Source organism: Paenibacillus sp. P4_A7 (genome assembly GCF_056402455.1).
This window is the reverse complement of record NZ_JBFUHJ010000007.1, coordinates 1-57,671: the sequence shown is the minus strand read 5'-3', so window position 1 is coordinate 57,671 and position 57,671 is coordinate 1. Positions and strand designations below refer to the sequence as shown.

The following is a 57,671-nucleotide window of genomic DNA, read 5'->3' as shown; positions in this document are numbered from 1 at the left end:
TACCTACCCATATACCGGCACCTAGAACAGCAATTGCTGATGCTAGTTTTACTGATTTGTTTTTCATTTCTGTTCTCCTCTGTTATGGCAATTGTGCAATTTGGAAAGATCCATATTTCTTAGTTCCCAGTAATCTTTTGTAACCATCAACTTCCTCATAAACATTTAGAGCATATCCATTATAAACTAAATTACCAAGCTGATTACCTGTTATAGGTATAATTATTTTCTTCTCTTCACCTACAGCAAGCCCTTCTCCTTCAGAAGGTTCAATTTTAACCGATGAACCGTAAGCATTCTTACCGTCTGTTATTTCAAAATATAGTTTTGTCTCTTTCTCAACAAGATCATATACTGCTGTTTTCGACAATGAATAATCAATTTCTAATTTAATATTTGTTACATCATTAAGCATAGTATTTAATTTATTTAAAGAGAATGTATAGGGCTCTATCTTGAGATTAGTAACACCGTCTTGTGTATTATTTTGCATCTTAGGTAATTTAAATGATTTTGCAGAAATAAAACTATCAGCTGTCCCATCGGGTGCTGTATATTCTCCAGCACTTAAGGCTTCACCGATTACAAGCTGCACACTTCCATCGTGGATGAATGTTTTTGGAACTTGTGCCATCGCTGTTATTATTGTACTTCCATTTGGCTTCATATTTGCCTTAATATTAGGCATATTAGCATCAATATATTGTCCATCACTAGTTTTGAAATATGCTTTAAGTACAGGAAGTTTATTATATCTACTTTCATTATTTGTGTATTTAAATTCAGCATAGATAATATCCTTGTCTACACCTTTGAACATATACGTATTCATAAATTCAACCGACGCACGTCTGCCAACAGATTCAAAATTAAGTTTATTACTTGTGTTTACTTCAGGTATAGAATTAATTTGAGCTAGCTTAAAGAGTCCGATGGTTTGTTTGTTTTTATCATTAATTTTATCAGTCAAATTAATGCTGATCTCATTAATCTTGTTGGTATAAGGCACTTTAGTTGTAAGAACATACCTCGTAGATGACGTTGGCTCAAGTATACCTGCACTATCTAGTTTTAATAATTTTATTTTATCATCATTTATCAATAGACCATTTAAACGAAGTATAGCGCTAATCTGAGGAATAGATTGAGCTTTTAATCCTTTGTTTTGTATATCTATAAATACATTAATAATATCTTGATTACCCCACGGAAGTCTCTCTGCTTGTTTTATTTTAACTTCAAATATACCTTTATCACTTTTATAAGTTTTAGTTGAAACACCCGCGATTGCCTGAATTTTGGGTATTTTAAAAGCAGCAGATACATACTCAAGCGGATTTTTTTCATCTTTAGGTTGTTTGATAAGTAGCGTTAAATCCTGATTAAGAGTAGAAGGTAGAGTAGCTTGAACAATAATTTCTTTCTCTACTCCCGGAATTAGTTGTATGTCTCCATCCGCTTCACTCAATGTAACCGGATATCTAACACCATTTGATGCCAATATTTCTTGTTTATATTTAGGTAATATGATTGCTTCTGAACCTTTATTAAGCCATCTTGTAGTAAGTGTAACTTCATTCTGAGAACTGCTTTGGTCTGCATAAACGTTTACAATTGAAGCGTTAATATTACTGTCATTGACCATCAGTTTCGCTTCTTTATTTTCAGCAGTTATAAAGTTATTTTTTTGTGCCCAACTAATACTATAAATAGATTTCGGAACTTCTAGTTTTGATTCTGCGTCCAATGCCATCATTAAAATTTGAGCACCAGCTAAGTCAACACTCTTCTTGATAGAACTTCTTAAGGAATATTTTATACTCTCCCCAGCAGCAAGAGTCTGGTTCTCTACTGCTTGTGTGGATAGTTTCAGGACTAGACCTGCCTTTGTCTTAATGTAAAATTGATAACTAGGCAGATTATATTCATATAACCCTATATTCTCCATGTTTAAATCAATATGAATTTGTTTTTGTGTTCCTATTTCAAATATAGTACCTGCATTAAGATAAGTTTTAATTTTGTTATTGTCGTTATTGTTGATATAGTATGCGTTTTCTGGAACTGAATTCTTGTAATTCGATGTTACCTTTGCTTGACCAATTGTCTTTGTGTAATTAGGAAGAGAGAAATCCCACTTTACAATCCTAAATGTCAGATCAGTATAATTCAGCTTCGAGTCAATCTGCGAATAAAAAGTAAAGTCCTTGGATGTATTAGGTGTTACCTTACCAGATTTACTATTTCCTGCATATGATTTCACAGGATATTTGGCGCCTGAGGAAGTAAGTAACTCAGTCCAATAATCCATAAAATCTATTGTAGTGTTATCACCATTGTGAACGGTTAACGTAAAGTACACTTGTTTCTCTTTACTACCATATTGAAAGTAAATATCTTTTATCTGTATGTAACTCTTTTTTGTAATCATAAATGTTTTAAAAGCTGCTCCACTAAAAGGTTTCATGCTGGTTGTCTTAGAAACAGCTGCTTGTTTCGTATCTGCAGCCGATACCAATGGTATATTGAGTGGAGATATAACTAAACTTGACGCAATTATAACAGATGCAGTAATTATTGAAGCTCTCTTCATGGATTGTTTCTCCTTTAAATAAAGTTATTACCTATCTAGACGCATAATAATTAAATAAGTTTCAATATCTACAGTATTTATTATGAAAAAAAGCCTTCCGAATTAATCGGAAGGCTCTTTTTTTAGATATTAGTAATATTATAGAGCTGCAACTGCAACTACTTTAACAGTAATGCCTTTGCCACTTATTTTAGAAGAGAAGGAAATGCTGAAGCTATCTCCAGTATCAACTCCACTAATAGAAACTGTTCCAACAAGACCACCTTGGTTAGTTACTGCCAACGCATTACCCGCTACATTATCAGTATGGGCGATTGAAGCGTAGAAGTCACCAGGAACCAAAGTCAGTTCTACTCCAAATTGATCCAAAACTTTTACTGTAGCAAGTACATTATCAACAGATATGTTACTAGCTAGACCTTTAACAACTAAGTCAGCTGCTTTTAGGATAGTAGTATCTCTTTGTCCAAAAGAAGTAGGTACCAAATCTTCATTTGTAACCGTAACTTCTTTTACAATTGGATTGCTATTAGCAGCAAGAATATTAACTGAGTAAATTGCTTTAACTGTGCTATTAGCATTTGAAATAGTTACACCTGCAGCGGAAAGCTTATTAGTAGCCTGGTCATAAGACAAGCCATTTGCTGCTGCCACTGTGTATGCAGATGTAGGAAGAGTTACAGAAGTACCATCTTCACGTTTACCTGTAACTTTCACTTCTACTTCGTGACCAGCTGCTTTGTGCATTTTTTCAATTGTTGCAACTTCATATTCTTTGATTGAATCGTTATCAATAACAGAGAAAGTGAAGTTTTCAAAAGTTGAAACTACAGTATCAGCTGCACCAGCTGTACCAAGTTTGATCAATTCAACCTTAAGACGCTCATTTCCTTTAACTGCTGCATTAAGTGTCAATGAAGTAGTACCAGTTTTTAGAGTACCCAACAATTCTGGTTTGAGTGGATCTACTACGTTTGGCTTCAATACATTTGCTGTGCCATCAGCAGCACTTAGTTTTACATTGTATGTTGCAAGAATATCAGCAAGAGTCACGTTGCGACCATGTTGGTCTTTAACAATAATGTGTTTAGGCTCAATAGTTACAGAACTACCTACAGCCAAATTCTTGTTAACATCTTTTAAACCGGCAACTGATTCAGCATAACCAGCTTTTTCAACATTAATTGAAATTTGTGTTGTATTAGGTGTTCCAATTACAGTAGCTTGCAAATAATTAGGACCCTCTTGACCAGCAACCCATTGAATGTAAGCATTTTTTGTTACAAAATCTTGTTGCAGAGTCAAAGCACCTGTACCATACAAGTTAATTTTACCGTTAAGATCACTGTATTTTGTCAAAGCGTTTCCGTTTTGATCAACAGCAGTGAAAGGAATTTTAACCGTTTGGCCAACAGATACTACTTCAGTAGGAGCATTCAATGTAAATGTTGTAAGAGTAGAAGCCTTCTTAACTGCTACATCGATTGAATCTGATTTTTGGCCAAACAAAGTTGTAACTCGAACTGTGTTTGTTCCTTCAAATGCTGTCAGTCCTGAAATAGGACCTGTAAGCGGAATACCGATTTTATCGTTATTCGGACCTACTTTTTCAACTGCATTAGCTTTGTCAATTGTGAAAAGTGTAGGATTAGTAGCTACAACGAAAACGCCATCTTTAAATTGTTGAAGTGTAACGTTGTTGCCGTATTGGTCTTTAGCATCAACAAGAATGTAGAAGTCTGAGAAAGTCGAGTTAGTCATCAGATCCTTCTTGCCACCTTCGTGGTATACCGACAAAACATCAACGCTATCAACCATTGCTTGTTGACCAACAGTAAATGTTTGTGTTGCAGTAACGCCATAAGTGTTTAGGTTAAGAATCGCACTTACGAATACTGTTTCATTAAAGTTAAAAGGTTGTGCTGGTGAATTGATTGTAAGAATACCATTGCTTGCTGTGCCAGTTGCACCTGGTTTGCTTACTTGGAAAGTCAATGTGCCACCAGAAGTTTTAGTCACATCTTCACCGAATTGGTTAACAATTTTGTAACCAACGCTAACTTTGTTGTAATCAGCAGCGTTATTCGTTGCAGTACCTAGAGCAACTTTATCGCCTGTGAATTTAATTTCAGTAATTTTCTCATCAGCAGCTGTGAAGTTAGCTACAACATCTGCATCCGCGACTCCAGAAGCAGTAACTGTGGAAGCACCATTAAGAAGTTTCGTAGAAAGCTCAAGTACAGCAGTAGTTTTATCTGCAGAGAATGTAACATTTGTTACATCACGAGTAACTGCGCCGTTTTTAACAACGAATTTCACTTTAGTGTCGTCAATAGCTTTGTTGAATTTAACTTCAACTGTTTTAACTCCAGCTTGTTTAGCTTCTGCAGCTAGTTTACCAGCATTAGCAAGAGCAGCTTGAGCTGCGTAAGTAACGTCTACAAGCAATGCACGAAGTGCGCCGATTGTGTAGTCATCTTGCTTAGCGATTAGGCCAGCTTTTACTACAGCAGCTACATCAGCAGCAGCCCATTCAGCAACTTCACCTTCAACCGCTTCACCAGCAGGAAGTACTACGTCAGCTGTTTTAAGAAGTTTTACTGCGATTGTAGCCAGTTGTTGAATTGTTACATCAGCACCTGGATCGAATTTGTTGTTGCCTTTACCTTCAAGAACACCAATTTCAGATGCGAAGTTGATGAAATCTTTAGCCCAGCCGTAGCCAGTAAGGTCTTTGTAACCAGCGTCTTTAACTGCAACGCCTTCTTTATAACCAGCAAGTAGTGCAACGATTTTAGCCGCTTGTGCGCGGTTCATTGTTTTGTCAAGGTGTGCTTGACCATCATCGGATCCTTCAAAAATACCTGCTTTTTTAAGTGCTTCATACTTTTGTTCTGTTGTAAGTGGTGCGTCAGCTGCGAATGCCATCGATGAGAACATCGAGAACACTAGAGCGATCGCTACGAGCAAAGATAAACTTTTTTTCATAACCTTTTTGTCTCCTCCTCTAAATACCTTCGGTTGTTGCAATTTTTGTGTAGCTTGTGTGAAAAGTGAATTGCTCGTATTCCTCATTGTCGATTCACCCCCTCTCCAGAGTTGAGCATTAAATTAGTATAAATAATGTCTGCTGAGCATGTTTAACCCTATGTATGAACATGTCGCAGAAACTTGTAAACGGAAATAGAAAAAATGATAGAGATGCTATACCACTATAACATTATACAATGGGCTACCCGTACCGTAAAGAGGAACTTGAGAATTCATTCCATTTTCTTTMCAATTGGGTATTTCATCCATGTTAAAGCGCTTTTTATAGATCATCATGTATTTAAACGCACGGAAAACAGAAAAGTTGCGATTCTGCGATAAAAAGTTTTTATGTTTTTTCAATCTTATGTACAAAGCTTGTCTACCATATATACATTATAGCTTGTTTACATAGAGATAGTCGATGCTTAAGATTTTCCATGGATAATGTTTCTCCTATTAAATGAGGATAGCTCACCCTCCCTTAAACGGAAGATAAGCTATCCTCACTAAGCAGACAATTGAATTGGACTAATTATAGATCTTAGGCAGCTTCTTCAAATCATTCATGACTCTAGCCATGATGATTGCCGCATCACTGCGCAGCAGTCTTGCTTTTGGCTCGAATACCGAGCCTGCCTTAGGATCAAGCGGATCAATGAGCTTTCCTTGAATGAAGCCCTTCTTCTGAATGGCCATCACTGATGGTATAGAATAGAAATCGAAAATCCCCGAGTCCTTGTATACCTTATCCAGTGCGCTCTTTGCCTTAGCTGAATTCGTCTCTAACTTCAAATTCAAAGCTCTAGCTAGTATCGTCGCAGCTTGCTGACGAGATATTTCCACATCCTCATCGAAGAAGCCCGGTCTTGTTCCGTTTACAATGCCTGCTCTCGCAGCTGTCTCGATATAGCGGTAGTCATAAATAGCGTTCGAATTTCCTGCATTTGTAATAGTCTCTGGATAATAAGAGAAATGGTTGGCTCCTTCATAGCTGAGCGGAAGCTCCAATGCCCTTACAATCATCCGCGTGAATTCACCGCGAGTGACATATCGATCTCCTCCAAAAATACCAATTGGATCAATAGCATTCATGATACCTTTAGCAAAAATAGCTTCCATCGCCTCACGTGCATATGGATGATCTGTAATATCGTTATAGCCGCGTGTCAGCTTAACAGCTACATAATAGCCGAACTTTGTGAAGGATGCCGTTATCGTATGTTTTTTCTCATCTACAACACCGCCGATATTCTCCCATGTGCTGCTGTAAGGATCAAATCGGAATACTGTAATTGTTGTTCCGGCAACCTGTGCAACGCTAGAGTCATAAGCAAGGGTCAGCTTACCAGGCGCTGAAGGGACAAGCTCAAGTCCGTTTTGACCGTACCGTTTTGCAAAGCTGTCTTTTTTCTTACCCGCAATATTCGGGAAAGGGAACGGGTCCGAGCCTGTTGTAATAGGGTCGAACACCTTATCTGTATTAGGATTATCGGCATATCCTGCATCGATCCAGAATAATGGGCTCGCTTTTATGAATTGGCGCGCTTGATCTTGAAACCGGTACCCTATATACAAATTACCTTCAGCACGATTCTCAGCTGAGTAATTCGGAGGCTGATTAGAGAATTCATGAAGATTCACAATCCCATTATCCGGATTAGCTATAGCAAATAAGATATCATTACCTCGATAGACTTGCCCTGAAAACTTATCATTGTCTATTTTATAATTTGACGGCCTGATAAGCTGTGTGTTGCCAGCAAAAGTAAGCGTCAGAGCGTTATTAAACACTTTGTGTGATGATGTCATTGACTGCATCATTTGTGCGCCTGGAATGTTTACCGGCACATATTTCACTTTAAGCTCTTGCTTGATAGTATCCTTGCCTCTTGTAATAGTGAAAGGAATTTTTGTATCCTTATTAGCTCCTAAATTTTTCACAACAGCTCTAAAAGCGTCGACAGGAGCCTCCAAGCCTTGCACATAATCAATATAAGTAACTTTTTCTGCCGCTTCCTTACCAATCGTCATTGAATCAGCACCTGGAGAAGTAATAATCACTTCAACAAAGTTTTGGTTGGTAACCATTTCTTCTTTTAACGGTGATTTAATCGAATATGGAATGGAAACAGAGTTGATTTCCAAGCGGTAAGTAGCTCGCGGTCCAGTCGGTCCGCTATTGTAGACCGTGATGACATAAACCTGTGAGCTTCCATCTATTGGCATCATTTGTTTATCGATTTTAAAGTAGAAATGTTGTTTATCTACATCATAATAAAATTTAATCGCTGCATCTTGTGTAGATGGGTTTGAAAGTTTAGCATCGTTTGGATTAACGTTAAATGGATTATCCCTATAACCATCCACAGGCTCTCCATTTTTAGTTGGCCAAAACTCTTTCGATAAATCCCAATCCACTTGACCCTTCCAGTTCGGAGAAGAAATGGTCACCTTATAATTCTCTTTACCAGCCAGCGAAGCATGACCCGATGTAAATTGATTTCCTATACCTAGATCTACGAAATCAAATGTACCATAAACATTGTAAAATGCATCTTTAGTTGTGAATACCGTTCCTTGCTTTGCAAAGGCAGGGTCATTTGGTATTGGCGTCTGAGAGCTCTCGCTGTATGGATACACACCATCCGTGTTAGGCGCTGGAATAATTGGCAGATTCTCCGGTACGATGTTGAACTTCATTACATTTTCGTACAAATTTTTATCCGTATAGTAGACGAACTTAATTGTATTCTCTCCAGCTTTGTTGAGTACATTGAATATCTTAGACCGAGTAGCGTTAGTTGAAGCAGAAAGATCTAAGTCCTGTGGTTTAAATTTTGTTCGTGAACCATTCATTTCAAGTGGTATTTCTACATTATTAACATATAGAAAAACAGTTTGCTTCTTCTTTGGATTAATTGTAATGTCTAAGCTTTCTTTCGTAAAAACGATATCTGCATCATTGACCACGTTGAACAGCTGACCATTTAAGCTTCCGAGCTTTGTCAACAGGCTAACATCTGATTCTCTCACCGCGTCAAATTTAATACCCATTCCATCGACAACCGAGTCCAACTTCACAAAAGGACCGTAAAGAAGCTTCGCTATAATGGTCTTCTCTTCTTGTGATGCTGCAGTAGCGACTCTGTCTATTTGAAACTTTATTGAATTTGTACCTGATTTCGGAAGTTTATTAATTTCAATAAACATCCTCATGAAAGGTACTCTTTGATTGTTAATCGTTTGATAGACAACTTCAGTGAGTGCAAGCTGCTTAAAATCTCCGGCATCAGTCTCTGTTAAACCGTTGACCTTGAACAGTTTCTTCAGATCACCAACACCTGTATAATTTCCAACTAGTATCTCTACTGCCATCGGCATGGAATAGACATTCACACCATCGCTTGGAATATCCGTTCCTTGTAGTCCCAACAAACGAGAATCATTCATTGACTTATCATAGCCAGATAAGTAATTAATGTCTTGAATATAAGCAATATCGCTATTTCTTACAGTAAAGTAATTCCAACCTGAATAAGAAAAGTCGCTGTTATTTGGCGCCTTAAAACGAAGTCGGTTTGATTTATCGAACACTACTTCAGGCAAAGCATAAGCGAAATTGACAGTAATAAACTTCGTACTTTCAAGAATGGTTGAAGGCGAGAAAGCTATATCAGCCTCTTTCGGGTGCTGGGTCGATATTGTCGGCGTCGTAGTTGATGTACCCAGTTCTAGTTCCATACTAAGCAGTGCGGCCAAATTGGCTTTATTAACTGGTAAAACATCTTTACGTTTTGCTGGATCTGCATTATTCAGGTCGCGTAATGGGAGCGGTATTATGGCAGTACCTTCCACCCCAATGTAGCCAGCTGCATTGCTATTAGTTAAAAAGTTTAGGTTTTGTTCAAAATTTACAGTTTGAGGATTAGTAGTATGTTTGTCTTTCATTTTTAAATTATAATAAGTCACTTCTCCGTTGTAGAAAGCCAGCTCACGCGTTGTCTCTACTACTTGACCACCATTATAAACCTTAAAAGTTATTATGTTGATCCCTTTATCGACAGTAAGCTGGGAGGTACTAAATCGGCTTTCCGCAGTTGCTGAAGAAACGTTGAAGTCATAACTGCGTCCGTTAATAACAATCGTAACCTTCTGTGCATTAGGAGCTTTACCCGTAATGACGATTTGCCCCTTGTCCAAGATGGCAGGCGCAGTGGAATAGAGCATCACCGGCTCGGTCTCCGGCATATCAAATTCCTTATTTTCAAAGTTTACTTTTAGATCATATAGCATTGGACTGTTACGGTACTCAATAAAAATGTGCTCTTTCGTTTCTGATGCTCCTGCGACCCCTTTAAAAGTAATTTTATTTAGGCCTGGAAAGAGGGTTAGACCAGAAACGGTAATCTTATTGTCATTCGTCGTTAGTATGCCTGTTGTAATATCTTCTGTCTTATTTAGGGCATTTTCCGTATCATATTGGGTTACTTGCTCCACCTTGTAGCTAATGGAATTACCAACTACACCATTGATAGTCCCTTGCAGTTGAATGGTCTGTGTAGATACTGTTCGTGCATTGATCGGATTTACGTACTCTTCATTCGGGAATATAAATACTTGCCCCGCTGCGGATGCACTTGGAGTTCCGCCATAGTTTGGCAGCATGGTGACGATCAGCGCGAAAGTAAGGAATAGTGCTAATACTTTTTTCAAAATGGTCTTCCTCCTCTATGTATATCTGGTTCATAAGCTTTTTAAAATAATGGTATTGAGCAATATCTACAATGTAGATGCTTTTCCGCCTGATATGATCTTACGGATAATCGCTCCTCCTTTTCCCTCTTTAGTCAGATTTAATATCTATAATTAACAGGCATACTGACCGCCGAAAAGTTCTGTATCTTAGTTATCGGTTATGAAGCGTCAAATTTTTAGATAGATGAGTAAGTTACTCAAAAAAAAGACGGTATTTCTTAAAATAGAAGAGAACAAAAAAAAGCCCCCGATCCAATGAGGAATCAGGGGGCTCAATATAAGGCACATACTTATGCAATTAAGAAGTCTGAGTCATAGACATGTTTCATTTTAAAGATTACTTCGACCGCGATTCCGCGTCTACTTTAAGACGAAGCCGCATGCGATTCAAGAAGTTGATAAGCGGCCTGCGCGTCTTGTCGACGATGCCAGTGACCTCGGCGCCGATTTGCAGGAGGAACATGAGCAGGCAGATGACCGCAAAGGTTATCCAGTTCGCCGCGCTCGATTGTACGACCGCTGATTGAATGATTGCGAGAGCCCCAAATACGGCGCTAACGCCCCAAATAATAAGCACTGTGCGACGGTGGCTGAAGCCTAGGTCGCGCAATCTGTGATGCAGGTGACCTTTATCCGGCGCGAATATTGGTTTCTTGTTCACATAGCGACGAACGATGGCGAAGAACGTGTCCGATAGCGGAACGCCAATGATAAGCAGAGGCGTTACGAATGAGACGAGCGTTACTTGCTTGAAGCCGAGCATCGAAAGCGTTGCTAGACTGAAGCCGAGAAACAGTGAGCCGGAGTCGCCCATAAATATTTTGGCAGGATGGAAATTAAATACGAGAAACCCTACTATACCGCCGAGCAGCAATGTGCTAAGCAAGATGACCGGCTGGAAGCCCATCAGCGATGCCATAACAACGATTGTTGCTATCGCGATACCTGATACCCCAGCTGCTAGCCCATCAAGGCCGTCGATCAAGTTAATAGCGTTTGTTACACCGACGATCCATAGGATCGTGATTGGAATACTAATCCACGCAGCAATCGGCTGCATCGTTTCACCAAACGGAATATTCAGCAGGTCGATCTTCACGTCAAAGCCGAATACAACGACACATGCGGCAGCTACTTGACCGATCAGCTTTACTTTAGCAGACAGCTCGAAACGATCATCAAATGCGCCGAGAATAATAATAATGGTGCCGCCCACCAAAAGGGCGTAGATCATGTTTAAATCTTTCGGGCGAAGCAGACCTTCCGGAATGAATGGCGACATGATAAAAAATGCCCCCACAAACGCAACATAAATAGCTAGCCCGCCAAGACGCGGCATAATGCGCGTATGTACCTTGCGGTGGTTCGGTTTATCGATTGCACCAACTTTAAATGCGAATTTCTTCACGAGCGGTGTCATTATGATTGCCAATATAAGAGCTATAATAAATCCAATTGTATACAGCAAGCCAACAGGCATGTGTGCAACTCTCCTTTTTCTTTCTACCGAAGTGAATTATACTCCGATTGAAAAAGAAACTCCACTCCCGTTTTCAACCATTTTCAACGGTTTTGGCGGATATTTCATGGTGTAGAACGATGTTTTGTTATGTTTTCTTTGTCGCGAAGCACTTTCACGACGAATTTCGGCAAAACAAGCATTCTTTTATAGCGCTTTGGCTCCTGCAATAAGCGATATGCCCATTCCAGCTTAAGTTTCTGGAAAATAATTGGAGCACGCTTCAACTTACCAGAAACTACATCAAAGCTTCCACCGACACCCATAATTAGAGGCACATTTAGCTTCTGCTTAAACTTGACGATCCACGGCTCCTGCGTATCCGCACCGCGTGCCACGAAGAGAATATCGGGCGCCGCTTGCTTGATCACTTCGACCACTTCCTCGTCCTGATCTGCTCCGAAAAAACCGTTACGATAGCCGACAATTCGAATCTGCGGATATTGAAGCTGCAGCTTCTCTGCCGCCGCCTCAATAATTTCTTGAGAAGTGCCTAATAGGTAGACCTTCCATCTGCGCGCTTCACCTTGTTGCATGAGACGTTGCAGAAGATCAAAGCCTGTCACTCTCTCCGTTACCGGATTTCCAGCCTGTTTGGCAGCCCACACGACTCCTGCTCCGTCCGGAACGATTAAATCTGCACGATTAATCATCCTGTGATAATTCGGATCATCGACCGCGGACATAATCATTATGGGATTAGCCGTAATGACATGTGTCAGACGTCTCTCTTCAATTGCTTTAGTTAAATAGCTGACCGTCTCGTCCATGCTCATTTTCGAGAAGGGTATGCCATAAATCGGCACGGTTAGTAGTTGTTTCGACATGAGCAAGTCACCTCAATATATGCAAGCGTAAACGGCTGTCGCCGTCCTAGCGGCAAAAGCTCGTTTCGCGGAGAATTATAAGCCTATTACAAGGTGAAACGGCTGTGCCCGTCCTTATGGCGGTGGCGCGTTTCATTCCGCAGAAATATAGAGAAAGTATGGCAAAATGATATACTTTCCTATATTTTAAATGTGAAACCTATAAAGTCTTATAATTTAAACGCAATAGTTGTACGATATGTTGCGCTGGTTTTTGGGATTGTTGTTTTAAAAGGTCGATTGCTTGGCGGTGCTGTGCCTGCCAGCCCGCACGATCATTCAGCAACGCGCACGCGGCATCAGCAAATGCTTCAGCATGCAGCTCCTCAGTCGTGCCGATAGGCGTTAATCCTAATCGATGCAGGAACTGATCGATTTTTGGGTCGTAGGATAAGCCAAGCATAGGCACGCTTTGATTGGCGGCATAGATGAGCGCATGGAGGCGCATGCCGAACAAAGCGTCACAGCGACTGACCTCCAGCAGCATTTGCTGGGGGTCGTCGCTAGGCGCGGCTAGCTCGGCGGTGGAACCGTTGCCGAGCCTGCCGCGCAGCCGTTCCAGCACCAGCTCCGACGATTCTGTGTCGGAGGGGGTGTGGAACGGCAGGAAGCGCAGCCGCACAGGCATGCGCTTCGACAGCGCGACTAGCGCTTCGGCGGCGCGTGCGAGGTCCGCGCCATCGGCGCGCCAGCGCCGTAGGGAGACGCCGACTAGGGGCGGCTCGTTAGCGCGGAGCGCTTGCTCCTGCCCTTGCTCCCCCGCACCAATCGCAGAAGCTACGCCAGCCGGCAGCGGCAGCCCCATCACCGGATCGGGTACAACATCGATCCGATCCAGCGGCACGCCAATCCGCCCAAGCAAAGCAGCGGATTCTGTGTCACGCACAGACACGTATGCGCTGCGCCTCATTACGTGACGGATCAATGGATCCATCCAGCGGCGATTAACCGGCCCGATGCCCTGCGAATAAGCGAACGTCGGCTTGCCAAGCAGTTGAGCAAGCTTCATGACTCCTGTGTAATACGGTATCGTCTTCGTCCCTGTGGCATCCTGCAGCAGGCTTCCGCCGCCGCTGATAAGGCCATCACTGCTGCGCAGCGCCCTCAACAAATCAGAAGGATGCATGCGGCGTACCGATTCTACGCCGTACATTTGGCTAGTCCATGCAGGATCAGCCGATAACACAATTGGTTGGATTTTAACGCCATGCGACTTTCCCTGCTCTTCCAGTGCGAGCAAAATAGAAAGAAGCACAGCCTCATCCCCGCTATTACGAAAACCGTAGTAGCCAGAGATGACTATTCGACGAATTTGCGTTTGATTGCTGGTGCCCATTTACGTAATGCCCCTTCCACAAGCTGCCACGCAATAATTAGAATGCACCCGATGATAATACCCGCACCTAAACCAAGTAATACTCGAATTGTTGAAATATAAAGCGGCGTATGAAGATGCGCGAAAGTGTCTACCATCGATAGTTGTCCAATCGAACCCACAATAACGAGCAGCCATGCCGCACGGTAACGTAGTGAAAGGAACAATCCAAGAATGAGCAGCGGATGCGACAGTAAAAATTCCTTGAAGCGCGGTCGTACACCAAAAGTCGATTCCAGTATGTTACGTATGATAAGCTCGATAGAAGTCGCATGTCCAGCATTACCCGTACGAGATAGATAATAAAAACCAACCGCACCAATAACAACGGCGAGTATAACCCACATTACGGTTATAGGCTGCATTAGCAGCTTACGAATGGTTCCGATTGTCGATTGCCCATTGTAGAAAAAAACATAAATAGCTACAAGAGCAATCGGAGCGAGATGCAGTAGGCTAACCCCGCGGAATTGCTCCAATACATAGCTGTACGTAATGTTATTCAATAGACCGAATATGATCGGCACAGCACTGAGTGAGATTAAGGAAGCAACAATAAACCAATTTAACGCTATACCGATACGGCGGCCCACAGAAAGACTTGGGAAAACCCACTTCACTTGGCTGCTGCTATCGGACAAGCTCTCCGCTTGATAAGCAGCTTGTGAAGCTTGGCTGCGACCAACTGACCAATCTTCGCCCCCAACGATACGTCGGTCACCAAGTGTTCGGGAATGAATACGATTCATGACCCAAATAAGACCGAGTGTCGGCATACTGATTGCCGCTCCAAGCGCAAGCGCCTGTTCCATTGTCGAGCTGTTCAGCACATACAAACCGGCACTGCCGATTACCCCTAAAATAAATACAGGAATGTATACGCCTGGTATAAACGCCCCCACAAGAAGAGCGATCATTGCAATTGCTCCAACTGCCACGACTCCCCGAAGAGCCTTCGACCAAGCTGGCTGCTCATAATCGTACGCTTGAGGAACACCTGGTTCGAAGCCGGCATCTGCAAGCTTAGCAACAACCCCTTCACTTCCGCCAAATGCATCAGTAAGCTTATCCAAGGAATTTACTAGCATCCCTTTACTTGAGTCGCCTTGAACAATTCCGTTGATAAAGAACATACGAATATTACGATCCTTCGAAGCTAACAGAAAACGATCCGTAATTCCCTCTGGCGTCATTTTCATGCCATCCTCAGGGGATAAGGAATATAACCTTACTACGTTATAATCTGTATAAAATGCTAATTTATTTATGCCTTGCTGAGGTTTTTTTAAATTTTCAATAGTTGTGATACCCATATCATATTTATTTAACATATCAGCGAATTGCTGCAGGGTATTATTTTCGGATGAATAGTCAGACGCACCTTTAACTTTTTCACCATCAAATAATACACGATTTACACCGTAACCCTTCAGTTCGCCAAGCAGTTTATCCGTTGCAATGCTATCAAATGGCAATACACGATCAGAAAAACGTGGCAATATGCCTAAGCCCGCATCGTGGATAGCCTTTAGAGCCATTGGATCAGGGTCCATCGTCTTGAGAACCGCATCAGAAACAGACAGCTCTACAACCATACCCTTGCGACCTTCAAACGTCCAATCGCTATATTTGGCACCTACACGATCAAAAGCCGAGCGGATGATCGGTCCGACCATCTCTTCCTCTTTTTTACCTGTAAATAAAATATAAGTAAAGTTCTGACCGACTGGTTCTAATTTACCTTGAAGCAACGCCGCGTCCTTAGAATTATAATAAGTTATTCTGCCTGATTGCTGGAGCTCTCTAAGTGAACTTTCGTATACCGCCATCGTCGTAAGTCCAGCTTCCTTCATCTTCACCAATTGCTCAGCTACAAAAGCCTGTGGTCTTGGTTGAAGTTCAGCAACCTCAACGATATCCCGGTAATCAAAAATATATTCAACTTTCTTAGACGAATCCTCCATCTCCATACGCACAGCACCAATTGGCAAAGCTGCTGCTACACCAACTAATGCAATGACCCAAAGAAAAAGTCTAGCTCGTCTATTCCACTTCTTCCATCCTGAAAGCACGAGACTCCTCCGTTCTTACCTCTAAATTGGTTCTCTATTTGTTACGGTCTACTCTTTCCATAACTGCTATCTTTAATGATTGCAGCAAGCTATCTGCCGATTCCTTAGAATCGCTCTTAACCGCAAAATACACCTTGATTTTCGGCTCCGTGCCGGAAGGTCGAAGACAGAACCACGATCCGTCCTCTAGCATATATTTCAAGACGTTCTCAGGACGTAAGCCTTCCAGGCCTTTACTATAATCAAGAATACTATCTATTTTAATGCCATTAACTTCAGTCGGCGGGCTTTGGCGCCAATCACCCATAATCGCTGCAATTTGCTGTACGCCATCGATACCCTTAAGCGTCCTAGATTCAAGACTTTCCAAATAAAAGCCATGCTGTGTATACAGCTCAAGAAGCACATCATATAACGTTTTCCCTTGACTGCTATAGAACGCAGCTGCTTCGCAAATCAATAAGGAAGCAACAATCGCATCTTTATCCCGCGCGTAAGTACCGGCAAGATAGCCGTAGCTCTCCTCATATCCGAAAAGGAATGTGCGCTCTCCCGTTTTTTCATATTGTGTCATTTTCTCGCCAATATATTTGAAGCCTGTTAACGTACTTTCAACCGACACGCCAAATGAGCGTGCAATCTCAGCTCCTAATTCACTAGTCACGATCGTTTTAATAACAATGCCATTGCTAGGAAGTTCGCCTCGCTCTTTCAACTGACTCAGCACGTAATGCACCATCAACGCACCAGATTGATTACCCGAGAGCACCACATATTCACCATCGTTATTTTTCACTACCGCACCCATGCGATCGGCATCTGGATCCGTACCGATAATAATATCGGCATTTACCTTTTGCGCCAGCTGAACAGCAAGCGTAAATGCTTCACGTTCCTCGGGATTAGGTGATTTAACTGTGCTAAAATATCCATCCGGTTGTTCTTGCTCAGCAACGATGTGAACATTTCTGAATCCAGCCTGCTTTAATACCTCACGCACCGGCATATTGCCAGAGCCATGCAGCGGTGTAAATACGACATTGAACTGTTCGCCTATATCACCTTTTAAAAGCTCAGCATTTAAGCTCTGCGCTACAACTGTGTCTATATACTGTTGGTCCGCATCTTCACCTAACCAACGTAAAAGCCCCTTACCTTCGGCTTCTTCACGGCAAATTCGTTTAACTTCATCGAAGCCGTTAATGCTTCCAATTGCCGCGATAACCTGTTCAGCTTCCTCCGGTATCAATTGACAGCCATCAGCGCCATATGCCTTGTACCCATTGTATTCCGGCGGATTGTGGCTGGCTGTAATAACAATGCCGCTAGACGCGCCCAGCGCTCTTACAGCAAAGGACAATTGAGGAGTCGCCCGAAGTGATTCGAACAAATACGTTGTAATTCCGTTGCCTGCTAGAACAAGCGCAGCATCAACTGCAAATTCCGGAGAGAAATTGCGAGAATCATGTGCTATAACAACTGACGGACTTCCGCCGTCTTTAGTTGCTCCTGCGAGCAGCCAGTTAGCAAGTCCTTGTGTTGCTTTACCAACCGTATATGTGTTCAAACGATTAGTTCCAGCACCCATTACTCCTCGCAAGCCGCCTGTACCAAATTCAAGATCACGATAAAAACGATCCGTTATTTCTTTCTCTTGCCCTTCAATACCGCGAAGCTCCTCTTTAGTAGAAGCATCAATTAAAGGATCATTCAACCAAACATTATATTTATCAATAGCAGTCCCATTAGATGAATTCGTCATATTCGATTACCTCTTTCTTTTCAATAGTTAAAAAGCTTAGGAAGGATCCGACAGGGCGAACATAAGCTCACCTTCCGCAACCACTTGATCGCCGACCATAGCAGTCGCTTTCCCTTTACCGATTGGTCCTTTTAGGCGAGTAATTTGAACTTCAAGCGTAAGTGTATCACCTGGTTTTACTTGACCGCGAAAGCGAAAGCCGTCAATCCCAGCAAAAAAACCAAGTTTTCCTCGGTTTGCCTCCAGCATGAGCATCGCCACAGAACCAACCTGCGCTAACGCTTCAACTATAAGAACGCCAGGCATAACAGGATAGCCAGGAAAATGACCAACGAAATATGGTTCGTTCATCGTTACATTTTTGAGACCCACAGCTCTTACACCTGGTTCTACCTCCAAAATCCGATCTATTAACAAAAATGGCGGGCGGTGCGGAATTATTTCTTGAATTTGATTGATATCTAACATGATAAAACCCCTCTCGATTGTTAGGTAGTATAAAATTTGCTTCTATTGATCAAACTAAACATATCCCTCATGAAACTGCAGTTTGTGAAGGTTAAGATAAGGGGCTTGGCTTGTGGACCAGAAGTGTCCATCGTCAGGCCCCTTTGTTCTTTTTAAACCCTCGTATTGTAGCAATCTGTTATGAATGTCAGGGAGGTGATCCCTCTGCTTGCTTATTAAGCGCACTAAACATCACAATATACATAGTTGAAGTAACGAATGAAAACATAATAACTGCCCATAAATAAGTATGCGCATGTGGTGCTTCAAAGAAAATCAGTGCAATCGCCGCGTAAAACAATACAGTCGTCAGCTTGCCCATCCAATTGGCAGGTACAGTCTTCTTTCCCCGAAAATGATAAAATAACCCTCCAGCTATCATGCCCAAATCGCGCAAAAACATCGCCGCGGCTGCCGCCCATGAAATATGGCCGGATATAAGCAACGACACAATGACAGTTATAAGCATGAGCTTATCAGCCAGTGGGTCCAGCATCATTCCTAAAGCTGTAACCTGACCCCTTTTACGTGCAATATATCCGTCGAGAACGTCAGTAACACCTGCTGCCACCATAATAAAAAACGCAGGAATCATGTGTCCCTCTACGAATACCCCGATATAAACCGGTATTAAAACAAACCGCAATGAAGTTAACAAATTCGGCAAATTCAAACGGTCACGCTCCTCAGCCTATCGCTGACTTTCCCATCACGTTCCCAACTATTATACAACTACCACTTCATAAGAGTAAACGTTTCACGTTTTCACAAAAATTAAAATTGTGAAATATTCGCATCTTTATTCATTTCTAATCCCTACAAACCGTTAAATAGTAAAGATACTAAAAGAGAAAGGCTGGGATATAGTGAACGTAAGCTCTAGTTTGAACATGTCGTTAAAAGCAACTCGAAGGTGGCTGGCAGCCGCGCTAGCCGTTATGCTCGTCTTGACTTCAGTACCAGGAATTGCTCGTGCAGCGGAGGATACAGTAACCGACATTGAGTTTGAATACAAATCGGAGGACTATAACAGCAGCACATCATCACTTATAGCTTTCGTTGAGGACGATAAAGTTAACCTATCCGTTTTTGCTTCCATATCAGGTTCTTCGAGCAAGAAGAATGTAACAGCAGATGCAACCTGGAAATCTTCCAATACCTCATTCGTTAAAGTTGAAAAAGGGGTAATTACAGGAGTCGGAAAAGGAACATCGACGATAAGTGCTACCTATAAAAACTACACCAAATCGATTAAGGTTACTTCTGATTATATTTATGATTCTGTAACTTTAATGCAAAACGGACAAACTGCACCTGACAAAATAGAAGATATCGAGCTAGGCAACTCTTTACAATTTACGTTGAATGGAACAAAATCAACGAAAACTGAACTCATTGCTTCAGACGCTGTCTGGACAACATCCAGCGCTGCTATCGCTACAGTTGATGATGGAACTATTACGCTAGTCGGAACTGGTACTGTTACGATCACAGCTAAGTACAAGGGTAAATCAGATTCCATTATCATTACCATCTCATCTCCCTACAAATCAATCTCTATTGACTCTTTGAAGGTGAAAGACAAGTTACTGGAGATGAATGTTGGTGATCTTGACGAGAGACTATCCGCTTCCGTTATCGAAAAAACAGGCGGAACGCCTATAGTCACAGATGTAGCTAAATGGGTTAGCGGAAATACAAAAGTAGCTACGGTTGATAAAGGGGTCGTAACGGTTGTAGGTGCCGGACAAACGACCATCACTGTTTCACACAAAGGTGTATCTACTTCAATAAACATTGTCGTAAGAACGCCGTATCAATCGATCAGGTTATCCATAGAGAAAGAATATCACTTCTTATTGCAAGACCCAGCATTACAAATTACTGCTGAAGCGCTCAACAATTCCAGCTTCCCGAGTCCTATTACTAAAGAAGCAGTATGGACATCTTCTAATGTCGTAGTAGCAACCGTATCCGAAGGACTCGTAACGCCTAAAGGAGTCGGCACAACTAGAATAACAGCGACACATAAAGGAGTTAGCCGCAGCATTGATGTAACGGTTTACCCAAGCATTTTCAAGCTTAGCATAGAAGAGGAAACTATCGATGCCTTTGCTGAAGAGAGCGGTCAATTTCCGGTTGTTACTGGAACAACCTTCGATGGCTCGAAGGTCGATGTATCGAAGCTAGTACAATGGTCTTCTGAAGACGAGAAAGTTGTCAGCATAAAAGATGAAAAATGGACGGCAAATAAAATCGGTGAATCTGTTCTTACAGCAAAGATTCACAACATAGAAGTAGACACTAAACTTATCGTTCACATCAAGCCTTTAAAGTTAATTGCTGAAGTAAAAGATATGAGTATTATTCTTGGAAAAGAAGTTGATCTACCACAAGTTAACGTCATCAATGAAGACGGCGAAGAAGAAGATGTATCAAGCAGAGTAAAATGGAAAGCTTCATCTGATAACATCGTAATTAAGACGAAGACGATGAAAGGCATAGAGCCATCCAGCTTAACGCTAACGGCTACTTATTTAAACAAAACCGTCTCTGTTAAAATCAAAATCGAAGAAGAAATCGTAAGATTTGAGATCGAGCCGACTACAATTTCTCTTAACCCGTCCAAATCCAAATCAATCAAAGTGACGGGTTACTACAAGAGCGGAGCACAGGTATCACTTGGTTCCAAAATGAACTGGGTCGTAAATAATACAGCAATTGCGACTGTAAAAAGTTCAACCGTTAAGGCGATCGCAGTAGGTACAACGAAACTTACTGGCTCCTACCAAGGTAAAACCGTTGAAGTTTTGATTGTTGTATCACCACAATTGAAGTCACTTGTTTTGTCCAGCAAATCGATGAAGCTAAGTCCTGGCGCGACCTATAATGTGACGCTGCAAGCCAATTACACAACAGGAAGCCCAGTTAACGTAACGGATGCCGCGACTTGGACTTCGTCAAGGGCTAATGTAGCAACTGTTAAGGATGGCAAGATTACAGCTCTAAGTAAAGGTTCCGCCTCCATTAAAGCAACGTTTAATGGCAAGAGCATTACTTTCCGAGTAACGGTAAGTTAATAACATCAAACGAAATAATAAAAAAGCAGATCAGGATAATAATCCTGTTCTGCTTTTTTGCATTCACTTTATGACTCTGCAAAAACGAGGTCATACATATGCTTCCAAGTCGACCAATTGAATACTTCACCACTCGGCTGTTTTCCGATGACTACATATCCAATATATAATCCACCAACAAGCATAATAATCATTATGAGCGGTACGATGCTTTTGCGTAAAATCCATAGCAGCACCTTAACACCTGTGGGCCGTTGCTTCTTGTCCGAAGCTCCGTCAGACTTCTCGCTTTTACCGCGATTACCTCTGCCGGGGCTTCCTCCTTCAGCTAGACTCTCGAACCCCTTTGCTTCGCGTTCGATGATTCGTTCATCGGCCATACTCATTCACATCATCCTATCTTTAAGAGCGCAAACCATTTGCCAAACTCATCATCGTATCACTTGACGATAATGCTCTGGCTGCCAATTGATAGGCGCGCTGCACAGTAATAAGTTCGGTCATCTCGTCCGTTAGGTTTACATTGGATTGCTCCAATGCTCCTTGACGCAACGATAAACCATTCTCCGAGTCCGGCACTATCACTTGCACGACATCACCTTGGTTAATGCCGTCCGCTATAACATACAAATTATCTGCTACCGCCGTTAAAGCGGCAGGACGTGTTGCTTGCAACAGCTTGATATTTCCAAGCTCAATGGTCCGATCAGAAGATACACCAAGTACTGTACCATCAGGATTAACGCGCATGCTGTAGCCCTGTGGCACAACAATGTTGCCCTCCACAAACTGGTTAGTTAGTGGATCTCTTACATTAGCAACAACCGGATAACCGTCTTCCGTTGCCAGAATCGTATCACCGTTTGCGCCCAGCGTCAACTGAAACGCCCCATTGCGCGTGTAGGCTCGGTTGCCATCAGCACCGACTACAACCTCGAACAAACCGTTTCCTTCAATCGCAATGTCTGTATCCTTGTCCGTACCTTGCAAAGGACCTTGCGTTAGATTGGGTTGGATCATCGTCATTCTAGAGCCCCAGCCTTGATTGAAGTTCATTGGAGATAATCGTCCTGGCTGATTAAATACATCAGGCTGGTTTTTAATATTATTCAGAAGATCCTCGAAGGTTGCTTCCTTCTTTTTATAGCCAACTGTATTTACGTTTGCTATATTGTCAGCGAGCAAGTCAAGCTTTTGTTGCAACCCGTTCATGGATACCATTGCATTGATCATCGAGCTGTTCATCCTTGGTGTACCTCCTCCACATTAACCTGACAGCGTTATACTCGTCCTACTTCATTAACAGCTTTGCTCAAGCTTTGATCATAAAATTGAACAACCTTCTGGTTAGCCTCATACGCACGCAGCGCTGACATGAGGTCTACCGCCGCTTGTGCAGCGTCCACGTTGGATCGTTCAATGTAGCCCTGTCTCACTTCTATACGTTCGCCTGGATCTATAGCACGTGCTTCTCCGCCTTCTACCGCAAATCGAAAGTTGCCATTACCCTCGCGAACGAGCTGATTCGGATTTTCTACTCGGGTAATGAGCAACTGTGTTCCTACTTCATTCCCTTTCGAATCTACAAAACGCTGATCATCGGTTAATAACAAAGTCTCAAGCCCAACGCCAACCGGCATTTGTACGGGCTGTCCATTAGTGCCTAGCACATTAGAACCATCGCTAGACATGAGAAAGCCATCCTCTGTTAGAGTAAATGCGCCGCCTCTTGTATAGCGAATCTCACCGCTTGGGTCTTGTACGGTAAAAAAAGCTTGGGGCTGGAAAGTAATCTCGCCTTCTTGACCTATACTTTTGCCGGAGGCATCAAATGAAAGACCCGGCACTTCAATATTTGATATTAGAGCAAAATCGGATGCATTATTCGTCTGCTGCAAGTTACCCTGCAAATGAATGGCAAGGCTTTCCTCTGCGAAAACACCCATTGTAAGCTTTCCAATTGTAGTTGCTTGCTCAGGCTCTACCCCCGTCAACGACAAGAGCGTTTCTGGAAAAGACCTCGTCACTGCATTCGTTTGTTTATAGCCTGGTGTATTTATGTTAGAAATATTATTCGTTACCGTATCATGTCTGCGCTGCTGCGAAATCATTCCCGACGCCGCGGTGTACAGTCCTCTTAACATAGTTGTTTCCTCCTCGGCCGCTACCGTTCTTGCTACCTCTATATATTATCGGTTATAAGCAAGGGTGACTGAATAGCTTGTTTCTGCGACCTTCGACTCATTTACACCTCGGCTCGCCCCCCTAAGGCTCCCTACCCGTGCAAATTAAAGCGATCAGCCGCTGCCGTCTTACTTCTTCCCGAGCTTGTCCAAGTTATCAAGCAAGATGCCTGTACCTTTTACGACACAGTGCATTGGATTTTCAGCTATTAACACAGGCACTTTAAGTTCCTTAGCTAATAGAGCATCAAGTCCCCCTAATAGTGCGCCTCCACCTGTCAAAATAACACCGCGATCAATAATGTCCGCAGATAACTCTGGAGGTGTTTGCTCAAGCACAGCTTTAGCTGCAGTTACGATTGCCATAATTGGATCCCAAAGCGCCTCGCGAATCTCTCCGGAACGCACTGTAATCGTAAGCGGAAGCCCCGATACCATATCCCGTCCGCGAATATCCATTTCTTCCTTATGCCCCATATCATAGACGGAGCCTATCTTAATTTTAATATCCTCGCTTGTTCTCTCACCAATCAGAAGCTTGTATTTATTTTTGATAAACTTCATAATGGCATCGTCAAACTTATCACCTGCAACCTTAATAGAAGACGCGGTTACAACGTCGCCCATCGAAAGAACGGCCACATCCGTTGTACCCCCGCCAATATCAACGACCATATTGCCGCTGGGCTGGAAAATATCCATTCCAGCCCCTATAGCGGCAGCTTTCGGCTCATCCTCTAGAAAAACTTCCTTTGCGCCACTTCGCTCAGCTGCTTCACGAATTGCCTTCTGTTCAACTGAAGTAATGTTTGTTGGAGCACATATCAAAATACGAGGACGGCTAAACCATTTCCGTCCGTCAACGCGATCAATGAATGCCTTAAGCATAATTTCCGTTATATCGAAATCAGCAATAACGCCATCCCGCAAAGGTCGAATCGCAATTATGTTTCCAGGCGTACGCCCTACCATTCTATGTGCTTCCTCGCCAACGGCCAGCACTCGCTTCGTATCGCTTTCAATAGCTACGACAGAAGGCTCATCGAGTACTACCCCTCTTCCCTTCACATGAATGGACACATTGGCTGTACCAAGATCTATCCCAATATCCTTGCTTAGCATAAGGCTTAAGTCCCCCAACGAATAATGTTTGCACAACGTACCACTGGTTCCCTTGACATAGAAACCGATAACGTTCATTATTCGCCAAAAAAGACAAAATTCCTCTATAATCCGTTAAAAAACTTCAAATTTTACCTGCCGCCTGTACTTCCCGCTTCTTCGTACTCGTTTTCTTATATTTTATCTTGGTTGCTTCCCCCCCTCTCAGATGCCTAATCGATTTGTGATACTCTAGAATGTGCTTAACTTGATCAGCTAGATCGGGATTAATTTCAGGCAGACGCTCTGTTAAGTCCTTATGCACCGTGCTTTTGGAAACACCGAACTCTTTGGCGATCGTTCGCACCGTATGCTTCGTTTCAACGATGCAGCGGCCTATTTTAATGGTTCGCTCTTTGATGTAATCGTGCACGTTCCCGCCTCCCTACTCGAGATAGTTTGGTACATTATATGAGTGGAGTGGGTATATATTCTTTATGTCCAAGCATGACAAGCCTTATTGTTAATTATTTTTCATAAAAACATAAAACAGGCAGGGGAATGTCCCCTGCCTGAGAGTCTAAAGAACTATTTTTCTAAATGGATATGTGTGTACGATCCTACTCCGTAATCAAAGAGCTTGGATTTACTGCCTTGCCTTTTTCGCGTGTTTCGTAATGAAGGTGGATGCCAAGATCGCGCTCGAGATCATTTCGACCAGCTTGTGCGATAATGGTACCTTGTTGCACTTCATCGCCTTTAGCAACTTTAATGTCCGTTACGCTTTGGTACACAGTCACTAGACCGTCATCAGCCGTAATTTCAATAACGTTGCCATTCGTTGCGTGCTTTTCCAAATGAGTTACCGTTCCAGACAACGCCGCCAATACATCAAATGTCTTACCGCTCGGCTCAACAAAGTCCAGACCCATATGCCCTGAGAATGTGTTGCCCACTTGTACCAAAGCTGCTTCGCGTTCAGCTTCACTTGCTGTTGCGTCATAGAAAGGTAGTTGTATCTTCAGAGCAGTTTCATCAAGTACTGGCCATTTCATTTGCTCTGCTCCTGCGACTGTCTCTTTGGACTCGCCTTTCTTCCCTGGTGTCTTCACATTTTCCTTTTGTGAAACTTCAGTTGGATCGGTCTTGGCTGTTGTTGGACTCGATTGATCCGCTCCCTGATAGATCCACATTAAGGTTACGATAATTGCTGCCGCTGCCATGAAGATCGCTGGTGAAACCCATCTCTTTGAAATGAGGTTCTTCCATCCACTGCTAGATTTGGCGGCAGACGTTTCTCCCAGAATGTTTTTGGGAGTTTCATCTGGCTTTTGTTTCGGTTTGTTTTGGTTTTGTTCATTCATCTTCTATCACCTCACTAGCCATTGTTACCAGATCTGCTAGGTTTATACGTGAGGTGAATAGTATTTTTTAAGAGTTTTTTTCATTTAGTATCTTCGAAGCTTTCTCTACCTTTGTACCGGAATAGTAGTAACGCACAATATCTTCTGCCTTATTCCCTTCCTGCGCCATTCCGTTTGCTCCCCATTGACTCATACCTACGCCATGTCCAAAGCCATATGTAGTAATGATAATATCATTCTTCTTTATCTTCCATGTGAACTGTGAGGATGCGAGATTAAGTCGCTCGCGCACTTCACGTCCACTGAAGCTTTTCCCATTAATTTTAATACTCTTAATCCGTTTTCCTTCTGTTCTATCGATCACTTTAATAGCAGGCTTCGCAGTTGCATGGTTCCCTGAAAAACCCATCTTACTATAAAATTCTTGCTTCGTCAGCTCTATCGTTTCTTTGTACCGAGGCGAAATTTCCGCATCCCATGGACTTGTCACACTTCGTAAATATGGAAGCTTGTGTTCCCAGTAATCTTCCGAATTTTCCGTATAGCCATTACTTGTGGAAAAAAAAGAAGCTTGTATCGGCTCATTCTCATACGTAATAATTAAACCCTTCGTTTCCGCTACAGCCCGCTTCAGCTTAGCCAAATTCACTTTCTTCGCCTCTCCCGACCACTTCCGATCTAGCTTAACAATGGGTATATATACCTGATGCTCGATCGTATCCGTAACGTCTCCCTGTTCAGCAGCAATACCGGTTGCATCCTTCAATGCAATTCTACGAACAATATACGTACGTGCTGCTATGGCTTGCGCCTTTAAAGCTTCTAGCTCAAACTCTATCGGCATTTCACCTGCTAGTACTCCCTGCACATAAACTTCAAGGGGGACCGTTTCGATTCGCTTATCCTTTGTCAGATAAACACGGACAAGTTGTTCATCTAGTGCATCACTTTCTTCTATAGTTCCATTTTTTATCGATGAACCCGTCTGTTTATTCGGCTTTTGAGGCAGGGCTGGTGTTCGCACTTTGTCGATACCTGTTTGTTCTACTCTTTCATTACTTCGCACAGCAGTATTGCCTTCTTTGCCGGTGACCAACGCATCTGCACCTATAACCAACCCTGCAGCAGCCTGTTGTACTCCCTCTTGGTTAGAAGCGATCTCCATTAAAGTTAATTTGGTAAACACAATTGTCGCACCTAACAATATGCCTATACCGAATAAGGACCACCAACGACTTGTCCCATATAAATAATGTCGAAGCCGTCCTGCCAATCTATCTATCCTTCGCCTCATGCTTACCCCTTCCCATCCTGGCCGGACGGCTGTAAGCACCTATCAGAAGAGCTAGTCTCGCCTCTCTTAATCCGGCCTTAATGGTTTATTCTATGAGGGATAATACTAGGCTAGAACTTGATAGGCTATATCAATATCATCATTAATCATGTCGTAGAGCATCTACCGGCTTAAGCCTTGCCGCTTTATTAGCTGGGAATATACCAAATACAACACCAACAGCAACTGAAAAAAGGAATGCTGCCAGAATCATATCCGTAGATACAGATGCTTGTGTATCCATTACTCTCCCAATTACAATGGAGGAGGCATAGCCGAGCAATATACCTAATATTCCGCCAAAACCACTAATAGTAATAGCCTCAACAAGAAATTGTAATAGTATGTCTCGACGCTTCGCACCAAGCGACTTTCGAATGCCAATCTCCCTAGTACGTTCTGTTACAGATACCAGCATAATATTCATAATGCCAATACCCCCAACAACCAATGAAATCGCAGCAACGCCAACTAACATCGTATTCATCGTCTCATTAACCGAATTAAGAGTCTCCATCGCATCCGCTTGATTAAATACGCGATAACTATTCGTATCGCCGCGGAACTTCTCTGTCAGTTGAACTTCAAGCAACGCCATCACTCTATCCATCAAGTCCATATCCGTCACCTGAATATAAACCGATCTTACACCTATACTCTTGAAGACACGCTGTGCAGTAGAGTGAGGTATAAGCACCTTCTCATCGTTAGAGCCTGTTAGTGAGTTCCCTTTCGCTTCCAACAACCCCACAACGGTAAACCGTAGGCCATTAATTAAAATAATTTTACCCAGTGGATCTTCTGTACCAAATAATTCGTCTGCTGTAGTAACACCTATAAGCGCCACCTTCTGCGAGTTAAGCTCATCCACTGGTGCGATGTAACGTCCAGTTTGAACACTAAAATCATTAACAAACTCATAATCAGACGTAATCCCCTCCACGGTAACGGTAGTACTCTCCTTCTCAAACTTCACTGAAGCTGAACTGCTAACGACCGGTGACACGCCTGCCACATTCGGAATGTCGGCAAATTCCATCGCCTCTTCTTTAGACAAGGTAGTATCCGTACCGCGTCCTGTAATTGTAACAGATAGCAAATTCGTTCCTAGCGACGCCACTTGATCCTCTACCTGCTTCGAAGACCCTTCACCCATGGCAACGAGCGCTATAACGGTGGCAACGCCAATCAATACGCCGAGCATAGAGAGCACCGTTCTAAGTTTGTTTGATGAGACGCTTTTGAAAGCCATCTTGAAGCCTTGCGTCAGCTTCATAGCCGTCACCCCCTTGCTCGCTAAGAACACCATCCCTCATTATTACTGTGCGTGAAGCGCGTTTCGCAACGTCCATATCATGTGTAATAAGAACAACCGTATGACCCTCTTGGTTCAACTTTTCTATTAGCCCCAGCACCTCTTGACCTGTTTTCGTATCGAGTGCACCAGTAGGTTCATCCGCCAGCAAAATAGGCGGATGCGTCGCCAGCGCACGAGCAATTGCCACCCTCTGCTGCTGACCTCCGGAAAGCTCGTTCGGCCTATGATGCATTCTCTCCTCCAGCCCGACCTGTCCCAGTGCTTTGACCGTCCGCTCTTTCCTCTCCTTAGTAGTTAGACCGCTATAAATCAGAGGCAGCTTAACATTTTCAAATGCAGTAAGTCTAGGTAGTAAGTGAAATCCTTGAAAAATAAATCCAATTTTTCGATTGCGTATTTCAGCAAGCTTATTGTCACTTCGTCCTTTAACCTCGATGCCATCGAGCATATAGCTGCCTTCAGTAGCACATGAACAAGCTTGTTCGCTCTCTCCTCCTTGGTTCATTACCCTACGAGTGTATCTCAGCTCAATTTCCAGGTACTAAACTAACTAAATTTCAAAGTACACCAAATACATCTGATACTTCTAATATTTTGATTTTGATACGTTTGAATACATCCCCGCTAATGACCACCAACCTACCATATCCCCTCGTTCTATCTAGGGTTCTGCCTCTTTTGCTCCACTATCCCATCTGCTCAGGAACAATAAATCAACAATGAAATTTATGATTTATACCTTAGAATTTACTTCAAAGCTTCAAAACTTCAAATAAAACTTCAAAAGCCTCTGAACATAGCATATTTTTTCCTGAAAAAGGTTGATTTCCGCTCCATTACTTGCTAAGATATAAATAAGAACACATGTTCTATTCCGTGTATTTAGGAGGCCTACAGTATGTTGAGCAGCATTTTACGTTTCAATCAACTTTACTCAAATAACATAGAATGCATTTCGCTCATGTACAAACTTAAATGGCCCGCCGGGTTCGTCTGTTTAGAGTGCTCTCACACTCTTTCTTATACCATTACTACTAGGAGACTCCCACTATACGAATGTCGCAATTGCAGGCATCAAACCTCATTGACAGCAGGAACTATTATGCATAAAAGTCGGACTCCTCTGCGAAAATGGCTCCTAACCATGTATATCATCTCTACTTGCGAGACCAGCATCAATGCCGTTAAACTAGCCGAACTAATCTGTGTCTCCTATAAAACCGCATGGACTATGCTCACCCAAATCCGTCGAGTCATATCCGATAGCGATCGCAGTGTTCTTCTTGCTGGGAATGTGGAAGCTAAGCTAGAAATATATATGAAACAACCACTACCAACCCTTGATCGCCTACTACGCGAGCGTGCTGTTATTATTGCGCGTACCATCGTACCTGCTGACTCTTCCTATTTCAAAATAAAACTCATTAAAAGTGAACAAGAACCCCGCTATAGACTATCCAAAATAGCAGAACGGGAATTTTCAACCTTGCATATTAACCCTACTAAACTTACTCACCTTGAAATAAACAGGAGACATATCAATCCCTACAACAGCGAAGCTTTATTACCTAAAATTGCAAAATCAGCATTCCAGTGGATGAATAATACGTTCCACGGGATCGGTCCTACTTACTCGCAATATTACTTGGATGAATTTTGTTTCCGTCTTAATAATTACAATGACCAAAATAGCAATTCATTTGAATATTTACTTCAGCTAGCACTTCTTACTTCACCATTAAAACAACCAGCAGATAACCCATTCTCTTTACGATTAGCGGTATAGTAGTCTTTTTCATAATGAGATATATTCATATGCGATACCCTTACTTTATTAAAAATACTAACTAGCGATATATCGATCGATACTTCGAAAAATCTCATACAAACTCACTCTCAGTTCCAATACGAGATAGGTTCCTTTACATTTTCCTTTCACTAGAAAAGAGAACCTAACAATATTTCACTAAGAACTATTTCATTAAGAACTATTTCACTAAGAACTCTATGAATGCTTGATTGTTATGAGCTGCATGAACGATATGAAAACAATTTACTGCGCTATTTGAACATCTAATGTGTTTCTCACGTTTTTTCCGTTTCCTGAGCTGATGGGATAGTGAAGCAAAGACGAAGATAAGCATTATGTTCAACAATTCAATGAAAAAGGCAAATCGGTGAGAAATATATTTCAGTGAAAATAAGTAAAATTCAAAAATGTCTAAGAAAGAAGAGTTTGAGTTACTAACCGGTGGGGGGGGGGAAGTAAGGGTTGGGTTGGGTTGGGTTGGGTTGGGTTGGGTTGGGTTGGGTTGGGTTGGGTTGGGTTGGGTTGGGTTGGGTTGGGTTGGGTTGGGTTGGGTTGGGTTGGGTTGGGTTGGGTTGGGTTGATTATTTCGGCAAAAAAAATAGTGAGATCAATCTCATTCCCCGTGAGACTGGAGCCTCATGGCGAGTGAGATTTTCCTCACTAACTTGATTCATAGATTAGCGATCATGTAGTTCATACGTTCATGTACATCGTTCAAGCATATCGTTCATGCAGTTCATAACAATCATGCATTCATGTCATTCATACATTCCATGACGTTCATAGCATGACGTTCATAGCGAACGTACATTTGTTATGAAGCAATGCGGGCGCTTGATTTGGTGATTAAGCCCAGGTGGGCTGAACTTTGAGCACGACTTCTTTTTCACGTTTGTATGATGCTGCTACTTCCCCGTCATTTCCATTTGATGAAGAGATGGGTACTACAACTGCCGATTTACTTACTGGCGTTGTATAGACAGCAGCTGCTGCTTCTGTGTTTTCTGCACCAACTCGGTAGATGTTGGCACCAAGCATGGCAAGCTTACCTGTAATATCAATGTAACCACGGTCAACGTGATGAAGTCCGGTTAATTCGGTTTCGCCCTCAGCTCGCAGTGCTGCACAAAGGAGCGCGGCGCCTGCACGTAGGTCAGTTGCACATACTTTCGCACCTGCTAACGGATATCCGCCGCTTACAATTGCTGTACGTCCATCAACCTTGATATGAGCATTCATTTTTTGAAACTCTTCAACATGCATGAAGCGATTTTCAAAAACTGTTTCTGTAATGACACTTGTTCCCTCAGATACGAGCAAGAGTGCCATCATTTGCGATTGCATATCTGTTGGAAAACCAGGATGCGGCAATGTTTTGACATCTACTGATTTCAAAACACCATTGGAACGAACACGAATACCGTTATCACTCTCTGTAATTTCTACGCCCATCTCCTGCAGCTTTGAGATAACTGGAGTCAAGTGGTCCGCAATTGCACCCTCGACGAACACATCTCCGCCTGTAATTGCAGCTGCAATCATGTAGGTGCCCGCTTCAACGCGGTCAGGAATGACATTATGAGCTGCGCCGAACATGCGTTCAACACCTTCAATACGGATCAAGCCAGTACCTGCGCCTCGAACCTTACCACCCATAGCATTGATATAATTAGCCAAATCAACAATTTCCGGTTCTTTGGCTGCATTTTCAATCGTAGTCGTCCCATCTGCTAAAGCAGCTGCCATCATAATATTTTCCGTGGCGCCAACACTTGCTACATCGAGGTAAATTTTAGCCCCTTTGAGTCCTTCTTTTGTGCTGGCTTCAATAAACCCATGACCAAGTGTGATTTCTGCACCCATGGCTTCAAAGCCTTTCAAATGCTGGTCAATCGGACGTGTACCAATGGCACATCCACCAGGCAAAGAAATTCTAACCTTACCTATACGTGCCAGAAGCGGTCCCATGACTAGAAAGGATGCTCTCATCTTACGAATTAGCTCATAAGGAGCTTCGAACGATGTAATATTTGATGCGGAAATTCGCATCGTCTCGTTGTTATAAGTTAATTGTGCGCCTAAAGAGGCTAACACCTTCTGAATCGTCATAACGTCATCGAGGAGGGGTACGTCACAGATGACGCTGTCTCCTTCTGTCGCTAACAATGAGGCCGCTAAAATGGGTAGTACTGCATTTTTCGCTCCGCTAACACGGACCGTTCCCTTCAAACGCTGGCCTCCGCGGACGATAATTTTGGTCATCTTATGGTTCCCTCCGCGCATTGCATTTTCTTTTACTTAATCGTGAATAATCTAGGTTCAGACAATTCACCTAAACTTCATCTTATCATTCATTTACATGAATCGACAAGTGTTAAATTGAATCCATATCCTGCCATCATAATAATATTCATTTATTTCCTTTTTTCGCCAATAAACTCCAGCTTTAGGGGTTTGAAGAGCTTCCCACGACGAAATTTGGTCTAGATATATACCTATTCGTAAGGAAAGTTCATTTTAGTACCGTCACGTATTACCCATTGTTGACATGTTTCGCTTTTGTTATTCGACAAAGCTTTTTAACATGACTGTATAACCCCAATATTCCAGTATAAACTTTGCAATCATATTTCCTAAAACGATCGCTATAACGACCCGCAACATACGAGCCTTGGGACTGCGAGGAAAGTGAAAAAAAGTTTCCCATTTCACTACTTGCAATAATGTCCAGACAAGAATTATGCTCAGCAATACAACAACTATTGAAAATAGCCCTGTGATAGCTGTAGTTGTTTGAACATTGTTATACAGCTCAGTATCTACGTCCATGAATCCACCTCTATTTTACACGATTAAATGTGACTAATAGCCTTGCTATTGTAACAAATTATTGAAGAAAGACTCTATGCAGCAATACCGTAAAATCGGCGCGGCTTGCTTTTGAGTTTGGTCTGTAGCTGTTGTTTTCTACGCCTTTAATTTTTTTGTTCAATTTCAAAGCGTTCAACATGGGTGCAGACCATTCTGTTTTGGATACATCAGTAAATGGATCAACCAAAGGTAACCGTGGTTTCACGCCGTCGGCAAGGCCGATAATGAATGCCATCTCTTCCCGTGTAATGAATTGATCAGGTTTAAATGTACCATCGTGGAATCCTTTAATCCACCCTTGCTGAGTAGCCTTAATGACTGCATCATATGCCCAGTGCTTTGCAGGTACATCTTTGAATGGTTTGGACAGGGGTATATTTTGCTGAATCGGCTTATACGCTTTTACAACCATCGCTACCGCTTCAGCACGTGTAATGGCTCGCGCTGGCTCAAATCGACTGCTGCCAATGCCATTTACAATTCCGCGATTTGTTAAGTCAATAATTTCGCTCACAGCCCAGTGATTATTAATATCTCGAAAACCAGCTACAATCTCCTCAGCATGTATTTTAAATCGGTAATATTGTTTGTCAAAAGGTTTATCTGCTATCAGTTTTATATAATACAAGCCCGGCTCCAAAAGTTTTTCAACTGTCTGAAGCTTACCTGTCGTTCCTGAGTTAGTTTTGGTATATAGCTGCAGACGTTTGTCATACATCTCAAGTTTGAAATCATTATTTGTTGGTACACCGCTTACTGACATGCTTACGATACTCGCGCTTGAAATCCGGTACTGAAACCAATCTATGTCTGTATCGTCTGCTATGACACCAATATATTCAGTTCCTGCTTTTGCCATAAATGCCGATGAAGCTTTGTTGTTTGGTTCATTCGGATCATCATATTTGGGCGTATACTCCATCAAAAGCTTATAGGTGCCGATAGTTGGGCTGGCTTCGGATGAAATTGCATTGTGAACACGAATATAATATTTGCCAGGTGTCACAGTTATGACTGGAGATTGCTCATTCTCTCCTTCACCCTCTTCGTCATAGAGCTGAAGTTGTTGCCCCGTCTTTTGAATAGCAAGACAAGGATCTATACGAGCGCTATCGGTACTTAGTGCCAAGTTTAGCTTCCCATTTTGTGTAAAAGTTACACTAAACCAATCACGATCAGCAGTTTGATGAAAATTTCCAGCAATCGTCTGGGAACGCGGCTGCACCGTAAAGGCTTCGGAAATTTTATCGTTTCTCTCATATTCATCTTGTTTGATTGTAAATGAAGATGTAAGCATGTAAGGTAAATTCACTTCAACACTTTTGTTAATAAGTTCTAGTTGTATAAGGTGCTGTCCTTTGGTGACATTAAAATCAATGGATCGACTGCTGAGCTTCGTATCTATTTTACTAATCAGCTTGCCATTCGTATATTGGGACATTCTCATGGGAGGGACTGCATTTCCATCACCCACTACCCCTTCATAGTAGATCGTTAGTGTTCCGTCATTAGACGTATCTATTTTGTACCAATCTTGATCCGATGTCCTTTGAAGAACAGCAGAAATATGTGTGCCTAACTGAAATCTTTTGGCTTCTGTACTTTTATTATTAGGCTCGAATCCATCTGACTTTAACGATGCACGAACCGCCTGATCAAGCTGAATAACGCCATACCCTGATGTGCTATCGATGCCAGTTGGGCCAATATCCTTAGCGGTTTGACGAAGAAGCTCACGGATTTGATTCGGCTTCATATTTTTATTGCGTGCCCAGACTAACGCTGCCGCCGCGGCAACTTGGGGTGCTGCCAAGGAGGTTCCTTCTTCCTTTTGATACAAACCGCCAATAGCTGTCGTGTATACATTCCAAGGTGCTACAAGGTCTAGCTCTGTACCCGGATTGGAACGAGGGTCCACCGTGTTATTGGATTTAACCCCACCAACTGCAAGTACGGTCGGGTATGCCGCTGGATATTTGACTGCCGCCTTCGCTCCTTGCAGCATGCCCTCGTTACCTGCTGCTGCAACGAGCAGTACGCCTTTACTTTCCGCATACTGAACAATATCGAGCATATACGGGGAGTAACGATGCAGACCTACAGATAAGACTACTATGCTGGCACCTTTGCGAACCGCATACAAAATCGCTTCGCCAAGCTCCTGCTCAGTTCCATCACCTCGACTGTCGAGTGCTTTGATTGGCATGATTTTAGCTTTCCAAAGGATGCCGGAAATACCCGCTCCATTGTTCCCAACTGCAGCTATTACACCAGCAACGCTAGTACCGTGGCCGTTATCATCGTCTGGCGATTTATTTGGGTCAACCAAATTAGCACCCGGCACAAGGTTCGCTTTGAGATCAGGATGATCAAGATCAACTCCTGTATCAATGATTGCTATGGTTAAAGCCGTTTGTTCTCGGACGGTTTCCCAGGCTTTTGGCGCTCCAATTTGCTTCAGGTAGGACTGCTTAGACAGCTGAGGATCATTGGGTGTCGACGTGGTTGCCAGTTGCTCGAGTTGCGCACCCTTCGCAGGAGATGCTTCGGGATCGGTTGCTTCCGCATCAGATGCGGATGTAGGTGTCTCGGTAGGCAATGCTAATATGTGCACCCCGTAATTCGGGTGCACATATTCAACCCCCGGCAAGCTTCGCAGCCGGAGCAGCCAAGCCTGTACGTCCGCATCCTCATCTGCGGGACGTATAACCTCTACCGCCGCCTCATTCTGGCGGCGGAGCACTTCAGTCCCGCGCAGCTCATGCGCATCCGCGGGATCACGCCATTTGAGCAGCCAGCTTTGCGGCTGCTCCTCAGCGGCGCCTATGGCGTTAGCGGCCCCCGCTAACGCGGCCGCAGGCGCCATAGGCGCCGCTGCTGTGCGAGCGAGCCCTGCGGGGGCTGTGCCCCCGAGGGCGACGCTCGCGATCAATAGCGCCAGCAGCGCGCGACGTAGGAGCTTGCGCGCCGCAGGCGCTATTGCTGACGCGCTTGTTGGCGCAGCCAAGCGCGGTAATCTTTTGATCCAAGCCGATGGCGGAGCCGGCTTGGAATGAAGCCGCTGCTCGGACATGCAGCGACGCTCATATGGTGCCCATTCTGCATCCAATGTAGGTGATGCATCATTTTCAGGCTTATGCTCCAAATCGTTTGCATAGAGTAATTGCTTTTGGTTTGTCATCATACTCTGCCTTTTTTAATCGTATTGGTCGTTTCAATTATTTTTTAGCTATCTTTTAGCTATATAATGTCTTCTATGTACTTCTTCAATTATTTCTTCAATGGTACCACTAACGGACATGAGAGACTCTATTTGTGATAAATATCTCTTATCTCTAATTAAAGTATTCTCTAGCTGTCAACATACGAGTTTCTCAACTGTCCACTTGCTTCTTTTAAAACTACTATCTAACTGTGATCACACATGCACTCATACTTTCCTCTTACTTCTGCTCACGTTAATATTGCTGCTATTTCATTCATTCTCATACGTTCTTTAACTTCTATTTAACATACTAACTAGCTTCTATTTTACGAGTTCTTTAACTTTTTTTATACACAATCACACTATTCTGTAACATTCTCTAATGGTAATTGCAAAGCTTCCTAGCTGTTATTACAAGTGTTATTTAACTGATATTACTAGTTCTCCTCTTCTCCCTTCTTTCCCTTGTCCGTTATAGACAAAGGTTCGAAAGTCCTACAATCTCTCTAGCTTATTTGTCTCCTTAAACAAAAAATAGTGAATTGAAACACATTCGCCATAAATCTGAAATGTATGGCGTCTGAGCTTCTATTCACTATCAATCCTAAAAAGGGGGACTACAAGTCACAACTTACTCACTACCCACTAGGTAACAGCATCAAATCAATTTGGAATGAAATGACGGTGTTGATCCATTGCACAATGGGTCCTGGGAATAAGCCTAAAGCGATGGTAGCTGTGACGCAAATCCAAATTACTGCGGCAGTTGGGCCGGTGACGCGAATATCAACTTCAACGCCGCCGCTCCTCATGAACATTTGACGTACGATGCCGAAGTAAAAATAATAGGAAATGACACTGCTAAGCACGATGATAGCGACGAGCCAATAAGCCTTTGCGCTAGCTGCACCGAGCAGGATGAATAGCTTCCCGAAAAATCCGCCCGACACCGGTAAGCCCGCCAACGATAAGACGAAAACGACCATAGCCGCAGCCGTCCATGGTGCACGGTAATACATGCCCGCGAAGCCCTTCAGCTCGTCATGACCCGCAGCTCGGCTAACTACTGTAAGGACGGCAAACGCTCCTATTGTCATAAATAAGTAGGCGATCAAATAATAAACAAATTCAGAAAAATTGTTGCTATGAACAGCTGTGATCGAAATACCAATCGGTACGAGCAAGTAACCTGCGTTTGCTACACCTGATAAAGCGAGCAGACGCTTCATATTTTTTTGTACCAAAGCAGCGGTTGTACCTACTAGCATCGCCGTGGCTGCCAGCACGAGCAGCGTGAAAAACAGATCATCCGATACGCTTGAATCCTCATTCGTGGTAGAAAACAACGCCATACTGTACATCAATCTAAATAATACAGCTAACGCAGCCCCTTTAGAAATAACTGCCAAAAATGCCGATACCGGTGATGGTGCACCTTGGTAAACGTCTGGTGCCCAAGCGTGAAATGGTGCTGCTGCAATTTTGATGCCAAACCCCGCCAACATAAAGAAGAAGCCAACATAGACAAGTGCTTTAAAATCAACCAATGCCCCTGGCAAAGCAAGTGCAATTTCAGCAAGATCGACTGCTCCGGTTACACCGTATAAATAGGACATTCCGAAAAGCACGAGCGCCGAGGAGATCCCCCCCGTCACCAAATATTTAAATGCCGCTTCCGCGGACTGAGACGATTTTCGCCTCATCCCGACAAGCACATAGCTAGTGATACTCAGCAGTTCCAGCCCAATATACAAGGTAATCAAATTGCCTGAGGAGGACATGATCATCGCCCCAATGACCGCCGGCAGAAGTAAATAGAAATATTCTGCTCTGTCTGTAATGGCATGGTCATCCCTTGCTGAACCTAACCCCATTAATACGACAAGCGCCGTCCCTGTCAAAAATACAATTTTCAGCACGCTGCCAAAATCATCGATTCGATAACTATTTCCAAGCAGCTGGATCACTTCTGCGGCCGCACCCGCTTCATTCATATCCAGCATCCGCCAAATGACCAGCCCCATCGCGATCATCAGACCCGCTAATGCCGACCAGCCAATAAACAATCTGTTTAACCGATTTGGAAGCAGCAAATCAAGTACTACAAGAAGCAAAAACACTACAGCAAGCGAGAACTCAGGGGCCAGATAAAGCATATCCGTCCATGTCATTGGTACAAAAGAAACTCCTTCATGCATGGTTTATCCCCCCGCCCTTGTTGCAAGTAATGGATCGAACAGAGCGCCGATACTAAATTGTACCGTATCCGTCAGTATGGATGGATAACAGCCTAGTAGTATAATGAACGCAAGCAGTATAATCATAGGCACTGCTTCAATAAGACGTGCATCCTTAAGTGCGGTAAACTTTTCCGACTGCGGACCGAACGTTATTTTGAGCACACTTCGCAGCACATAAACCGCCGTCAAAATAACACCAAGAACAGCTGCCACAGTCATCCATCTCATCGATTCAAATAGACCAAGCAGCGACAGAAACTCACCTACAAAACCGGACAATCCAGGCAAACCAAGCGAAGCCAAGCCCGCGGTGAGCAAAATACCGCTCATAAACGGCATGGAACGCGCCAAGCCACCTAACTCAGACAGCTCTGTCGTACCAGTCCTTTCGTAAATACTGCCAACCACCAAAAATAAAAGAGCAGATATAAGTCCATGTGATACTAGCTGGAAAACCGCGCCTTGCAATCCAATTTCATTGAAAGCTGCTAATCCGACCAGCACGATTCCCATATGACTAATGGACGAATAAGCTAGTACAAGCTTGAACTCCTGCTGCCTAAAGGCAAGCACTGCACCATACAAAATATTAATCACACCAAGCGTGGCGAGCACAACCGCCCACTCTCGCGCTTGCTCTGGGAATAGCATAAACCCAAATCGCAGCAGCCCGTAAGCTCCCATTTTGAGCAGCACGCCTGAATGTATCATGACGATAGAGGGCGGAGCCTCCGTATGAACCTTGAGCATCCACGTATGGAACGGAAAAATGGGCAGCTTAATACCAAAGGCAACGAGCAGCATAATGAATAAGACCCACTGCATCGTATCGGTCATATGAAAGGGATTCATCATGCCAAGCTGCTCTGGAATCATGTTCACCCAAGCATTAGGGTCCGTCATATTCCGTGCAATATCCGTATAGCTGCCACTATAAATAAGCTGCGCTTGATCCAGTGTCTGTTCGATACGAAACCCTGCCGTATTCACAAGCAGCACAAAAGCGACAAGCATAATGGCTGATCCAATTCCGTTGTAGATTAGAAACTGATTGGCGGCACGCTCGCGGTTAAAGTAACCCCATATGCCAATTAAGAAATACATCGCAATCAATGTCATTTCGAAGAAAACAAAAAATAAAAATAAGTCACGGGCGAGAAACACACCTAGCATGCCAGTCTCCAGCAATAGAAACCATACATAAAAAGATTTCCAACGTTTCTTCACATGTACGGCGGCCAGTGCAGCCATCGCAGTGACAACCGCAGTCAAGAGCAAGAGTGGAAGCGATAAACCATCTACACCCAGGGAGTATTGCAATGAAAATATAAATTCAGACACACCATTTTGAAAATCCTTGTTCAAAGGTATCTGTGCCCAGTTCAGCGTCTCATCGTATACCGATCCACTTTGATGCTTGTCGTAGTCTACGAATAACCATAAAGACAATGCCAGTGGGATGAGTGTGGTTATAATAACCGTGGTCTTCATCCAGTTGCTCCGATGCTTGGGAAGAAGCAGCACAACGATCAGTCCCAGCAAAGGCGATAACAATATAAATGATAAAATAGGAATATCACTCAGGATGCTCATAATAAGAACCTCCTAAAGGCTATTGCAAGTATGATAATAACTAACCCAATAATAGCTGTCACACTATACGTTTGTACCTGACCATTTTGTAAACGTGTGCTTAATTTCCCCGCCGAGTTAGCTGCTGCACCAGTAAAACGAACGATGCCTCCGATAACATACTCATCTATTAAAAGGAGTACCGACCCGAGAGACTTTAATGGTTTTACAACAACGACATTGTATATTTCATCCACGTAATAACCGCGTTCCAGCAGCCTAACCAGCCAATGCGTTTGTCCACCCTCACGGTTACTCATAACGATTTCCTTGCCATATACTCGCCAGCCTACATAGATACCGAGCAAGCCAACCACAATCGAGGTGATTATGACAACCCCGTTGCTATGCGCTGTCTGCTGCTCTCCTGTCAACCATGATCCGAACCAGCCATTCCAAGGTGTCTCAATAAATCCGGCAACAGCAGCTAGTACCGCAAGCACGATCAGCGGTATAGTCATTACTGCTGGTGATTCCTTAGCATTTCCCGTTGCAGCCTGCGTCTTGCCCATGAACACGAGAATAAAGAGTCGCGACATATAAAGAGCTGTACAGAACGCCGCTGCGAGCCCAACAACGAACAATAACGGGTTCGTCTCAAGCGCAGCCGTAAGTATGACATCCTTCGACCAGAAGCCCGAAAACGGAGGAATACCGGATAACGCCAATGCGCCAATAGCAAAGGTCCATGTGGTTACGCGCATCTTAGAGCTCAATCCACCCATTTCATTAATGTTTTGTGTATGTACCGCGTGAATAATGCTGCCTGCGGCTAGAAAAAGCAGCGCTTTAAAGAACGCATGGGTGAACAGGTGAAATATACCACCCGTCAATGAACCAAGCCCAAGCGCCATCATCATATAGCCTAACTGGCTGACCGTTGAATAGGCCAAAATACGTTTTAAATCACTTTGAGCTAATGCTATAGTGGCTCCAAATATGGCTGTAAATCCGCCCACATAGGCGACGGTTTCCATAGCTGCTGCCGAATCTTGAAAAATATCAAATGTCCGAGCAATGAGAAATACCCCTGCCGCTACCATCGTAGCCGCGTGAATAAGCGCACTGATCGGTGTAGGTCCCTCCATCGCGTCAGGCAGCCAGACATGCAGCGGAAATTGTCCCGATTTGCCCACAGCACCAAGGAAAATGAGCAAGGCGATCAACGTTGTAATACCTGTCGTAATCGCACCGGACTGCCCATCGAACACACTTTGAATCGTTGTAAAATCGAGCGCGTGATCTGGCATATACCAGAACAGCAGCATAATACCTAGCAATAAACCGGCATCGCCGATTCGCGTTACGATAAACGCTTTTTTGGCCGCAGCTCGTGCTTTCGGCAGCGTATACCAAAACCCGATTAGCAGAAACGAGCACACACCGACTAACTCCCAAAAGATATAGAGAGATAATAAGTTGTCAGAAAGCACGAGTCCCAACATGGAAAAAGTGAATAGTGCTACATATCCGTAGAAAACCGTAATACGTTCATCCTTCTTCATATAACCGGCAGAATACACGTTTACAAGGAAGCTGACTATCGTTACAATTACCAGCATCAGAGAGGTAAGCGGGGTGATTTCAAACCCAATACGCAGAGTATAGTCTCCGATGACAATCCAATTAAAGGCATAATTATAATCGACGGAATTAACGCCAAGTCGATCAATAAATAGGAGCAACGATAGTACAAGAGCAGCTAATGAGCCAAGAGAGCCTATTATTACTCCAGCTCTTCGGTAGCTGCGACCGATCGCAAGTAATATGAGGAACGCTGCGAGCGGGAACAGCGGGATTAACCAAGCCGCTTGAGAGTACTTTTCCATTTACAGCGTTACCTCCTCATTTCATCAAAATCATCGACATTAACCGTTCCGCGCAACCGGAATAACGCAATCAATATAGCTACTCCGACTGCTGCCTCAGCTGCGGCAACCGTAATGGTAAACAAAGAGAAAATTTGTCCAGTCAACGAGGGGACAACACCATATTTCGAGAAGGCAATCAAATTCAAATTGACCGCACCGAGCATAAGCTCTATCGACAACAGGACGATAATCGCGTTACGCTTTACTAGTGCGCCGTAGAGTCCAATGCAAAATAAAATAGCAGCCATTGTTAAGTAGGATGGAAGCATTTTTTTTATTCAGCCTCCTTCTTAGCAAGCACGATCGCACCGATAAAAGCGACCGTCAGCAGTATAGACAGCAGCTCGAACGGAATGACATATCCGGTATACAGCAGCTCGCCAATCGCCATTGTATTATCCGCTCCCGGTTCAAAGGGAACAGGCTCAGGAAAACTGGTCGTGCGGATGGCATAGAACAGAACGCCGAACAGGCTCACTGCCCCAATTGCAGCAAGCGTTTCATGCAGCGGCTTAGTCTTCTCTCGTTCACCCTGCTGATGCTGCGTCATCATAATGCCAAATATCATTAAAATAGAGACAGCGCCCGCGTAAATTAGTACCTGTACGAAAGCTACGAATTCCGCTTCAAGCAGGATAAACATCCCTGCGAGCCCTAGAAAAACAGCTGCCATCGAAATAACCATGTGGACAACCTTCTCTAGGCTGATCATCAGTACCGCTCCGCCTATTATAATCGCCGAGAATACGAAGAACGCGACAAACTCGCCCGTAAAATCGATATTGAACAATTATTTGGCGCCTCCTTTGCCCGGCGCTCCGATATTGTTGTTATCTTCACGAACGAGCGTATTATTGTTTGTCAACCACTCCGCATCCTTAAACAAATCATCGCGGCTGAATGATGCCAACTCAAAATGGTTCGTCATTACGATCGCTTCAGTCGGACATACCTCCGTGCACAGATCACATAGTATGCATATTTCAAAGTTAATATCGAAGGTATCAATGACCTTTACTTTTTTATCAGGGTCCGGGTTTGGCTTGCCTGTCAACGTAATACAGTCCGTTGGACAAATACGAGCGCATTGATTACAAACGATACATAATTCCGGAATAAAATGCTGAATACCGCGAAAACGATCCGGCATGACAAACGGCACATCGGGATAGGAGGTTGTAACTTTTGGAGCCGTCATCGATTTGAGCGTAACACCCAGCCCTTGCAGCAATCCTTTCATTTCCTTCTCCCCTTTGCTATCTTTTGATAAACAGCTCAATGTAGCCCGCCGTCAGAAAAACGTTGAGTAATGACAGCGGCAGCAGCACCTTCCAGCCAAGCCCCATCAATTGGTCCACACGGATACGCGGCAACGTAGCCCGAATCCAAAACAAGAAGAACACAATAAACGCGAACTTGAGCAGAAACCAGATGATGCCCGGCACAAAATCAAGAAATGGCGCCGGCGCATGCCAACCGCCAAGGAATAGTACGGTTGTTAGCGCCGCAATTGCATACACGTACACATATTCAGACAGCATGAAAAACGCGAATCGGAAGCCGCTGTATTCCACATGGTAACCCGCCACTAGCTCCGATTCCGCTTCAGGAAGGTCGAATGGCGTCCGATTGAGCTCAGAGACAGCCGCAATAATAAAGATAATGAAGCCGATAATTTGTGGTAGGAAGTTCCAGTCCCAGAACCAACCGCCAGCTTGTGCCGCCACGATATCACGCAAGTTCAAACTGCCACTTAGCATAATAACACCCACGACCGAAATAACGAGCGGCACTTCATAGCTTATCATCTGCGCTGCTGAACGCATTCCGCCGATTAAGGCATATTTATTATTCGATGCCCAGCCACTGAGCACGATAGCCAGCGTAGAAATACCGGACAGCGCCACATAATAAAGTAATCCGACGTTTAAGTCTGCAAAATAGAGGTTCTGCGTATAAGGAATCACCGCCAGTACGGAAAACGCGGGTATGTATGCCAATGCTGGTGCGAGAACAAACAGAAGCCGATCAGCCTTACGTGGTATGGTATCTTCTTTTATTAATAATTTCAAAATATCTGCTACCGTTTGCAAGAGACCAAATGGGCCAACTCGGTTCGGACCGATACGAAGCTGCATCCAGCCAATCACTTTTCTCTCAAAATAAATCGCGTAGGTCACAAAGCCAAGCACAATAAACAAGAAAACAACGGCCCACAGAAATAAGATGAACGCATTGCCCCATGTAAGCGGCTCATTCAGCCAAGCTCCCATTAGCAATCGACCTCCCCGACAACTATATCGATGCCGCCTAAAATCGTAATGAGATTGGTCATAGACTCACCGACGAGCAGCTTCGGCAATATTTGCAAATTGACGAAGGAGGGACGGCGGAACTTGAGCCTGTACGGCTCTGCTTTTCCTTTGGATACGATATGACAGCCGATCTCGCCGCGCGGTGATTCAATACGCACATAAACCTCGCCCGCTGGCGGCCTAATAGCGCGCGGCACCTTTCCCATCGTTTCCCCGCCCTCTGGAAATTGCTGAAGCGCTTGCTTTAAAATACGCAAGCTCTGCCTAATTTCCTCCAAACGGATCCGATAACGATCGTGGCAATCGCCTTTTTGCCCTAGTGGAACGTCGAACTCGAACTGGCTATATAAGCTATAAGGCTCTGCTTTGCGTAAATCCCAGTCCACGCCCGTACATCTTAAATTTGCTCCAGATAATCCATAGTTAATGGCGGTCTCTGCATCGTATTGCCCCACACCTTTAATTCGAGCCAGAAAGATTTCGTTGCCACTGACCAGCTTATTGTATTCAAGCAGCTTCTTCTCCATATAGGGAATAAAATCTCGTACTTTATCCATCCAGCCAGGAGGAGCATCCCACTTCACACCACCGACACGCATATAATTGTAAGTCAGCCTCGCTCCGCTCAGCTCATTAAACAAATCTATTATGATCTCTCTGTCGCGAAAAGCATATAAAAATGGACTCATCGCTCCGATATCCAGCAGATAGGTTCCCCACCAGACCAGATGGCTGGCAATACGCTGCAGCTCCATAACGATTAATCGCAAAAATTCCGCACGCAGTGGAACTTCGAGCCCCATCATCGTTTCAACCGCATGTACCAGCACATAATTGTTCGTCATTGCCGATACATAATCCATGCGATCGGTATAGGGTATAATTTGTGTAAAATTCAAGTCTTCTGCTATTTTCTCGGTTCCCCTGTGCAAATAACCCATGACTGGTATTGCCTCGGTAATGACTTCTCCGTCGAGCTTAACGATAATTCGAAATACACCGTGCGTGCTTGGATGCTGAGGACCAACGTTTAATAGCAATTCTTCTGTGCGAATCAAGGGCTGCTTACACCTCCGAATCTAACGGTTCATAATCCTTGCGAAGCGGATGGCCTACCCAGTCATCCGGCATCATAATACGACGTAGATCAGGATGTCCCGGAAAATCAATACCGAGCAAGTCGAAAATTTCACGTTCATTCCAATTTGCTGTTTCCCATACCGGTGTTGCGGAATAAACCGCCCCCGCATCCCGCTCTGTTTTTATCTTAACGCCGACCTCTCGCTTTGAATCGAGTGCCACCATATGATAGACAACCTCCATATGCGACTCATAATCAATTCCGGAAACATTCCGCAAATATGTAAACCGCATCTCCTCATGCTGCTTCAGCATTGAGGCAACGCTGCGCCAATGCTCGTTGTTCACGATAAGCATTGGCATTTGGCTGTTCAGCTCATTCAAATAAGCGTCCTCAACCGCATTTTCATCGACATGCCTCTTCAGCAAATCAACAATCTCATCCAGCTCCGCTTGCTTCGGAGATGGCGGTTTTGGCTCTACCTCCTGCTCGGCATCAACAGCAGCTGCATCTGCAGCTGCTTTCTCCTTCGCCGCCGCGCGAGCAGCTCTCGCTTCAGCCGCTACCTTCAGCTTCGCTTCTCGCTCTACGTCCACTGGAGGTGCCTCGCTCACCTCAGCGGGCTGCACTTCATCAGCCTTCACTTCGGCATTTCTCGAGTTCGCAAGCGCTTTCCTTTGTTCCTTTTTCTCTTCGTTATCCCGCTCTTCGCTCTTCCGTTCTTCATTCTTTTGTTCTTCATTCTTTTGCTCTAGGTCTTTCTGTTCTTCACTCATCGCCCTGTCACCCGCTTACCGGTTTTCGCCTCGTATCGGATTTTCTCTTGCAGCTTATTAATTCCGTATATAAGCGCAGCAGGATTAGGCGGGCAGCCAGGTATGTATACATCTACAGGCACGATTTGATCCACACCCTTAATGACGGCGTAGGATTTAATATATGGACCGCCTGCAGTAGCGCAGGAGCCCATTGCAATAACCCATTTCGGCTCCGGCATTTGGTCGTACAGACGACGAAGCAGCGGACCCATTTTTTTAGTCACCGTACCCGCAACAATCATAACGTCAGATTGCCGCGGCGAGGTTCGAAACATGACGCCAAAACGATCAAGATCATAGTGTGAAGCTCCCGTTCCCATCATCTCAATCGCGCAGCATGCAAGTCCAAAGGTCATCGGCCATAGGGAATTGCTTCTTGCCCACGCCTTTAATTGCTCCAAGGTACCCATGAATACGTTACGTTCCAGCTCTTTACGCTCTTCTAGTGAAATCGATTCTAAACTGAATTCCATTTCAGCACCTTCTTCTTCCAGGCATATAGAAGTCCAATGAGCAGCATTCCCGCAAAAATAATCATTTCCACTAACACAAAAAAGCCGAGCTTATTATATGCAACGGCCCAAGGATATAAGAAAACAGTTTCGACATCAAAGATGACAAACATTAAAGCAAACAAGTAATAACGAATATTGAATCGGACCTGTCCTTCACCTACCGGTTCATTACCGCTTTCATACGTCGTTTGCTTCGACTCACTCGGCTTGTTAGGTCTTAATAGGCGGCCGACAGACAATGCAACAACTGGCAGCAGTATACCGAGCATAATAAAAATAGCCACGACGACATAATTATTGGCGTAGTTTTCCACACAATCGCCCCCGTCAATTCGTTTGGTTCGGTTCATTGCCGTTTGGTCATTTTTTCCTCATAATTATAACAAATGCTTCCACACTCGTCTATGATGGAGTTAATCAGATAACTCTTGCAGTTCCTTAAATCAAATGTAGTTTCAAGTTATTAATAGTATCTAACATACTATTCGAATTAGTCTCTACTCATGTATAACAAAAAAACCGCAAGACCGTTTCATAACGGTTTCCTGCGGCTCTCATTGTTGAAAAACTTAACGTAGAACGCATATCTTATTCAAGCCCCATGAAACCCACAGCGGAAACCCAACCTTCACACCTAACCAATCAAACATGGAGCTCTACCCCCTTACAATCTCTATCTGCATTATAATGTTAACTATAATAACGTATGTTGATGGGTATTTCATCCAAAATATAAGGTATTTTGTCGGATCAAAGTGAGTTTTGTCCTTATTTGAGTTGATTCACTTTAAAAACGCGAACATTCATGGGAGGTAACCTTTCTTTGATTTATATATACAAACAAAAAAAGCACCGTCAAAGCCAATTTGGCCTCAACGGTGCTTTTTAACTCTATTATTTATGCTTTACATGTAGTCGGTTCATTGCACGTTGCAGAGCAAGCTCTGCACGGCGGTAATCAACCTCATCACGCTTAGCTGATAGACGCTGGGTAGCACGCTGTTTTGCGGCTTCCGCACGTTCGACGTTAATGTCAGTTGAAATCTCAGCGCTCTCGGCAAGAATAACAATCTTATCCTTGCGTACTTCGATGAAGCCTCCGTTAACGGCAATAACATCTACTTTACCATCACGTTTAATCATTACGGGAGCAATACGAAGTGGAGTTACAAACGGAATGTGATTAGGCAATATGCCGAGCTCACCTTCAACGCCTGTTACACTTACCATATTCGCAGTCTCAGCGTAGACTTTACGCTCTGGGGTTACTATTTCTACCAAAAAGGTACTCATGTGGATTCCTCCCGCCCTTCGCTACTATTGCAGCGTTTTGGCTTTCTCGACGGCTTCTTCAATGACACCAACGTAACGGAAAGCTTCTTCCGGAAGTTCGTCATGCTTGCCTTCGAGGATTTCTTTGAAGCTGCGAACAGATTCTTTAACAGGAACATATTTACCTTTAGTACCTGTGAACGGTTCAGCAACGTGGAACGGTTGAGATAGGAAGAGTTGAATTCTACGTGCGCGAGACACGGTCAATTTATCTTCTTCGCTAAGCTCATCGATACCAAGAATGGCGATGATATCTTGAAGTTCTTTATATTTTTGAAGAATCTTCTTAACGCCTTGAGCAACATTGTAATGCTCTTCACCCACAACTTCAGGGTTAAGGATACGAGAAGAAGAAGCTAGTGGATCAACCGCTGGGAAGATACCCATCTCGGAAATTTTACGCTCCAAGTTAGTTGTTGCATCCAAGTGGGCAAATGTCGTTGCAGGAGCCGGATCCGTGTAATCATCGGCAGGTACATAGATCGCTTGGATCGAAGTAACCGAACCTTTTTTCGTGGATGTGATACGCTCTTGCAATTGACCCATTTCAGTTGCCAGCGTTGGCTGGTAACCTACTGCGGAAGGCATACGGCCTAGAAGGGCCGAAACCTCAGAACCTGCTTGCGTGAAGCGGAAGATGTTATCTACGAATAGAAGAACGTCTTTACCCTCTTCATCACGGAAATACTCAGCCATTGTCAGACCCGTCAAAGCAACACGTTGACGTGCGCCTGGAGGCTCGTTCATTTGTCCGAATACCATCGCTGTCTTGCTAAGTACGCCGGAATCCTTCATCTCGTGATACAAGTCATTACCTTCACGAGTACGCTCGCCTACGCCAGCGAATACAGAAATACCGCCGTGCTCTTGCGCGATGTTGTTGATCAATTCTTGAATCGTTACCGTTTTACCTACACCCGCGCCGCCGAAAAGACCAATTTTACCGCCTTTTGCGTATGGTGCGAGAAGATCGATAACTTTGATACCTGTTTCAAGAATTTCTGATTGTGTAGACAATTCGTCAAAAGCAGGTGCTTGACGGTGAATAGGAAGGTTAACCTTCGATGTTACATCGCCTGCTTCGTCGATTGGTTGGCCAAGTACGTTAAATACGCGGCCGAGCGTTGGAGCTCCAACCGGGATCGTAATGGCTGCACCAGTATCAACAGCTTCCATACCGCGTACGAGACCGTCAGTTGTGCTCATAGCTACAGCACGAACTTTATTGTCACCGAGGTGAACGGCTACTTCAAGCGTCAAGTTAATATCAATGCCGCCTGCTTCGCCCTTTTGCTCGATTTTGACTGCGTTCAAAATTTCCGGCAGGTTGCCGCGTTCGAACTCTAAGTCAACGACCGGACCCATGACGGATACAACGCGTCCTTTTTTCATGGTTTTCCCTCCTGGTTCCTTCTGGTTACTGCTTGCTGATCAGCTTAATGCAAGCTGCAGACAATTGCAGTGTATATAGTGAATTAAGATTGTGCGTTTGCTCCTGCAACGATCTCGGAAATTTCCTGTGTAATCGCCGCTTGACGAGCTCGGTTGTAAGTGAGCGTCAGTTGGTTGATTAGCTTCGTTGCATTTTTTGTTGCGCTACCCATAGCAGTCATACGAGCGCCGAACTCACTAGCTTTGCCGTCTAGAACAGCGCTGTAAATTAGCGTTTCCGCATATTTAGGCAGCAATACTTCTAGTACGCCTTCTGGTGATGGCTCGTATTCATACGAAGTAACTGGCGCATTGCCACCTACTTCTTCAAGTGGGAGCAGTCGAATATCTGTCGGTACTTGAGTAATCGCATTTACGAATTCATTGAAGTATAAGTAAAGCTCATCATAAGCGCCTTCAGCGAACTTCGTAACCGCAGAATAAGCAACCGTCTTAATATCAGCAAATGACGGGTTATCTGGCAAGCCAGTCACTTCTTCGACGATTGGCATGTTACGGCGGCGGAAATAATCCCGACCCTTCCGTCCGATAACGAATAGCACGTAATCATCGGTAGATTTATGCTTTTCACGAATGGTTTGCGTTACTTTACGAAGAATATTCGCGTTATAGCCGCCTGCAAGACCACGATCCGAAGTGATTACAAGATAACCTGTTTTCTTAATCGGACGTGACTCCAGCATCGGATGCTTAACATCCTTCGTGCCGGCTGCAATGCTAGCTACAACTTCCTTCAGCTTCTCAGCGTATGGACGTGCTGATTGTGCTGCTTCTTGCGCTTTTCTCAAGCGGGAAGCTGCGACCATCTCCATCGCTTTCGTGATCTGTTTCGTATTTTGTTTGCTTTTAATTTCGCGTTTAATATCGCGCATGCCTTTTGCCATTTGGTTTCACCCGCCTTTGTTGCTTTGAAGTGGATTACAGGGTCATGCTCCGAAGGCATCAACCACGCAATGACACCCAAAGCCTGGTGTTGGTAGGAGTAAGCGGCTCACGCCCGAACAAGCTGAACGGGCGAATAACCGTTGTTCAAATCTTATAATGTGAAAGCTTCGCTTCCATATTACACTTAAATTTTCACGAAACATACGATGCGCCGCCATAAGGCGGCGACAGCAGTTTACGCTTGATTAAGCGGATACGGCAAAGCTTTTCTTGAATTTATTGATCGCTTCAACAAGAGCCTTCTCGTTGTCAGCAACAAGATCCTTCGTATCGCGGATTGAATTGCCGATTTCAGGGCTATTCGAATCCAAGTACGCATGGAACTCTTTCTCAAAACGAAGGATGTCAGCTACTGGAATATCATCCAAGTGACCTCTAACTGCAGAGTAGATTGAGATTACTTGCTTCTCAACCGGCATCGGCTGGTTAGCACCTTGCTTCAAGATTTCCATCGTGCGAGCACCGCGGTTAAGACGAGCAAGCGTCGATTTATCTAGATCGGAGCCGAACTGCGAGAACGCTTGAAGTTCGCGGTAAGCTGCAAGGTCAAGACGGAGCGTACCAGCTACCTTTTTCATAGCTTTAATTTGAGCAGATCCACCAACACGTGATACCGAAATACCTACGTTAACAGCTGGACGTTGACCGGAGTAGAACAAGTCTGCCTCAAGGAAGATTTGACCGTCCGTAATCGAAATAACGTTTGTAGGAATGTATGCCGATACGTCAGAAGCTTGTGTCTCAATGAAAGGCAATGCAGTCATAGAACCGCCGCCTCTAGCATCGCTAAGCTTCGCAGCGCGCTCTAGCAAACGGGAGTGAAGATAGAATACGTCACCTGGGTATGCTTCCCGACCCGGTGGACGGCGAAGCAGCAAGGACAATTCACGGTATGCAGCAGCTTGCTTGGACAAGTCATCATAGACAACAAGTACGTGCTCGCCTTTGTACATGAAGTACTCGCCCATTGTGCAGCCCGCGTAAGGAGCCAAGAAAAGCAATGGAGCTGGCTCAGATGCGCCCGCAGTTACGATAATTGTGTATTCAAGAGCACCATGACGACGAAGTGTTTCAACAACGTTCGCAACAGTAGATTGTTTTTGACCAACAGCAACGTAGATACATTTAACTCCGTTGCCTTTTTGGTTAATAATTGTATCGATTGCAATTGCAGTTTTACCTGTTTGACGGTCACCGATAACTAGCTCACGTTGACCACGGCCAACTGGAACCATTGCATCAATTGCTTTAAGGCCCGTTTGCATCGGCTCATGAACCGATTTACGGTCGATAACACCTGGTGCTGGGGATTCAATTGCACGGAATTGAGTCGTGTTAATTGGTCCTTTGCCGTCAAGTGGTTGACCTAGTGGGTTAACTACGCGTCCAAGAAGTTCTTCGCCTACTGGAACTTCCATGATGCGGCCTGTACGTTTAACTTGGTCGCCTTCACGGATGTCTGTGAACGGTCCAAGGATAACGACACCGACGTTGCTTTCTTCAAGGTTCAATGCCATACCGACAACGCCATTAGAAAACTCTAGCAGTTCGCCTTGCATCGCATTCTCCAAGCCGTGAACGCGGGCGATACCGTCACCGACGTTGATTACGGTACCGACGTCTACGACTTGAATTTCTGATTTATATTGTTCGATCTGTTGTTTAATCAGCGTGCTGATTTCATCAGGTCTGATACTCAATTCGTTCACCCCTATCTACAGTGCTTTAGATTTTAAACGTTTTTTGTAAACGATCTAGCTTGCCAGACAAGCTTCCGTCATATAGACGATCGCCAATGCGTACTTGTACGCCGCCAAGCAAAGCTGGCTCAACGATTTGTTCAGCCAAAATTTTCTTGCCCGTTACTTGTCCGAACTGAACCGCAACCTCGGCTAGCTCTGCCTCTGAAAGAGACTTAGCCGTATATACCGTTGCATGGGCTTGTCCGAGCGCATCACCCGAAATCTTCGTGTAAGCTGCATATACATCAGCAATTACATCCTGACGTCTACGGGAAATGAGCAGTTCAAGCGTGTTAAGCACAAGCGCAGAGATTTGGTCACCGAATGCTGCTGTAAGCACGGCGATTTTCTTCTTCGGCTCAATGCTTGGTAAAGAAAGAAACTTAAGGATCTCCTGATCCCGATCAAGCGTTTGAACGATCAGCTTAAGCTGGTCTCCTACTGTAGAAACGACCTGCTGCTGTGCAGCAAGCTCGAACAATGCTTTTGCGTAGCGCTTCGCTACGACCGTATCGCGGCTCATTTGCTTCCAACTTCTTTCAGGTATTGATCAACGATTTGAACTTGAGATTTCTCATCTACTTGCTTCTCAATAATTTTCGATGCAATTTTCACAGAAATGCTGCCTACTTCAGTACGAAGGGCTGCAATTGCTTTGTTTTTCTCGCTTTCGATATCTTTGAGAGCATCGTCTTTAAGACGAGAAGCTTCCGATTTCGCAGTTTGGACAATATCATCCGCTTGTTTCGAGCTAGTCGTTCTTGCTTGCTCAATAATCTCGTATGCTTCTTTACGTGCATGTTGAAGCGCAGCTTTCTGCTCTTCCATTTGTTGCTCAGCTGCTTTGCGGCTTGATTCAGCCGTGTTCATCTGCTCAAGAATAAGCTGTCTACGCTTTTCCATAACGCCGAATAACGGACCGAATGCATATTTACTAAGCAACCAATACAATATTCCGAACGCAAGCATCGCATATACTGTCGATTCCCAATTAAAAGCCATAGGTGCAACTCCTTTCTTAACACAATATTATCGTAATCATAACGAAGGCGAAGAGGGCTAGGCCTTCCCCGCCAATTGCTGTTATTAGGCTTGGAAGAAAGCCAAGAAACCGATAACTACGCCGATGATAGGCACAACTTCGACGATACCTACACCGATGAACATTGTTGTTTGAAGTTTACCTTGAAGTTCTGGTTGACGAGCGATACCTTCAACTGTTTTGCTGACGATCATACCGTTACCTACACCTGCGCCTACTGCTCCCAAACCTACTGCCAATGCTGCTGCTAATAATTCCATTTGAAAATCCTCCTCGATAATCTGTTATTTTTTTGTATAACCAACCTCAGAATCACTATGCAGTCCGAGGCATAAAGCGGTATTTAATGTTCTTCTTCGTGAATGGCTGCTTGCGAGATATACACCATCGTAAGGATGGTAAACAAGAAAGCCTGGATTCCGCCGACGAAAAGACTGAATCCCTGCCAAGCGACAAGAAACGGTGTACCGATCCAGCCTAGCATTAGAATTGTTGCGATAAGAACCTCACCCGCAAAAATATTCGCGAATAACCGAAGTGCAAGTGTTAGCGGTTTCGAAATCGTCTCAATTACGTTAACTGGGAAGAATATCGGATATGGTTTGAAATAATGCTTCAAGTAATGCTTCGTATTAAGTCTCAGTCCTAGGAAATGGACGATTACAAATACGATAATCGCAAGACCGGCAGTAACCGATAGATCTGCAGTTGGAGATTTCCAAAATGCTGCCTCGAGATGTCCGCCTTTTTCAGCCAACAATGCTTCAGTAAAGCCAAGGTTTGGATAAGGATGATGTACTTCCATCACGACACCGAAAGGCAAGCCGAGCAAGTTGGAGATGAAAATGAACATAATAAGCGTCAACCCTAGAGTCAAGAAAGGTTTCACCCTATTAACCGGCATTGTACTTGAAATAAAGTTGTGAACGAAATCAACGACCCACTCCATGAAGTTCTGAAGCTTAGACGGGTTGTCCACCGACAGGTTACGTACTGCCAACTTGGCGAGAACAAACGTGATGATGACAGAAACCGTGATAGYGATAAAACTTGAAATGTCGATATCTAGCGGCCCTAGCTGCCATATGGGAAATTCATGCATGTAAAAATTTCACCCCTTTCCGCTAAGATTGTCGTTTGTTGTGGATATAAGCTGATACTAAAAGAATAAACGGCATGACCATACAACCAGCTAAAGCAGCCGGCATATTAAGATCCTCCGGAAAACGATAGGCGATCATGGCAACCAGCAGCACTGTCGCGATACGGTTCCCAAGACCTAAGCCCCTCTTACTCGGTCCAACTCCTGCTGCTCCTAGGGTGACCATTTCCACGCGGCGTCTTAGTAAAAACGCATTCATGGTACTTGCAGCCAGTCCCAAAAGTAAGCCGAGAGACACAGCACGCCAGTCCGGAAGGAGGGCCCATACTATAAGGCATACCGCCATCGCATAAACAAGCGATCGTACTGATGTCTTCATTATTTTATCCATCGGCTTCCTCCATTACCTTCTTAACAAGCAGAATGGCTGAGAGTAGACCGACAGCCAGACCGACCAGTATGCCACCGATCGTCCATCCCTTGTCGGTGCCTAAGCGACCATCTAGAAATGTTCCGATCCAATAGCCCAAAAAGATACATACAGCGACTTGCACTCCAAGTGCACCGACGAGACCGGCGGCGTACAACGGATCGTCCCTTCTGCTCTTTTTACTCATAGGCTCATACCCCTGTCAATCCTCATTTATTTTATCGAAGCGGCGCCACATTTGTCAATTGATATAACTACAAATATTTACTGAACGGAACAACCAAAACCCTTGATGTATATGGTTTTGTGAATTCAAAAACCGTACAGTGCTACTGTATGCTGTACATTCTCCATACAACCAATTTCATTAGGTCAATCTATGAACGTTGTGTGAACGAATCGGGACGAGAGCTCTGCCTGCCAAAATGATGCAAAATTGCGTCCACTATACGTTCTGAAGCCCGTCCATCACCATAGGGATTTGCCGCTTGGCTCATTCTTGCATACAGCTGCGAGTCATTCAATAACGCACGAGCTCGACCATATACCTGCTCCTCATCTGTACCAACCAGTTCCAATGTGCCCGCTTCTATACCTTCCGGACGTTCGGTCGTATCACGCAGTACTAGCGTCGGCACACCAAAGGACGGCGCCTCCTCTTGCAAGCCGCCAGAATCCGTCATAATCATGTAAGTATGCGGGTAGAAGTTATGAAATTCGAACACATCAAGCGGCTCGATTAAACGAATACGCGGATGATCTCCTAGAATTTCATTTGCCGGCTCTCTTACTACTGGGTTCGGATGTACCGCGTACACAACTACGACATCCTCATGCTCATCTACAATCCGCTTAACTGCTCTGAAAATGTTACGATGAGGCTCGCCGAGTGACTCACGACGGTGTGCTGTCATCAAAATCATCCGTTTGCCCTTCGCCCAGTCAATCACAGGATGCGAGAATGATTCGTCAACCGTGTACTGGAATACGTCAGCAGCTGTATTTCCTGTTACATAAATGGTCTCATCCGATTTATTCTCTTTGCGTAAATTGTTGGCCGACCAGTCCGTTGGCGCAAAATGCACGTCCGAAAGTACGCCGGCAAGCTGACGGTTCATTTCTTCCGGATAAGGAGAAAGCTTGTTCCATGTGCGAAGCCCCGCTTCAACATGTCCAACCTTAATTTGCTTCAGAAAGGATGCATAACTAGCGAGAAAGGTCGTTTGTGTATCGCCATGTACGAGCACGATATCGGGCTTCGCTTGCGCGAGCACCGGATCCAATCCCTCTAATACACGAACAGTCGTCTCTGTTAGCGTCTGACGATCCTTCATCACATTCAAATCAAAGTTTGGATGGATTTCAAAAAAATCTAGAACTTGGTCCAGCATTTTTCGGTGTTGCGCTGTCACGCAAACGATCGATTCGATTTCGTCCTCTCGCTTCTGTAGTTCCAGCACAAGCGGAGCCATTTTGACCGCTTCTGGACGCGTGCCGAAAATTGTCATTACCTTTAGTTTAGACAAAACATTCCACTCCTAATATCAGATAACCAAATCACAATAAATATACTAGTCAAAGTGCTAATTGGTTCCAAACATACGGTCGCCCGCATCTCCCAATCCTGGTACGATGTAGCCTTTCTCATCCAAGCGCTCGTCCAATGCCGCGATATAAATATCTACATCAGGGTGCGCTTCCTGCACAGCTTTTACGCCCTCTGGAGCTGCAATGAGACACATGAGCTTGATTTGATCACAGTTATGTTTCTTAAGTGATGAAATCGCTGCAATAGCCGAGCCTCCTGTTGCAAGCATCGGATCGATGACAATCAGCAACCGATTAGGCGCATCTGTCGGCAAATTAATATAATATTCGACAGGCTGAAGTGTTACATGATCGCGAGCAAGTCCGATATGACCTACCTTCGCTGAAGGAATTAACTTCAATATTCCATCAACCATGCCCAGGCCAGCTCGTAATATCGGAACCAGTCCAAGCATTCTGCCGGATACAACCTTTGAGTCAGTCTCAGCGACCGGAGTTTGCACCTTAATCGTCTCAAGCGGTATTTCTCTAGTAAGTTCGTAAGACATTAGTGTAGCGACTTCATCAACCAATTCCCGAAAATCTTTGGTATTCGTTTCTTTATTACGAATATAAGTCAGCTTATGCTGGATTAAAGGATGGTCGCAAATGATTAATTTGCTCATGGAGCGGTATTCCTCCTGTATATAGTTGTAGTGGACATAAACACAATCCCGTATATTATAACATTGTAACCAACCCTCTGCATCTTGAGTTTTGCCTATTACGTTACCAATGCAACAAAATGGCTCGCTCCTCCTCTAAGGGAAGGTGCAAGCCATCATACACAAGAGAAACGCAAGAGACATTACTTATAAAG

General features: G+C 43.9%; 47 protein-coding genes and 2 pseudogenes (1 of these 49 running past the window's edge). 3 read left to right on the top strand and 46 right to left on the bottom strand.

The features are described 5' to 3' along the window. The 11 genes from AC1DWN_RS02285 to AC1DWN_RS02235 all read right to left on the bottom strand — a co-directional run. Positions 1–67 carry the beginning of a hypothetical protein gene (locus AC1DWN_RS02285; RefSeq protein WP_477557330.1) on the bottom strand. The gene continues 437 nt to the left of window position 1, outside the view, so the window shows 67 of its 504 coding nt (coding positions 1–67); it begins with the start codon at positions 65–67; the stop codon falls past the left edge of the window. A gap of 15 nt (positions 68–82) precedes the next feature. Beyond that, on the bottom strand, positions 83–2,593 hold the full coding sequence (locus tag AC1DWN_RS02280) for a hypothetical protein (RefSeq protein WP_477557329.1): 2,511 nt from the start codon (positions 2,591–2,593) through the stop codon (positions 83–85). 138 nt (positions 2,594–2,731) lie between these two features. Further along, a complete protein-coding gene (locus tag AC1DWN_RS02275) occupies positions 2,732–5,668 on the bottom strand; it encodes an S-layer homology domain-containing protein (RefSeq protein ID WP_477557328.1) in 2,937 nt (978 codons plus the stop codon). A gap of 486 nt (positions 5,669–6,154) precedes the next feature. Beyond that, entirely contained in the window at positions 6,155–10,339 is a 4,185-nt protein-coding gene (locus AC1DWN_RS02270) for an S-layer homology domain-containing protein (protein ID WP_477557327.1), read from the bottom strand. A 379-nt stretch (positions 10,340–10,718) separates the two neighbouring features. Continuing rightward, positions 10,719–11,861 (bottom strand): MraY family glycosyltransferase, encoded by a 1,143-nt coding sequence (locus tag AC1DWN_RS02265; RefSeq protein WP_477557326.1) that lies wholly within the window; start codon positions 11,859–11,861, stop codon positions 10,719–10,721. Between the two features lie 104 nt (positions 11,862–11,965). Continuing rightward, complete coding sequence (locus tag AC1DWN_RS02260) at positions 11,966–12,727, bottom strand: WecB/TagA/CpsF family glycosyltransferase (RefSeq protein WP_477557325.1); 762 nt, start codon at positions 12,725–12,727, stop codon at positions 11,966–11,968. Positions 12,728–12,926: 199 nt separating this feature from the next. Next, on the bottom strand, positions 12,927–14,102 hold the full coding sequence (gene csaB, locus AC1DWN_RS02255) for a polysaccharide pyruvyl transferase CsaB (protein WP_477557324.1): 1,176 nt from the start codon (positions 14,100–14,102) through the stop codon (positions 12,927–12,929). After that, on the bottom strand, positions 14,066–16,213 hold the full coding sequence (locus AC1DWN_RS02250) for a DUF5693 family protein (protein ID WP_477557323.1): 2,148 nt from the start codon (positions 16,211–16,213) through the stop codon (positions 14,066–14,068). Before AC1DWN_RS02250 ends, csaB begins: the two co-directional genes overlap by 37 nt. Positions 16,214–16,247: 34 nt before the next feature. Beyond that, positions 16,248–17,975 carry a phospho-sugar mutase gene (locus AC1DWN_RS02245; protein WP_477557322.1) on the bottom strand — a complete coding sequence of 576 codons (1,728 nt, stop codon included), beginning with the start codon at positions 17,973–17,975 and terminating at the stop codon, positions 16,248–16,250. 36 nt (positions 17,976–18,011) lie between these two features. After that, positions 18,012–18,443, bottom strand: a complete 432-nt coding sequence (gene fabZ, locus AC1DWN_RS02240) for a 3-hydroxyacyl-ACP dehydratase FabZ (protein WP_477557321.1) — start codon at positions 18,441–18,443, stop codon at positions 18,012–18,014. A 187-nt stretch (positions 18,444–18,630) separates the two neighbouring features. Next, positions 18,631–19,155 carry a CDP-alcohol phosphatidyltransferase family protein gene (locus tag AC1DWN_RS02235; protein WP_477557320.1) on the bottom strand — a complete coding sequence of 175 codons (525 nt, stop codon included), beginning with the start codon at positions 19,153–19,155 and terminating at the stop codon, positions 18,631–18,633. A 193-nt stretch (positions 19,156–19,348) separates the two neighbouring features. Between AC1DWN_RS02235 and AC1DWN_RS02230 the strand changes: the two genes are divergently transcribed. Continuing rightward, complete coding sequence (locus AC1DWN_RS02230) at positions 19,349–21,562, top strand: hypothetical protein (RefSeq protein WP_477557319.1); 2,214 nt, start codon at positions 19,349–19,351, stop codon at positions 21,560–21,562. A 68-nt stretch (positions 21,563–21,630) separates the two neighbouring features. Here AC1DWN_RS02230 and AC1DWN_RS02225 read toward each other — a convergent pair whose 3' ends face one another. The 9 genes and pseudogenes from AC1DWN_RS02225 to AC1DWN_RS02185 all read right to left on the bottom strand — a co-directional run. Next, positions 21,631–21,948: a DNA-directed RNA polymerase subunit beta gene (locus AC1DWN_RS02225; protein WP_477557318.1), complete on the bottom strand. Its 318-nt coding sequence runs from the start codon at positions 21,946–21,948 to the stop codon at positions 21,631–21,633. Between the two features lie 16 nt (positions 21,949–21,964). Continuing rightward, positions 21,965–22,807, bottom strand: coding sequence for a flagellar hook-basal body protein (locus tag AC1DWN_RS02220; protein ID WP_477557317.1), 843 nt, complete (start codon positions 22,805–22,807; stop codon positions 21,965–21,967). 35 nt (positions 22,808–22,842) lie between these two features. Beyond that, on the bottom strand, positions 22,843–23,706 hold the full coding sequence (locus tag AC1DWN_RS02215) for a flagellar hook-basal body protein (protein WP_477557316.1): 864 nt from the start codon (positions 23,704–23,706) through the stop codon (positions 22,843–22,845). Positions 23,707–23,874: 168 nt separating this feature from the next. Continuing rightward, positions 23,875–24,867 carry a rod shape-determining protein MreB gene (mreB, locus tag AC1DWN_RS02210; protein ID WP_477557315.1) on the bottom strand — a complete coding sequence of 331 codons (993 nt, stop codon included), beginning with the start codon at positions 24,865–24,867 and terminating at the stop codon, positions 23,875–23,877. A 124-nt stretch (positions 24,868–24,991) separates the two neighbouring features. Continuing rightward, positions 24,992–25,279, bottom strand: a complete 288-nt coding sequence (gene spoIIID / locus AC1DWN_RS02205) for a sporulation transcriptional regulator SpoIIID (RefSeq protein ID WP_475812528.1) — start codon at positions 25,277–25,279, stop codon at positions 24,992–24,994. 187 nt (positions 25,280–25,466) lie between these two features. Further along, complete coding sequence (locus tag AC1DWN_RS02200; RefSeq protein WP_477557314.1) at positions 25,467–26,210, bottom strand: peptidoglycan DD-metalloendopeptidase family protein; 744 nt, start codon at positions 26,208–26,210, stop codon at positions 25,467–25,469. Between the two features lie 67 nt (positions 26,211–26,277). Next, the gene (gene spoIID, locus AC1DWN_RS02195; RefSeq protein WP_477557313.1) at positions 26,278–27,504 is read right to left on the bottom strand and encodes a stage II sporulation protein D; all 1,227 of its coding nucleotides are present in this window, start codon (positions 27,502–27,504) and stop codon (positions 26,278–26,280) included. 142 nt (positions 27,505–27,646) lie between these two features. Further along, entirely contained in the window at positions 27,647–28,819 is a 1,173-nt protein-coding gene (locus tag AC1DWN_RS02190) for an ABC transporter permease (RefSeq protein ID WP_477557312.1), read from the bottom strand. Continuing rightward, positions 28,761–29,324: pseudogene (locus AC1DWN_RS02185) on the bottom strand (ABC transporter ATP-binding protein); the annotation flags it as partial. The pseudogene AC1DWN_RS02185 and the gene AC1DWN_RS02190, both read right to left, overlap by 59 nt. 435 nt (positions 29,325–29,759) lie before the next feature. Between AC1DWN_RS02185 and AC1DWN_RS02180 the strand changes: the two are divergent. Then, a pseudogene (locus tag AC1DWN_RS02180) lies at positions 29,760–29,927 on the top strand (transposase); the annotation flags it as partial. 36 nt (positions 29,928–29,963) lie between these two features. Next, the gene (locus AC1DWN_RS02175; RefSeq protein ID WP_477557338.1) at positions 29,964–30,647 is read left to right on the top strand and encodes a hypothetical protein; all 684 of its coding nucleotides are present in this window, start codon (positions 29,964–29,966) and stop codon (positions 30,645–30,647) included. Between the two features lie 870 nt (positions 30,648–31,517). On the opposite strand, the gene murA is transcribed toward AC1DWN_RS02175, so the two are convergent. From murA to upp, 26 genes are all read right to left on the bottom strand, one after another. Next, positions 31,518–32,933 carry a UDP-N-acetylglucosamine 1-carboxyvinyltransferase gene (murA, locus tag AC1DWN_RS02170; protein ID WP_477557311.1) on the bottom strand — a complete coding sequence of 472 codons (1,416 nt, stop codon included), beginning with the start codon at positions 32,931–32,933 and terminating at the stop codon, positions 31,518–31,520. Positions 32,934–33,233: 300 nt separating this feature from the next. Continuing rightward, positions 33,234–33,500: a DUF1146 family protein gene (locus AC1DWN_RS02165; protein ID WP_477557310.1), complete on the bottom strand. Its 267-nt coding sequence runs from the start codon at positions 33,498–33,500 to the stop codon at positions 33,234–33,236. A gap of 58 nt (positions 33,501–33,558) precedes the next feature. Next, entirely contained in the window at positions 33,559–36,726 is a 3,168-nt protein-coding gene (locus AC1DWN_RS02160; RefSeq protein ID WP_477557309.1) for a S8 family peptidase, read from the bottom strand. A 659-nt stretch (positions 36,727–37,385) separates the two neighbouring features. Further along, positions 37,386–38,945, bottom strand: coding sequence for an NADH-quinone oxidoreductase subunit N (locus tag AC1DWN_RS02155; RefSeq protein WP_477557308.1), 1,560 nt, complete (start codon positions 38,943–38,945; stop codon positions 37,386–37,388). Between the two features lie 3 nt (positions 38,946–38,948). Next, positions 38,949–40,580 (bottom strand): complex I subunit 4 family protein, encoded by a 1,632-nt coding sequence (locus AC1DWN_RS02150; RefSeq protein ID WP_477557307.1) that lies wholly within the window; start codon positions 40,578–40,580, stop codon positions 38,949–38,951. After that, on the bottom strand, positions 40,577–42,448 hold the full coding sequence (gene nuoL / locus AC1DWN_RS02145; RefSeq protein WP_477557306.1) for an NADH-quinone oxidoreductase subunit L: 1,872 nt from the start codon (positions 42,446–42,448) through the stop codon (positions 40,577–40,579). Before nuoL ends, AC1DWN_RS02150 begins: the two co-directional genes overlap by 4 nt. 8 nt (positions 42,449–42,456) lie before the next feature. Beyond that, positions 42,457–42,759, bottom strand: a complete 303-nt coding sequence (gene nuoK, locus AC1DWN_RS02140) for an NADH-quinone oxidoreductase subunit NuoK (RefSeq protein WP_477557305.1) — start codon at positions 42,757–42,759, stop codon at positions 42,457–42,459. Positions 42,760–42,764: 5 nt separating this feature from the next. Further along, on the bottom strand, positions 42,765–43,280 hold the full coding sequence (locus AC1DWN_RS02135; RefSeq protein ID WP_477557304.1) for an NADH-quinone oxidoreductase subunit J: 516 nt from the start codon (positions 43,278–43,280) through the stop codon (positions 42,765–42,767). Continuing rightward, entirely contained in the window at positions 43,281–43,730 is a 450-nt protein-coding gene (nuoI, locus tag AC1DWN_RS02130; protein ID WP_477557303.1) for an NADH-quinone oxidoreductase subunit NuoI, read from the bottom strand. A 16-nt stretch (positions 43,731–43,746) separates the two neighbouring features. After that, positions 43,747–44,763, bottom strand: a complete 1,017-nt coding sequence (nuoH, locus tag AC1DWN_RS02125) for an NADH-quinone oxidoreductase subunit NuoH (RefSeq protein WP_477557302.1) — start codon at positions 44,761–44,763, stop codon at positions 43,747–43,749. Further along, a complete protein-coding gene (locus tag AC1DWN_RS02120; RefSeq protein ID WP_477557301.1) occupies positions 44,763–45,863 on the bottom strand; it encodes an NADH-quinone oxidoreductase subunit D in 1,101 nt (366 codons plus the stop codon). Before AC1DWN_RS02120 ends, nuoH begins: the two co-directional genes overlap by 1 nt. Before the next feature lie 7 nt (positions 45,864–45,870). Beyond that, positions 45,871–46,662, bottom strand: a complete 792-nt coding sequence (locus AC1DWN_RS02115) for an NADH-quinone oxidoreductase subunit C (protein WP_477557300.1) — start codon at positions 46,660–46,662, stop codon at positions 45,871–45,873. Beyond that, on the bottom strand, positions 46,659–47,177 hold the full coding sequence (locus AC1DWN_RS02110) for a NuoB/complex I 20 kDa subunit family protein (protein WP_477557299.1): 519 nt from the start codon (positions 47,175–47,177) through the stop codon (positions 46,659–46,661). The genes AC1DWN_RS02115 and AC1DWN_RS02110 overlap by 4 nt, the downstream gene beginning before the upstream one ends. Beyond that, positions 47,162–47,569 (bottom strand): NADH-quinone oxidoreductase subunit A, encoded by a 408-nt coding sequence (locus AC1DWN_RS02105; RefSeq protein ID WP_477557298.1) that lies wholly within the window; start codon positions 47,567–47,569, stop codon positions 47,162–47,164. Before AC1DWN_RS02105 ends, AC1DWN_RS02110 begins: the two co-directional genes overlap by 16 nt. A gap of 544 nt (positions 47,570–48,113) precedes the next feature. Continuing rightward, positions 48,114–48,512, bottom strand: coding sequence for a F0F1 ATP synthase subunit epsilon (locus AC1DWN_RS02100; protein WP_477557297.1), 399 nt, complete (start codon positions 48,510–48,512; stop codon positions 48,114–48,116). Between the two features lie 24 nt (positions 48,513–48,536). Then, positions 48,537–49,943, bottom strand: coding sequence for a F0F1 ATP synthase subunit beta (gene atpD, locus AC1DWN_RS02095; protein ID WP_477557296.1), 1,407 nt, complete (start codon positions 49,941–49,943; stop codon positions 48,537–48,539). A gap of 83 nt (positions 49,944–50,026) precedes the next feature. Then, entirely contained in the window at positions 50,027–50,887 is an 861-nt protein-coding gene (gene atpG / locus AC1DWN_RS02090; RefSeq protein WP_477557295.1) for an ATP synthase F1 subunit gamma, read from the bottom strand. Positions 50,888–51,133: 246 nt separating this feature from the next. Next, positions 51,134–52,648: a F0F1 ATP synthase subunit alpha gene (gene atpA, locus AC1DWN_RS02085; protein ID WP_477557294.1), complete on the bottom strand. Its 1,515-nt coding sequence runs from the start codon at positions 52,646–52,648 to the stop codon at positions 51,134–51,136. 25 nt (positions 52,649–52,673) lie between these two features. Then, the gene (locus AC1DWN_RS02080; protein WP_477557293.1) at positions 52,674–53,213 is read right to left on the bottom strand and encodes a F0F1 ATP synthase subunit delta; all 540 of its coding nucleotides are present in this window, start codon (positions 53,211–53,213) and stop codon (positions 52,674–52,676) included. Further along, the gene (gene atpF, locus AC1DWN_RS02075; protein ID WP_477557292.1) at positions 53,210–53,692 is read right to left on the bottom strand and encodes a F0F1 ATP synthase subunit B; all 483 of its coding nucleotides are present in this window, start codon (positions 53,690–53,692) and stop codon (positions 53,210–53,212) included. The genes AC1DWN_RS02080 and atpF overlap by 4 nt, the downstream gene beginning before the upstream one ends. 84 nt (positions 53,693–53,776) lie before the next feature. After that, positions 53,777–53,992: a F0F1 ATP synthase subunit C gene (atpE, locus tag AC1DWN_RS02070; protein WP_053373757.1), complete on the bottom strand. Its 216-nt coding sequence runs from the start codon at positions 53,990–53,992 to the stop codon at positions 53,777–53,779. Positions 53,993–54,075: 83 nt separating this feature from the next. After that, complete coding sequence (atpB, locus tag AC1DWN_RS02065; protein WP_477557291.1) at positions 54,076–54,834, bottom strand: F0F1 ATP synthase subunit A; 759 nt, start codon at positions 54,832–54,834, stop codon at positions 54,076–54,078. 22 nt (positions 54,835–54,856) lie between these two features. Then, positions 54,857–55,213 carry an ATP synthase subunit I gene (locus tag AC1DWN_RS02060; protein ID WP_477557290.1) on the bottom strand — a complete coding sequence of 119 codons (357 nt, stop codon included), beginning with the start codon at positions 55,211–55,213 and terminating at the stop codon, positions 54,857–54,859. A 4-nt stretch (positions 55,214–55,217) separates the two neighbouring features. Continuing rightward, positions 55,218–55,451, bottom strand: coding sequence for an AtpZ/AtpI family protein (locus tag AC1DWN_RS02055; RefSeq protein WP_477557289.1), 234 nt, complete (start codon positions 55,449–55,451; stop codon positions 55,218–55,220). A gap of 190 nt (positions 55,452–55,641) precedes the next feature. Further along, positions 55,642–56,790: a non-hydrolyzing UDP-N-acetylglucosamine 2-epimerase gene (gene wecB, locus AC1DWN_RS02050; protein ID WP_477557288.1), complete on the bottom strand. Its 1,149-nt coding sequence runs from the start codon at positions 56,788–56,790 to the stop codon at positions 55,642–55,644. 57 nt (positions 56,791–56,847) lie between these two features. Continuing rightward, a complete protein-coding gene (gene upp, locus AC1DWN_RS02045) occupies positions 56,848–57,477 on the bottom strand; it encodes a uracil phosphoribosyltransferase (RefSeq protein ID WP_477557287.1) in 630 nt (209 codons plus the stop codon). Between the last annotated feature and the right edge of the window lie 194 nt (positions 57,478–57,671).

Coding starts and splice junctions, on each gene's coding strand:
- atpF (WP_477557292.1), bottom strand. CDS start 53,692: ATGGCTTTTAATTGGGAATCGACAGTATATGCGATGCTTGCGTTCGGA.
- AC1DWN_RS02200 (WP_477557314.1), bottom strand. CDS start 26,210: ATGAATGAACAAAACCAAAACAAACCGAAACAAAAGCCAGATGAAACT.
- AC1DWN_RS02115 (WP_477557300.1), bottom strand. CDS start 46,662: ATGAGTGAAGAACAGAAAGACCTAGAGCAAAAGAATGAAGAACAAAAG.
- fabZ (WP_477557321.1), bottom strand. CDS start 18,443: ATGTTAGATATCAATCAAATTCAAGAAATAATTCCGCACCGCCCGCCA.
- AC1DWN_RS02175 (WP_477557338.1), top strand. CDS start 29,964: ATGCATAAAAGTCGGACTCCTCTGCGAAAATGGCTCCTAACCATGTAT.
- AC1DWN_RS02060 (WP_477557290.1), bottom strand. CDS start 55,213: ATGAAGACATCAGTACGATCGCTTGTTTATGCGATGGCGGTATGCCTT.
- csaB (WP_477557324.1), bottom strand. CDS start 14,102: ATGGGCACCAGCAATCAAACGCAAATTCGTCGAATAGTCATCTCTGGC.
- AC1DWN_RS02155 (WP_477557308.1), bottom strand. CDS start 38,945: ATGCATGAAGGAGTTTCTTTTGTACCAATGACATGGACGGATATGCTT.
- AC1DWN_RS02100 (WP_477557297.1), bottom strand. CDS start 48,512: ATGAGTACCTTTTTGGTAGAAATAGTAACCCCAGAGCGTAAAGTCTAC.
- AC1DWN_RS02260 (WP_477557325.1), bottom strand. CDS start 12,727: ATGTCGAAACAACTACTAACCGTGCCGATTTATGGCATACCCTTCTCG.
- AC1DWN_RS02265 (WP_477557326.1), bottom strand. CDS start 11,861: ATGCCTGTTGGCTTGCTGTATACAATTGGATTTATTATAGCTCTTATA.
- spoIID (WP_477557313.1), bottom strand. CDS start 27,504: ATGAGGCGAAGGATAGATAGATTGGCAGGACGGCTTCGACATTATTTA.
- nuoI (WP_477557303.1), bottom strand. CDS start 43,730: ATGAAAGGATTGCTGCAAGGGCTGGGTGTTACGCTCAAATCGATGACG.
- AC1DWN_RS02165 (WP_477557310.1), bottom strand. CDS start 33,500: ATGGACGTAGATACTGAGCTGTATAACAATGTTCAAACAACTACAGCT.
- AC1DWN_RS02150 (WP_477557307.1), bottom strand. CDS start 40,580: ATGAGCATCCTGAGTGATATTCCTATTTTATCATTTATATTGTTATCG.
- AC1DWN_RS02105 (WP_477557298.1), bottom strand. CDS start 47,569: ATGAACCGAACCAAACGAATTGACGGGGGCGATTGTGTGGAAAACTAC.
- nuoL (WP_477557306.1), bottom strand. CDS start 42,448: ATGGAAAAGTACTCTCAAGCGGCTTGGTTAATCCCGCTGTTCCCGCTC.
- nuoH (WP_477557302.1), bottom strand. CDS start 44,763: ATGGGAGCTTGGCTGAATGAGCCGCTTACATGGGGCAATGCGTTCATC.
- AC1DWN_RS02160 (WP_477557309.1), bottom strand. CDS start 36,726: ATGATGACAAACCAAAAGCAATTACTCTATGCAAACGATTTGGAGCAT.
- atpE (WP_053373757.1), bottom strand. CDS start 53,992: ATGGAATTATTAGCAGCAGCATTGGCAGTAGGTTTGGGAGCAGTAGGC.
- AC1DWN_RS02190 (WP_477557312.1), bottom strand. CDS start 28,819: ATGAAGCTGACGCAAGGCTTCAAGATGGCTTTCAAAAGCGTCTCATCA.
- AC1DWN_RS02080 (WP_477557293.1), bottom strand. CDS start 53,213: ATGAGCCGCGATACGGTCGTAGCGAAGCGCTACGCAAAAGCATTGTTC.
- AC1DWN_RS02215 (WP_477557316.1), bottom strand. CDS start 23,706: ATGTTAAGAGGACTGTACACCGCGGCGTCGGGAATGATTTCGCAGCAG.
- AC1DWN_RS02055 (WP_477557289.1), bottom strand. CDS start 55,451: ATGAGTAAAAAGAGCAGAAGGGACGATCCGTTGTACGCCGCCGGTCTC.
- AC1DWN_RS02220 (WP_477557317.1), bottom strand. CDS start 22,807: ATGAACAGCTCGATGATCAATGCAATGGTATCCATGAACGGGTTGCAA.
- AC1DWN_RS02280 (WP_477557329.1), bottom strand. CDS start 2,593: ATGAAGAGAGCTTCAATAATTACTGCATCTGTTATAATTGCGTCAAGT.
- mreB (WP_477557315.1), bottom strand. CDS start 24,867: ATGCTAAGCAAGGATATTGGGATAGATCTTGGTACAGCCAATGTGTCC.
- AC1DWN_RS02245 (WP_477557322.1), bottom strand. CDS start 17,975: ATGACGAATTCATCTAATGGGACTGCTATTGATAAATATAATGTTTGG.
- AC1DWN_RS02275 (WP_477557328.1), bottom strand. CDS start 5,668: ATGAGGAATACGAGCAATTCACTTTTCACACAAGCTACACAAAAATTG.
- atpG (WP_477557295.1), bottom strand. CDS start 50,887: ATGGCAAAAGGCATGCGCGATATTAAACGCGAAATTAAAAGCAAACAA.
- nuoK (WP_477557305.1), bottom strand. CDS start 42,759: ATGCTTCCATCCTACTTAACAATGGCTGCTATTTTATTTTGCATTGGA.
- AC1DWN_RS02225 (WP_477557318.1), bottom strand. CDS start 21,948: ATGAGTATGGCCGATGAACGAATCATCGAACGCGAAGCAAAGGGGTTC.
- atpD (WP_477557296.1), bottom strand. CDS start 49,943: ATGAAAAAAGGACGCGTTGTATCCGTCATGGGTCCGGTCGTTGACTTA.
- AC1DWN_RS02110 (WP_477557299.1), bottom strand. CDS start 47,177: ATGGAATTCAGTTTAGAATCGATTTCACTAGAAGAGCGTAAAGAGCTG.
- upp (WP_477557287.1), bottom strand. CDS start 57,477: ATGAGCAAATTAATCATTTGCGACCATCCTTTAATCCAGCATAAGCTG.
- murA (WP_477557311.1), bottom strand. CDS start 32,933: ATGACCAAAATTATCGTCCGCGGAGGCCAGCGTTTGAAGGGAACGGTC.